The sequence below is a fragment of the Neisseria shayeganii genome (genome assembly GCF_014054965.1).
Taxonomy (GTDB): Bacteria; Pseudomonadota; Gammaproteobacteria; order Burkholderiales; family Neisseriaceae; genus Eikenella; species Eikenella shayeganii.
The window spans coordinates 571,997-626,473 of the sequence record NZ_CP059567.1 but is presented as its reverse complement, the minus strand read 5'-3'; the positions used below and the strand labels follow the sequence as shown (position 1 = coordinate 626,473).

Annotated in this window: 58 protein-coding genes, 3 tRNA genes and 2 pseudogenes (2 of these 63 only partly in view); 32 read left to right on the top strand and 31 right to left on the bottom strand. The window is 58.3% G+C overall.

From position 1 onward, the window contains the following. The 5 genes from H3L94_RS03000 to H3L94_RS02980 form a co-directional block, all read left to right on the top strand. Positions 1-422: the end of a TonB-dependent hemoglobin/transferrin/lactoferrin family receptor gene (locus H3L94_RS03000; RefSeq protein WP_182122601.1), read on the top strand. It extends 1,756 nt beyond the left edge of the window; only the last 422 of its 2,178 coding nucleotides appear in the window; the start codon falls outside the window, past its left edge; the stop codon is at positions 420-422. 72 nt (positions 423-494) lie between these two features. Then, complete coding sequence (locus H3L94_RS02995) at positions 495-1,841, top strand: carboxylesterase family protein (RefSeq protein WP_182122600.1); 1,347 nt, start codon at positions 495-497, stop codon at positions 1,839-1,841. Positions 1,842-1,876: 35 nt separating this feature from the next. Further along, the gene (locus H3L94_RS02990; RefSeq protein WP_182122599.1) at positions 1,877-2,689 is read left to right on the top strand and encodes a heme/hemin ABC transporter substrate-binding protein; all 813 of its coding nucleotides are present in this window, start codon (positions 1,877-1,879) and stop codon (positions 2,687-2,689) included. Positions 2,690-2,779: 90 nt separating this feature from the next. Continuing rightward, positions 2,780-3,730 (top strand): FecCD family ABC transporter permease, encoded by a 951-nt coding sequence (locus H3L94_RS02985; RefSeq protein WP_009119353.1) that lies wholly within the window; start codon positions 2,780-2,782, stop codon positions 3,728-3,730. A 1-nt stretch (position 3,731) separates the two neighbouring features. After that, positions 3,732-4,487 carry an ABC transporter ATP-binding protein gene (locus tag H3L94_RS02980; protein ID WP_182122598.1) on the top strand — a complete coding sequence of 252 codons (756 nt, stop codon included), beginning with the start codon at positions 3,732-3,734 and terminating at the stop codon, positions 4,485-4,487. Between the two features lie 294 nt (positions 4,488-4,781). Here the strand turns inward: H3L94_RS02980 and H3L94_RS02975 are convergent, their stop codons facing one another. The 3 genes from H3L94_RS02975 to metF all read right to left on the bottom strand — a co-directional run bounded on the left by H3L94_RS02975 (position 4,782) and on the right by metF (position 6,814). Next, a complete protein-coding gene (locus tag H3L94_RS02975; RefSeq protein ID WP_009119355.1) occupies positions 4,782-5,477 on the bottom strand; it encodes an LrgB family protein in 696 nt (231 codons plus the stop codon). Further along, entirely contained in the window at positions 5,474-5,812 is a 339-nt protein-coding gene (locus tag H3L94_RS02970; protein WP_009119356.1) for a CidA/LrgA family protein, read from the bottom strand. The genes H3L94_RS02975 and H3L94_RS02970 overlap by 4 nt, the downstream gene beginning before the upstream one ends. Positions 5,813-5,980: 168 nt before the next feature. Further along, on the bottom strand, positions 5,981-6,814 hold the full coding sequence (gene metF / locus H3L94_RS02965; RefSeq protein ID WP_182123086.1) for a methylenetetrahydrofolate reductase [NAD(P)H]: 834 nt from the start codon (positions 6,812-6,814) through the stop codon (positions 5,981-5,983). A gap of 277 nt (positions 6,815-7,091) precedes the next feature. Here metF and rng point away from each other — a divergent pair, with 277 nt between their 5' ends. The 4 genes from rng to H3L94_RS02945 all read left to right on the top strand — a co-directional run bounded on the left by rng (position 7,092) and on the right by H3L94_RS02945 (position 11,005). Beyond that, positions 7,092-8,591, top strand: coding sequence for a ribonuclease G (gene rng, locus H3L94_RS02960; protein WP_050797911.1), 1,500 nt, complete (start codon positions 7,092-7,094; stop codon positions 8,589-8,591). 121 nt (positions 8,592-8,712) lie between these two features. Continuing rightward, entirely contained in the window at positions 8,713-9,024 is a 312-nt protein-coding gene (locus H3L94_RS02955) for an SH3 domain-containing protein (protein WP_244958822.1), read from the top strand. Between the two features lie 121 nt (positions 9,025-9,145). Continuing rightward, positions 9,146-9,940, top strand: coding sequence for a serine O-acetyltransferase (gene cysE, locus H3L94_RS02950; protein ID WP_182123084.1), 795 nt, complete (start codon positions 9,146-9,148; stop codon positions 9,938-9,940). 153 nt (positions 9,941-10,093) lie between these two features. Next, complete coding sequence (locus H3L94_RS02945; RefSeq protein WP_182122597.1) at positions 10,094-11,005, top strand: hypothetical protein; 912 nt, start codon at positions 10,094-10,096, stop codon at positions 11,003-11,005. A gap of 75 nt (positions 11,006-11,080) precedes the next feature. Here H3L94_RS02945 and H3L94_RS02940 read toward each other — a convergent pair whose 3' ends face one another. Beyond that, a complete protein-coding gene (locus tag H3L94_RS02940; protein WP_182122596.1) occupies positions 11,081-11,857 on the bottom strand; it encodes a FadR/GntR family transcriptional regulator in 777 nt (258 codons plus the stop codon). Between the two features lie 292 nt (positions 11,858-12,149). Between H3L94_RS02940 and H3L94_RS02935 the strand changes: the two genes are divergently transcribed. Continuing rightward, complete coding sequence (locus tag H3L94_RS02935) at positions 12,150-13,889, top strand: L-lactate permease (protein ID WP_220457315.1); 1,740 nt, start codon at positions 12,150-12,152, stop codon at positions 13,887-13,889. 214 nt (positions 13,890-14,103) lie between these two features. Next, a complete protein-coding gene (locus tag H3L94_RS02930; protein ID WP_182122595.1) occupies positions 14,104-14,619 on the top strand; it encodes a hypothetical protein in 516 nt (171 codons plus the stop codon). 166 nt (positions 14,620-14,785) lie between these two features. On the opposite strand, the gene ypfJ is transcribed toward H3L94_RS02930, so the two are convergent. The 4 genes from ypfJ to H3L94_RS02910 form a co-directional block, all read right to left on the bottom strand. Next, entirely contained in the window at positions 14,786-15,628 is an 843-nt protein-coding gene (ypfJ, locus tag H3L94_RS02925) for a KPN_02809 family neutral zinc metallopeptidase (RefSeq protein ID WP_182122594.1), read from the bottom strand. 101 nt (positions 15,629-15,729) lie between these two features. Continuing rightward, complete coding sequence (locus H3L94_RS02920; protein ID WP_182122593.1) at positions 15,730-16,128, bottom strand: RNA-binding S4 domain-containing protein; 399 nt, start codon at positions 16,126-16,128, stop codon at positions 15,730-15,732. 144 nt (positions 16,129-16,272) lie between these two features. Continuing rightward, positions 16,273-16,848 carry a hypothetical protein gene (locus H3L94_RS02915; protein ID WP_182122592.1) on the bottom strand — a complete coding sequence of 192 codons (576 nt, stop codon included), beginning with the start codon at positions 16,846-16,848 and terminating at the stop codon, positions 16,273-16,275. 109 nt (positions 16,849-16,957) lie between these two features. Beyond that, positions 16,958-17,464 carry a hemerythrin domain-containing protein gene (locus tag H3L94_RS02910; RefSeq protein WP_182122591.1) on the bottom strand — a complete coding sequence of 169 codons (507 nt, stop codon included), beginning with the start codon at positions 17,462-17,464 and terminating at the stop codon, positions 16,958-16,960. Between the two features lie 80 nt (positions 17,465-17,544). On the opposite strand from H3L94_RS02910, the gene H3L94_RS02905 reads away from it, so the two are divergent. From H3L94_RS02905 to H3L94_RS02895, 3 genes are all read left to right on the top strand, one after another. Further along, on the top strand, positions 17,545-18,810 hold the full coding sequence (locus H3L94_RS02905) for a glutamate-5-semialdehyde dehydrogenase (protein WP_182122590.1): 1,266 nt from the start codon (positions 17,545-17,547) through the stop codon (positions 18,808-18,810). Between the two features lie 70 nt (positions 18,811-18,880). Beyond that, positions 18,881-20,035 (top strand): trans-sulfuration enzyme family protein, encoded by a 1,155-nt coding sequence (locus H3L94_RS02900; protein WP_182122589.1) that lies wholly within the window; start codon positions 18,881-18,883, stop codon positions 20,033-20,035. 112 nt (positions 20,036-20,147) lie between these two features. After that, a complete protein-coding gene (locus tag H3L94_RS02895; RefSeq protein WP_182122588.1) occupies positions 20,148-21,521 on the top strand; it encodes a 3'-5' exonuclease family protein in 1,374 nt (457 codons plus the stop codon). A gap of 11 nt (positions 21,522-21,532) precedes the next feature. On the opposite strand, the pseudogene H3L94_RS12315 reads toward H3L94_RS02895, so the two are convergent. From H3L94_RS12315 to rplU, 3 genes and pseudogenes are all read right to left on the bottom strand, one after another. Continuing rightward, positions 21,533-21,705, bottom strand: a pseudogene (locus tag H3L94_RS12315) (ATP-dependent exonuclease); the annotation flags it as partial. 144 nt (positions 21,706-21,849) lie between these two features. After that, complete coding sequence (rpmA, locus tag H3L94_RS02890) at positions 21,850-22,122, bottom strand: 50S ribosomal protein L27 (protein WP_009119377.1); 273 nt, start codon at positions 22,120-22,122, stop codon at positions 21,850-21,852. A 34-nt stretch (positions 22,123-22,156) separates the two neighbouring features. Further along, positions 22,157-22,465 carry a 50S ribosomal protein L21 gene (gene rplU / locus H3L94_RS02885; protein WP_182122587.1) on the bottom strand — a complete coding sequence of 103 codons (309 nt, stop codon included), beginning with the start codon at positions 22,463-22,465 and terminating at the stop codon, positions 22,157-22,159. A gap of 158 nt (positions 22,466-22,623) precedes the next feature. Here rplU and H3L94_RS02880 point away from each other — a divergent pair, with 158 nt between their 5' ends. The 12 genes and pseudogenes from H3L94_RS02880 to H3L94_RS12835 all read left to right on the top strand — a co-directional run. After that, positions 22,624-23,013 (top strand): gamma-butyrobetaine hydroxylase family protein, encoded by a 390-nt coding sequence (locus H3L94_RS02880; RefSeq protein ID WP_040660343.1) that lies wholly within the window; start codon positions 22,624-22,626, stop codon positions 23,011-23,013. Next, the gene (locus tag H3L94_RS02875; protein ID WP_182122586.1) at positions 23,013-23,381 is read left to right on the top strand and encodes a hypothetical protein; all 369 of its coding nucleotides are present in this window, start codon (positions 23,013-23,015) and stop codon (positions 23,379-23,381) included. Before H3L94_RS02880 ends, H3L94_RS02875 begins: the two co-directional genes overlap by 1 nt. 84 nt (positions 23,382-23,465) lie before the next feature. After that, the gene (locus H3L94_RS02870; protein WP_182122585.1) at positions 23,466-23,825 is read left to right on the top strand and encodes a hypothetical protein; all 360 of its coding nucleotides are present in this window, start codon (positions 23,466-23,468) and stop codon (positions 23,823-23,825) included. Between the two features lie 27 nt (positions 23,826-23,852). Then, the gene (gene ubiE, locus H3L94_RS02865) at positions 23,853-24,593 is read left to right on the top strand and encodes a bifunctional demethylmenaquinone methyltransferase/2-methoxy-6-polyprenyl-1,4-benzoquinol methylase UbiE (RefSeq protein ID WP_182122584.1); all 741 of its coding nucleotides are present in this window, start codon (positions 23,853-23,855) and stop codon (positions 24,591-24,593) included. 214 nt (positions 24,594-24,807) lie between these two features. Beyond that, positions 24,808-25,872: a uroporphyrinogen decarboxylase gene (gene hemE, locus H3L94_RS02860; RefSeq protein ID WP_182122583.1), complete on the top strand. Its 1,065-nt coding sequence runs from the start codon at positions 24,808-24,810 to the stop codon at positions 25,870-25,872. A gap of 501 nt (positions 25,873-26,373) precedes the next feature. Then, positions 26,374-28,722 (top strand): TonB-dependent receptor, encoded by a 2,349-nt coding sequence (locus tag H3L94_RS02855; protein WP_244958821.1) that lies wholly within the window; start codon positions 26,374-26,376, stop codon positions 28,720-28,722. A gap of 139 nt (positions 28,723-28,861) precedes the next feature. Next, a tRNA-Arg gene (locus tag H3L94_RS02850) sits at positions 28,862-28,938 on the top strand. A gap of 10 nt (positions 28,939-28,948) precedes the next feature. Beyond that, a tRNA-Glu gene (locus H3L94_RS02845) sits at positions 28,949-29,023 on the top strand. Positions 29,024-29,249: 226 nt separating this feature from the next. Next, positions 29,250-30,773: a fumarate hydratase gene (locus H3L94_RS02840; RefSeq protein ID WP_182122581.1), complete on the top strand. Its 1,524-nt coding sequence runs from the start codon at positions 29,250-29,252 to the stop codon at positions 30,771-30,773. 223 nt (positions 30,774-30,996) lie between these two features. Next, positions 30,997-31,803 (top strand): M48 family metallopeptidase, encoded by an 807-nt coding sequence (locus H3L94_RS02835; protein WP_182122580.1) that lies wholly within the window; start codon positions 30,997-30,999, stop codon positions 31,801-31,803. Positions 31,804-31,905: 102 nt separating this feature from the next. Beyond that, positions 31,906-33,621 carry a proline--tRNA ligase gene (locus H3L94_RS02830; RefSeq protein WP_182122579.1) on the top strand — a complete coding sequence of 572 codons (1,716 nt, stop codon included), beginning with the start codon at positions 31,906-31,908 and terminating at the stop codon, positions 33,619-33,621. Positions 33,622-33,740: 119 nt separating this feature from the next. Continuing rightward, positions 33,741-33,887 (top strand): annotated as a pseudogene (locus H3L94_RS12835) (lipoprotein signal peptidase); the annotation flags it as partial. Between the two features lie 11 nt (positions 33,888-33,898). Here the strand turns inward: H3L94_RS12835 and H3L94_RS02825 are convergent. The 4 genes from H3L94_RS02825 to H3L94_RS02810 form a co-directional block, all read right to left on the bottom strand. Further along, entirely contained in the window at positions 33,899-34,513 is a 615-nt protein-coding gene (locus H3L94_RS02825) for a glutathione S-transferase family protein (protein ID WP_182122578.1), read from the bottom strand. Between the two features lie 85 nt (positions 34,514-34,598). Next, on the bottom strand, positions 34,599-35,162 hold the full coding sequence (locus tag H3L94_RS02820; protein ID WP_182122577.1) for a YceI family protein: 564 nt from the start codon (positions 35,160-35,162) through the stop codon (positions 34,599-34,601). Positions 35,163-35,380: 218 nt separating this feature from the next. Beyond that, positions 35,381-37,156, bottom strand: coding sequence for a monovalent cation:proton antiporter-2 (CPA2) family protein (locus H3L94_RS02815; RefSeq protein ID WP_182122576.1), 1,776 nt, complete (start codon positions 37,154-37,156; stop codon positions 35,381-35,383). A gap of 143 nt (positions 37,157-37,299) precedes the next feature. After that, positions 37,300-37,836 (bottom strand): NADPH-dependent FMN reductase, encoded by a 537-nt coding sequence (locus H3L94_RS02810; protein ID WP_182122575.1) that lies wholly within the window; start codon positions 37,834-37,836, stop codon positions 37,300-37,302. 56 nt (positions 37,837-37,892) lie between these two features. Between H3L94_RS02810 and H3L94_RS12310 the strand changes: the two genes are divergently transcribed. After that, positions 37,893-38,039: a lipoprotein signal peptidase gene (locus H3L94_RS12310; protein WP_342355421.1), complete on the top strand. Its 147-nt coding sequence runs from the start codon at positions 37,893-37,895 to the stop codon at positions 38,037-38,039. Positions 38,040-38,077: 38 nt separating this feature from the next. Here H3L94_RS12310 and H3L94_RS02805 read toward each other — a convergent pair whose 3' ends face one another. From H3L94_RS02805 to H3L94_RS02795, 3 genes are all read right to left on the bottom strand, one after another. After that, positions 38,078-38,359, bottom strand: a complete 282-nt coding sequence (locus tag H3L94_RS02805; protein ID WP_009119621.1) for a GNAT family N-acetyltransferase — start codon at positions 38,357-38,359, stop codon at positions 38,078-38,080. 131 nt (positions 38,360-38,490) lie between these two features. Beyond that, a complete protein-coding gene (locus H3L94_RS02800) occupies positions 38,491-39,030 on the bottom strand; it encodes a DUF924 family protein (RefSeq protein WP_182122574.1) in 540 nt (179 codons plus the stop codon). 85 nt (positions 39,031-39,115) lie between these two features. Beyond that, complete coding sequence (locus tag H3L94_RS02795; RefSeq protein WP_009119623.1) at positions 39,116-39,832, bottom strand: pirin family protein; 717 nt, start codon at positions 39,830-39,832, stop codon at positions 39,116-39,118. Positions 39,833-39,959: 127 nt separating this feature from the next. On the opposite strand from H3L94_RS02795, the gene H3L94_RS02790 reads away from it, so the two are divergent. Next, positions 39,960-40,838 (top strand): LysR family transcriptional regulator, encoded by an 879-nt coding sequence (locus H3L94_RS02790; protein WP_182122573.1) that lies wholly within the window; start codon positions 39,960-39,962, stop codon positions 40,836-40,838. A 200-nt stretch (positions 40,839-41,038) separates the two neighbouring features. Here the strand turns inward: H3L94_RS02790 and H3L94_RS12945 are convergent. The 4 genes from H3L94_RS12945 to H3L94_RS02770 all read right to left on the bottom strand — a co-directional run bounded on the left by H3L94_RS12945 (position 41,039) and on the right by H3L94_RS02770 (position 44,100). Beyond that, a protein-coding gene (locus H3L94_RS12945) for an IS630 family transposase (protein ID WP_182122572.1) occupies positions 41,039-41,978 on the bottom strand; the annotation gives its coding sequence in 2 pieces (ribosomal slippage) (positions 41,039-41,644 and positions 41,646-41,978; 939 coding nt in all). Positions 41,979-42,104: 126 nt separating this feature from the next. After that, entirely contained in the window at positions 42,105-42,728 is a 624-nt protein-coding gene (locus H3L94_RS02780) for an esterase/lipase family protein (RefSeq protein ID WP_182122571.1), read from the bottom strand. Between the two features lie 22 nt (positions 42,729-42,750). Further along, positions 42,751-43,113: a SpoIIAA family protein gene (locus tag H3L94_RS02775; protein WP_009119626.1), complete on the bottom strand. Its 363-nt coding sequence runs from the start codon at positions 43,111-43,113 to the stop codon at positions 42,751-42,753. Positions 43,114-43,236: 123 nt separating this feature from the next. Then, positions 43,237-44,100, bottom strand: a complete 864-nt coding sequence (locus H3L94_RS02770; protein WP_182122570.1) for a DMT family transporter — start codon at positions 44,098-44,100, stop codon at positions 43,237-43,239. 151 nt (positions 44,101-44,251) lie between these two features. Between H3L94_RS02770 and H3L94_RS02765 the strand changes: the two genes are divergently transcribed. Further along, on the top strand, positions 44,252-44,890 hold the full coding sequence (locus H3L94_RS02765; RefSeq protein WP_244958819.1) for a hypothetical protein: 639 nt from the start codon (positions 44,252-44,254) through the stop codon (positions 44,888-44,890). A gap of 197 nt (positions 44,891-45,087) precedes the next feature. Here the strand turns inward: H3L94_RS02765 and ftsB are convergent, their stop codons facing one another. Continuing rightward, positions 45,088-45,375: a cell division protein FtsB gene (gene ftsB / locus H3L94_RS02760; RefSeq protein WP_182122568.1), complete on the bottom strand. Its 288-nt coding sequence runs from the start codon at positions 45,373-45,375 to the stop codon at positions 45,088-45,090. Between the two features lie 19 nt (positions 45,376-45,394). Further along, positions 45,395-46,678 carry a phosphopyruvate hydratase gene (eno, locus tag H3L94_RS02755; RefSeq protein WP_182122567.1) on the bottom strand — a complete coding sequence of 428 codons (1,284 nt, stop codon included), beginning with the start codon at positions 46,676-46,678 and terminating at the stop codon, positions 45,395-45,397. Between the two features lie 219 nt (positions 46,679-46,897). Between eno and H3L94_RS02750 the strand changes: the two genes are divergently transcribed. Further along, positions 46,898-46,991: transfer RNA gene (locus tag H3L94_RS02750), tRNA-Ser, on the top strand. Between the two features lie 579 nt (positions 46,992-47,570). Here H3L94_RS02750 and H3L94_RS02745 read toward each other — a convergent pair. The 6 genes from H3L94_RS02745 to H3L94_RS02720 all read right to left on the bottom strand — a co-directional run bounded on the left by H3L94_RS02745 (position 47,571) and on the right by H3L94_RS02720 (position 51,152). Continuing rightward, on the bottom strand, positions 47,571-48,218 hold the full coding sequence (locus H3L94_RS02745; RefSeq protein ID WP_182122566.1) for a tetratricopeptide repeat protein: 648 nt from the start codon (positions 48,216-48,218) through the stop codon (positions 47,571-47,573). Between the two features lie 155 nt (positions 48,219-48,373). Then, positions 48,374-49,000, bottom strand: a complete 627-nt coding sequence (locus H3L94_RS02740) for a tetratricopeptide repeat protein (RefSeq protein ID WP_182122565.1) — start codon at positions 48,998-49,000, stop codon at positions 48,374-48,376. 31 nt (positions 49,001-49,031) lie between these two features. Continuing rightward, a complete protein-coding gene (locus tag H3L94_RS02735) occupies positions 49,032-49,478 on the bottom strand; it encodes a hypothetical protein (RefSeq protein WP_182122564.1) in 447 nt (148 codons plus the stop codon). A gap of 44 nt (positions 49,479-49,522) precedes the next feature. Further along, complete coding sequence (locus tag H3L94_RS02730) at positions 49,523-49,819, bottom strand: hypothetical protein (protein WP_182122563.1); 297 nt, start codon at positions 49,817-49,819, stop codon at positions 49,523-49,525. A 50-nt stretch (positions 49,820-49,869) separates the two neighbouring features. Next, positions 49,870-50,403, bottom strand: a complete 534-nt coding sequence (locus tag H3L94_RS02725) for a tetratricopeptide repeat protein (RefSeq protein WP_182122562.1) — start codon at positions 50,401-50,403, stop codon at positions 49,870-49,872. 155 nt (positions 50,404-50,558) lie between these two features. After that, positions 50,559-51,152 carry a cold-shock protein gene (locus H3L94_RS02720; protein ID WP_182122561.1) on the bottom strand — a complete coding sequence of 198 codons (594 nt, stop codon included), beginning with the start codon at positions 51,150-51,152 and terminating at the stop codon, positions 50,559-50,561. A 252-nt stretch (positions 51,153-51,404) separates the two neighbouring features. On the opposite strand from H3L94_RS02720, the gene H3L94_RS02715 reads away from it, so the two are divergent. After that, positions 51,405-51,824, top strand: a complete 420-nt coding sequence (locus H3L94_RS02715) for a helix-turn-helix domain-containing protein (RefSeq protein WP_182122560.1) — start codon at positions 51,405-51,407, stop codon at positions 51,822-51,824. A 193-nt stretch (positions 51,825-52,017) separates the two neighbouring features. Then, entirely contained in the window at positions 52,018-54,135 is a 2,118-nt protein-coding gene (locus tag H3L94_RS02710) for a type I secretion system permease/ATPase (protein ID WP_182123082.1), read from the top strand. A gap of 108 nt (positions 54,136-54,243) precedes the next feature. Here H3L94_RS02710 and H3L94_RS12305 read toward each other — a convergent pair whose 3' ends face one another. Beyond that, on the bottom strand, positions 54,244-54,477 hold the end of the coding sequence (locus H3L94_RS12305; protein WP_425325924.1) for a calcium-binding protein. 5,097 nt of this gene lie beyond the right edge of the window; only the last 234 of its 5,331 coding nucleotides appear in the window; its start codon lies off the right edge, out of view; it ends in the stop codon at positions 54,244-54,246.

Below are 54,477 nucleotides of genomic sequence, written 5' to 3'. Positions count from 1 at the left end.
GCCTCGAACTCTCCGGCGGCTGGCACATCACGCCTGCTTGGCGCTTGAACGGCAGCGTGGCTTGGATGCGCGGCAAAAACGAAAGCCTCAACCAGCCGCTCTCCACCGCCTACCCCTTGAACGGCGTGCTGGGGCTGGACTATGAACGCGAACAGTGGGGCGTCGGCACCCGTCTGCGCTGGGCGGCCGCCCGCCACCGGGTCAAAGCGGGCGACTTCCGCGCACCGGGCTACGGCGTGTGGGACCTCACCGCACATTACCGTCCTTGGAAAAATCTGGAACTCCATGCCGGCATCTACAACATCGGCGACAAACGCTATTGGCACTTCGCCGATGTCGGCGGCGTGAAAGCCGATGCCGCGGTTGACCGCTATACCCAACCCGGCCGCAACTTCTCATTGGGCTTACATCTGCAATTCTAAAACCGCTTTTCAGGTAGCCTGCGCGGCCACAGGCTACCTGAACACACATCCGTCCAAAAAACAGATACCGCTATGAATACCATCAGAATCTTACTCACCGCACTACTCTGCTGGGTTTCGGCAGCAGCCGCCGCGCAGAGCGGCAGCTTCCAAACCTTCCGCTTTACTGCCCAAGACGGCCAAGAGCGGCCTTACATTGTCTATACCCCGCCCCACGTCGAGGCCGGCGAACCACGCCCCCTACTGGTGCACCTGCACGGCGCCATCGCTTCCCCGCAAATACGCAGCGACCCGCTGGCCAGCGTTCAACGCTCCAGCTTCCTCAAACTGGCCAATGCCGGCCGCTACTATGTGCTGTTTCCGTTCGGCCAAAAAGACGCCGGCTGGTTCGACCCCGTCGGCGTGAACATGGTGCTGGGCGAAGTGGACGCCGTACTGCGCGATTTCCCCGCCGCCGACCCCGACCGGGTCTTTCTCAGCGGCTTTTCCGACGGCGGCTCCGGCACCCTGTATCTGGCTGCCACCCATCCCGACCGCTTCGCCGGCTTCATCGCCATGAACGGCTCGTTGCCGGTGGCCGCCCATCTGGGCAGCACGCCCGTGTACCCGCAAAACTTCAACCGCAAGCCGCTCTACATCATCAATACCCGCAGCGATATGCTGTATCCGGCCGATATGATGCAGCCGGTGGCCGAAGAGTTGCGCCGCCACCATCCGAATCTCATTTTCAGCACGCCTGAAGGCGGCCACGATATGCGCTATTTGCCGCAAGAGATTCCCGCCCTGACCGCCTTCATCGACCGCCACCGCCGTCAAACCGCCACCCAATTGGTCTGGGAAAGCAGCGGCGAAGCAGCGAATGGCAGCGAATGGCTGCACATCGAACGCCTCAAGCCCCAAGCCACGCCGCAGGCATGGCACCGCCCCTACCGGCTGACCCTATTCAACAACAAAGCCTCATTCGGCATGGCCTTCGATCCTGCCTACCGCAACGGGCTGAAAGTGGCCGGCTTTGGCAAAGAAAACAGCACCGCGCAAAACATCGGCGTCCGCATCGGTGACATCGTGCTCAAAATGGGCGAAACCGCCATGAACCACCCTTACGCCCCCTATCTTTATTTGGCAGACAAACGGGCCGGCGACCCGGTGGACATCACCGTGTTGCGCGACGGCCGCGAAACCGTTTTGCGCGGCCGCTTCAACGAAGGCTACCACTATCAGGTATTCGAGAAGCAGCCGGTGTCGGGTAAAATCCGCGCCCGCATCGACCGCGGCCGCCTGCTGGTGGACACCTCCCGCGTCGCCGCTTTCCGCATCGACTTTTCCCGTTTGCCGCAGCCGGTGCACAGCATCGTCATCAACGGCAAAACGCACCCTGCGGCTTCCCTCAGCGGCAGCCAATTGTTTGAAACCGAATAACCCGGCCTGCCCACAGGCTACCTGAAAGGACATCCATGAAAAAAATCCTCCTGCCCGCCCTCTTGGCCGCACTGCTGCCTCTGGCACAGGCGCAAACGCCCGCCCAAGCGCGCATCGTTACCCTCAGCCCGGACGTGACCGATGTAGTGGTGGCGCTGGGCGCCACCCATCAAATCGTCGGCCGCGACCAAACCGCCACCCATCCGGCCGTCAAAAACGTGCCCAATATCGGCATCCACCGCCAGCTCACCGTCGAGCCGATTGCGGCCGTCCGCCCCACCTTGGCCATCGGCTCCTGGATGGCGCAGCCGGCCGGCATTTACAGCCACCTCAACCGCGTCGGCATCAAAGCCGTCAATGTGGCGCCGGATGACAGCATCAACGCTTATCCGGCCAGCATCCGCCAAATCGGCCAACTGATCGGCAAAACCCGCGAAGCCGACACGCTGGCTGCACGCTGGCAAAGCGGCGTCAGCCAGCTCCCCGCCACCGGCAAGCGCTACCTGATGAGCTATGACGGCCGCTTGGTGGCCGGCCGCAACACCGCCGCCGACGAACTCATCCGCCGCGCCGGCGGCATCAATGCCGCCGCCAATATCGACGGCATCAAACCCCTCAACCGCGAAGCCTGGATCGCCGCCAAACCCGACGTCATCATCATTGCCGAACACAACAGCCACCTGATCGGCGGCGTCGGCCAGTTTGCCGCCCGCCCCGAAGTGGCCGGCAGCCCCGCTGCGCAAACGCGCAACATCCATCTGTGGCCGGCCAACGACTTCTTCCGCTACGGTTTGGATACGCCCCAAGTCTTGCGCCGACTGCACAATCTCGGCCGCGCCCGCCGCTGAGCTGCCTGAGGCCGCCCTCCCCGCCAAGCACCCGCCGCCAACGCGGCCGGCTTGGCGGGCCTGTTTTCCCGCTCTTCAACCCATTTACCCATGAAAACACCGCTTATTTTCGCCGCCTGCCTCGGCCTGACGGCCGCGCTGGTTTGGTTTGCCACCGGCATCGGTTTCGGCACCTGGGCGGCACCGCACACTTTGGAACAGATGATTCTCGATATCCGCCTGCCCCGTGTCGGCACCGCCCTTTTGGTCGGCGGCGCGCTGGCGGCCGCCGGTGCCGGTTTACAGGCCCTGTTTGAAAACCCGCTGGCCGACCCGAGCCTGATCGGCACTTCGGGCGGCGCGGCGCTGGGCGTGATCAGCGTATTGGCTTTCGGCTGGGGCGGCATCGGCGTGCCGCTGGCCGCCTTTGCCGGCGCATTGGCGGTCTGCCTGCTGATCCTCGCCACCCACCGCCTGTTCGGCGGCGGCACCTTTGGCCTCTTGATTATGGGTTTGATCGTCAGCGCCTTTTGTGGTGCCGCCGTCAGCCTGATTCTGTTTTTATCCGACGATTTGGTCCTGCGCAGCGCCACCGTGTGGCTGGCCGGCAGCCTGGCCGAAGCCGGCTTCACCTCCCCCTATTACGCCCTGGCCGCCATGCTGGCGGGGCTGGCTTTGCTGTGGCTGGCCGGCCGACGCTTGGACGGTTTGATGTTGGGCGAAGAAACCGCCGTCAGCATGGGCATTGCGGTGGGCGCTTTGCGCGTGCAAACCGTACTGGCGGCCGCTCTGCTCACCGCCGCCGCCGTTTCCCTGTCCGGCATCATCGGTTTTCTGGGCATGATGGTGCCCAATATTCTGGCTGCTGCGGTAGGCGGCTCCCGGCGCAAGCTGGTGCTGCTCTCCGCCTGGCTGGGCGGCGTGTTTCTGCTCACCGTCGACAGCGCAGCCCGTTGGCTGACCTACCCCGTCGATTTGCCGGTCGGCATTGTGATTTCCCTGCTGGGCGGGCCGTTTTTCCTGTGGCTGTTTTTGCAGTCGCTGCACCGCAGAAAGGGTTGATATGCACACGCCGCTGTTTCGTCTTCCTCCGCTTACCGTGGCCCCGCAAGGCCGCATCATTCTGCAAACCGATGCCGACACCGACATCCCGCAAGGCTGCCACACCGCCGTCATCGGCCCCAACGGCGCCGGCAAATCCACCTTGCTCAAAGCCCTGCTCGGCCGTTTTCAGTGTCCGCTCTCGCTGCTCGGTCGCGATGCCGCGCCGCAAATCAAGGCCGGCCAAGTGGCTTGGGTGGCGCAAAACGGACGCTACAACCTGCCGATGACCGTACGCGAATACGCCGCGCTCGGCCGGCGCAGCGGCGGCCTGTTTCAAGCCGATGCGCCCGATCACGGACTGCTCGACAGCCTGCTTGGCCAATTCGACCTCAGCCACTTGGCCGGCAAACGCATCGACACCCTGTCCGGCGGCGAACAACAGCGGGCCAATATCGTACGCGCACTGATGCAGCAGGCCGCCGCCATTTTGCTGGACGAACCCTGCAACCACCTCGACATCCGCCACCAACACCAGCTGATGCACTATCTGCACACCCGGCGCGACACATTCAGCGCGGTGATGGTGCTGCACGACCTCAACCTCGCCGCCGCCTACGCCGACCACATCATCCTGATGAATCAGGGGCGCATCGTGGCACAGGGCAGCGTGGACGAAGTGATGCAGGCAGAGCGCCTCAGCGATATCTACCAATGGCCGATCAGCCGCCGGCAAAACGAAGAGGGCGTCTTCTTCACCATGCGGCCGGTTATCTGACTGAGCGCCGGGCGCAAAACCGTGCGGGCTACCTGAAAACCTTTTCAGGTAGCCCGCATCTTAATATCTGCCCAACAAGCGGCAGCCTGAGACCTTTGCAAAACCCTCATCTGCGGCGCATTTCTGCGTTGTGCGTTTATGCCCTATGGGTACTGCCCGCTCGCTTGCCTATCTATGTGATATGTCTTTCCCATGGGAATTCCTGCGTTCACGCTCGCTGCGCTGCTACGCCTTGAACTACATCCACATCTGAGGGTTTTGCAAAGGTCTCAGCCTCTGTTTTCATCCAGCCGTTCAAATCCCCAACCAAGGCACAATCCAAGGCGCGAGAAAAGACGTGAGCACGCCGTTGAAAATCAAACCCAGCGTGGCATAAGCAGCAAACTTTCCGCCCACCTCCAGGCTGGCCGCAATGCCCATGGCGTGCGACGCAGTGCCTTGCGCCAGGGCGTGCGAAATACGGTTGCGGATGCCGCTGCGGCGCAGCAGCCAAAACCCGGCCATCTGCCCGGTCAGCCCGGCCAAAATCACGCCGGAAGCACTGATCGAAGGAATGCCGCCCAGCACCTGGGTGATGTCCAGCGCAATCGGCAGCGTCACCGACTTGGCCGCCAACGCCATGCTCACCTCGCGGCTGGCGCCCAACCAATGGGCGAAACACACGCCCGACACAATGCCCACCACGCTGCCCACCAGCTGCGAGACCACAATCGGCAGCCACTGTTTGCGGATTTTCGGCCACTGCTGATACAGCGGCACCGCCAAGCACACCACCGCCGGCTGCAGCCAAAACGCGGCATATTGGCCGGCCTGCCAAAACGCCTCGTAGCTGGTTTCCGTCAGCTTCAGGTAGCCGATCATCAGCAGGGTGCCGATGAGCACCGGATTGGCCAAAGGGTTGCCGGTGCGGCGGCGGATGGTCATGCACAGCCAATAAATGCTGACCAGCATCAGCAACAGCCAGGCCGGATTGGCCGCCATCTCCTTCATCGCCTTTTCCTCATCAGCTCATGGGTTTTCGCGCTCGCCAGCAACACCAAAATGCTGCTGGCAATCGTGGCCAGCGTGATCGACCAAAAATCGCGCGCAATCAGATCCAAGTGATCCATCAGCGCCACACAGGGCGGAATCAGCAGCAGCATCAGGTTCTGCATCAGAAAGTCGGTAATCTGTTTGAACCACTCGGCCTTTACCCAACCGAGCTGCAACAGCACAAACAATAACAACAGGCCGGGAATGCTGGCCGGCAGTTTCAAGCCCGTCAGGCGCACCAGCAGCTCGCCGGCGGCCAAACAGGCAAAAATAATGGCAAAGGCGCGGATCATGGGTTTTCCTATGGTGGTGAACGTCCGATATGCCCGGCGGCACAAAGGGCGGCATTGTACTCGGAGGCCCGGCCGAACAACAGCTGGGCGGACAGAAAACGCCGTCAGGCTACCTGAACAGTTTTCAGGTAGCCTGACGGCAGGCATCAAACGGTTTAATCACCCAAATCAATAACCCAAACGCTGGCAAATGGTGGACACCAGCCCGGCTTGGTTGAGGGTGTAGAAATGCAGGCCCGGCGCGCCTTGCTCAAGCAGGTGTTCGCACATTTCGGTTACCACGTCCAAGCCCAAAGCCTTGATGGAAGCGGTGTCGTCGGCATACGACTGTAATTTCAGACGCAGCCAGCGCGGGATTTCCGCGCCGCAGGTATCGGAGAAGCGTGCCAGCTTGGAAAAACTGGCAATCGGCATGATGCCCGGCACAATCGGAATCTCCACTCCGCGGCCGCGCACGTCATCGACAAAACGGAAATAGGCATCGGGGTTGAAGAAATACTGGGTAATCGCCGAGTCGGCGCCGGCCTTCACCTTGCGCACGAAATGGTTGATGTCGTCTTCCGCGCTGCGCGCCTGCGGGTGGAACTCGGGATAAGCCGCCACTTCGATATGGAACCAGTCGCCGAAATCTCGGCGGATCAGCTCCACCAATTCGTTGGCATAACGCAAACCGGAGCTGCCGGCGCCCATGCCGGAAGGAATGTCGCCGCGCAAGGCCACGATGTGGCGGATGCCCATATTTTTATAGATATGGAGAATATCCGACAACTCGGCTTCGTTCATGCCCACACAGGGCAGGTGCGGCGCCGCCGCCGTGCCTTCGGCCATGATGTCGTTCACCGCCTGCAAGGTGCCGTCGCGGGTAGAGCCGCCCGCACCGGAGGTGCAGGAAAAAAACGCCGGCCGGTATTGGCGCAGCTGCTTGCGGGTAATTTTCTGCTTTTCGCGCCCTTCGGGGGTGCGGGTGGGGAAAAACTCAAAACTCAGTGTATTTTTTTTCATCATCTGTATCCCGTACTAATGGCCGAACAGTAACGGTTTCGCTTGGTTTGCGCAATCGCTGCGCCCTGAAAAATCTGCGGCCGTCCATGAATCAGATTCATCCACCAATCTGCCTTTGCGCCGCATGCGATGCCGCCTGCCGGGCTTTCAGGTAGCCTATCCACACAGGCTGCCGACTCGGCGTATAATGCGCCCCTTCCACACAGCGGATTTTGCAGGCGGTATTGGCTGCGGCGGCAGTACCGCCTGCAAAATCCGATTTTCAGGAATAGCTGTCATGCAAATTGCCAATCAAATCCGGCCGGCCGACGCAAGCGCGCGACCGCCCGAAACCATACTCGTCAACATCACCCCGCAAGAAACGCGCGTCGCCCTGTTGGAAGAAAACACCGTCTGCGAGCTGCACATCGACCGCAACAGCGGCCACGGCTTGGTGGGCAATATTTATTTGGGCGTGGTGCGCCGCGTGCTGCCCGGCATGCAAAGCGCCTTCATCGACATCGGCCTCGAACGCGCCGCCTTTTTGCACATTGTCGATTTATTGGAACAGCGGCAGAAACCCGAAGAAACCCAGCGTATCGAACACATGCTGTTTGAAGGGCAAACCCTCTTGGTGCAGGTCATCAAAGACCCGATCAACAGCAAAGGCGCCCGGCTCTCCACCCAAATTTCGCTGGCCGGCCGTTTTCTGGTGTATCTGCCGCAAGACGACCACATCGGGGTTTCCCAACGCATCGAAGACGAAAACGAACGCAACGAATTGCGCAACCGCCTGCAAAACCTGCTGCCGGAAGAAGGCAGACGCGGCTACATCATCCGCACCAGCGCGGAAAACGCCAGCGACGAAGAGTTGCAGGCCGACATCGATTATTTGGGCAAACTGTGGCAAAACATCCAGCACCAGGCCAAAACCAGCCCGCCCGAAACCATGCTTTACCGCGACCTGCCGCTGAGCCTGCGCGTGCTGCGCGATATGTTTCATGCCGGCACCGAAAAAATTCTGATCGACTCGGCCGAAAACCACGCCCAAATGCTGGGCTTCGCCCGTCAATATGTGCAGGGCGCCGCCGACATCATCGAGCATTACCACGGCGACAAGCCGCTGTTTGAGCTGTACGCGGTCGAGCAGGAAATCAATCTGGCGCTGCAACCGCGCGTCAACCTCAATTTCGGCGGCTACCTGATCATCGAATCCACCGAAGCGATGACCACCATCGATGTCAACACCGGCGGTTTCGTCGGCTCGCGCAATTTCGACGAAACCATTTTCAAAACCAATTTGGAAGCCTGCCACGCCATCGCCCGCGAATTGCGTTTGCGCAATTTGGGCGGCATCATCATCATCGATTTCATCGATATGGCCGGCGAAGAACACCGCCAGGCGGTACTGGCCGAACTGGCCAAAGCGCTCAGTTTCGACCGCACCCGCGTTACCCTCAACGGCTTCACCAGCCTCGGCTTGGTGGAGCTCACCCGCAAACGCGCGCGCGAAAACCTCAACCACATCCTGTGCGAACCATGCCCCGCCTGCAAAGGGCGCGGCCGCATGAAAACCGCGCAAACCGTGTGCTACGAAATCCAGCGCGAAGTGGTGCGCGAAGCCCGCCGTTTCGATGCGCGCGAATTCCGCATCCTCGCCGCTCCGCCGGTCATCGATCTTTTTCTCGACGAAGAATCGCAATCCTTGGCCATGCTGATCGACTTCATCGGCAAGCCGGTTTCCCTGGCAGTGGAAAACAGCTATACGCAGGAACAATTCGATATCGTCTTGTTGTAAAAAGACACCCCGTCCGTTCGCCTGCCGTATTTTCCCGCTGCCGAGTTTGGGCGTGCCGCTTGAGCAGGACTATAATTTCCTGGCCAACCGGCGGTTTTGACCAGCAAAGAGGGAGAACGGCATGAAAAGGTTTTGCTTGATGTGTCTGATGGCGGGCAGCATGGCTTACGCCCAAGCGGAAGAAGTATGCAAAGTCACCGACCCCACCGGCACCCCGCTCAACGTACGCGCCGCCCCCAACGGCATGGTACAGGGCAAGCTGCGCAATTTCACCCGCGTCACCATTGTCGATTACGACAGCGACGACAAGGGCAACGAATGGGCTTATGTGCGCTGGCAAGGCCAGCCTTTGCGCCGCGACCGCCGCGTCAGCCCGAACAAAGGCCACGAAGGCTGGGTGTTCCGCGAATTCATCAGCTGCTACGAGCGCTGATCCGTCCGCCGAAACACCGCAGGCTACCTGAAACCGCTGCTGCTTGGTTTCAGGTAGCCTGCACATTTTCCCCTTACCCCGCCAAGCCGCTCCCCACTTCTCCTCAAGGCTACCTGAAAGCATGACCCTACCCGATTACGAAAGCAGCCGCACCCTGTGGCAAACCATACTCGCCGAAACCCACGAAGCCGCCGCCGGCGAGCCGATGCTGGCCAGCTTCCTGCACCAAACCGTGCTGCGTCACAGCAGTCTCGACCGCGTGCTGGCCTTCCATCTGTCCAGCAAACTCGCCAGCCCGGTGATGGACAGCCGCGCCCTGTATGAAATCTTCTTCCAGGCGCTCAGCAGCGACACCCGCATTTCCAAAGCCATGCAGGCCGACATCATCGCCCACTACCAGCGCGACCCCGCCTGCGACGCCTACTACCAGCCCCTGCTCTACTACAAAGGCTTCCACGCCGTGCAGGCCCACCGCATCAACCATTGGCTGTGGCAGCACGGCCGCAAAACCCTAGCCTACTTCCTGCAAAACCGTGCCTCCGAAGTGTTCGGCGTCGATATCCATCCCGCCGCCCGCTTCGGCTACGGCATCATGGTTGATCACGGCACCGGCCTGGTGGTGGGCGAAACCGCCGTCTTGGGCAACGATATTTCCATTCTGCACGGCGTTACCTTGGGCGGCTCGGGCAAAGAAAGCGGCGACCGCCACCCGAAAATCGGCGACGGCGTGATGATTGGCGCCAACGCCTCGATTTTGGGCAACATCCGCGTACACGAATGCGCCAAAATCGGCGCCGGCAGCGTGGTGGTGGAAGACGTACCCGCCCACACCACCGTAGTCGGCGTGCCCGCCCGCGCAGTCGGCCAATCCTCCGCGCGCCCGTCCGACGACATGGACCAAAGCCTGCAGGCTTGAGTGTTGCCCGCAAAGAGGCCAAGCAAAACACGCTGTTTCGGGCGCCGTCATGAGCGGTTTGCAATAATCAGGCTACCTGAAAGCCAATCAAAGCAAAGCGATGCTTTCAGGTAGCCACTCTGTCGGCTGTGTTGAATCTTTAAGGAGCATCCGATGAAACCTCCCTCTCCGGCCCTGTTCTGCCTGTGCGCCTGTTTCCTCAGCGCCTGCAACCCACCCGCCCAAGCACCGGCGGAAACATCTGCCGCCGCCACGCCCGCTTCCGAACCGGCAACCGCAGCATCTGCCCCCATCGATCCGATGCCGGCCGACCTGTTCCAGCAATTTGCCTGGCGCACACGCCAAGTGCAAAACGCACTGCAACACGCCACGCCCGAACAGGCCGCCGCCCTCTACCGCCAACATCAACAAGACACCCGCTCCCTGCTGCAAACCCTAAACCAGCAGGAAGAAGCTTTCCTCGCGCACGACTACCACAACATGATGGAATACGACACCGAAAGCGACAGCCATCGGCCCAACGCCGAACTGCGGGAAAAACAGCGCCGGCTGGCCGCTTTGGGCCTGCAATACGAACATGTCGGCGAAGGCATCATCCTGATTTCGGTGCTGCCCGACTACTACCTGCGCCTGTTCGAGCAGCACTTGCCTGCCGACGAACGCGACTTCCTCCGCCTGCAAACCAAACACAAGCAACCAGCCGCCGAAGATGCCGGCTTAGCCCTCAGTTGGGATCAATTGGGCGAGCGTTTGCACGAATGGGAAGACTGGCTGCAACAGCATCCCGACAGCCCGCGGCAAGCGCCAGCGAACTGCCAGTACCGCCGGCACCAAGCATTGTATCTGGAAGGCATCGACAACACCCCCGCCACCGATCATCAAGGGCGGCTCTTGCCTGAAGTGAAGCGGTCTTGGCAAGCATTTGCACAAACCCATCCCAACAGCGACACCACCCGCCTGATTGAATCGCTGCTGGCCGAACCGTTCCTCACACCGGCCGTTCTGCAAAAAAACCTGACCGACCTACATCAGGCTTTGGATGCCTGCGCCGAGCAGGAAGAATAAAACACGCCAACATGAAGGCTACCTGAAAAAGGAGGCTGAACCGGTGCAGCCCCCTTTTTTGTATGCAGTGCTTGCTCAGCGTCGTCTTTTGCGGTCTTTTTCCGCCAATGCCGCCGAAATCTGCTCGCGCTCGATATGCTCCTGCGCCGCCTGCAAGGTATCGGCCACGAAATCGATATGCCGCCTGGCCACGGCAGCGGCAGCATCCGGCTCGCCGCTGGCGATGGCATGAAAAATAGCACGATGCTGGCCGTGCAGGTCTTCTTTGGCCGAAGTGTAGCTGAACATATTGGCCAGATTGCTTTGCGTATGCCGGTGAATCATCAGCAACAAGCTGGCGGCCAGGTGGGAGAACAAAGTGTTGTGGGCGGCATCGGCGATCGCCTGGTGGAAAGCCACATCCGCTTCGGCCTGACGCACCAAATCCTGCCGCTCGTGCGCCGCTTCCAGCTCCAACAGCCAATATTGCAAGCGCGCCAAATCCGTTTCCGTGCGCCGCTCGGCCGCCAACGCGGCCAAAGTGGCTTCGATATGGCGGCGGAAGTCCAACACATCTTGCCGCAAATAATCATGCCGTTGAATCAGACTTTGCCAAGAGCTGAGAAAATCGGTATGCAAGTCTTCGCTCACATAATGTCCGCCACCGGGCTTGCTGAACGTCAGCCCGCGCGTGGACAGGGTTCTCAAAGCATCGCGCACCGGCGGACGCGACACCCCGAACTCTTCCGCCAGCAGCCGCTCGGCCGGCAGGCGCGAGCCCACCGGATAAATGCCGGACAAAATACGCTCTTCCAAAACCGAGCTGATCTGCTCAGACAGCTTTTGCGCCTTCACAATAGTATTTTGACTCATCTATCAACCGTTTCTGCCGCCCTGCCTGACCCAAGAACGGATGTCTATCGGGTTTTCAAGGCGTTATTTTCATTCAATATTCGAATAATATATTTTCATGCTATTGTTTTGCGTGCATTTTCCGGGGCGAAAATTTACGCAGGAAACATTGACCAAAATGTAATTTTTTCTTAAAGTATGGTCAAGACCGATAAATTGGTATTACCAATTTACCAGTCAGCATACCAAAACTACCGGCTTCTGCCAAATCCGGTTTTTTGTTTTTCAACCTTCCTCTGCATTTGGAGCAATTATGGGCATCATGCATACCCTGTTTGCGATTGCGCCTATTTTCACCGTCTTCCTGCTGTTGGTGGTGATGCGGCGTTCCGCTACCCTGTCCATGGCTGCCGCTTACGGCGTGACCGCTCTGCTCGCTTTATTGGTTTGGGGCGCACCCGGCAATAAAGTGGCAGCCGCCACCGCCAACGGCGTCATCGTCGCCCTCACCCTTCTTTTCATCGTGTTCGGTGCCATCCTGCTGCTGAACACCTTGCGCGAAAGCGGCGCGCTCAAATCGATCCGCCGCGGTTTTATGGACATCTCTCCTGACCGCCGCATTCAGGTGATCATTGTTGCCTGGCTGTTCGGCTCGCTGATTGAAGGCTCGTCCGGCTTCGGCACCCCGTCTGCCGTGGGCGCGCCCCTGCTGCTGGCTTTGGGCTTCCCCGCCATGGCTGCCGTGATGTCGGTCTTGATCATCCAATCTACGCCGGTATCGTTCGGTGCGGTCGGCACCCCGATTCTGTTGGGCGTGAAAACCGGCATCTCCACCGACGGCGTGGCCGAGCAGATTGCCCCCATCAGCCCGGAGCAGTACCTGCTTGACATCACTTCCAACGTCGGTCTGCTGCACGCCAGCGTGGGCATTCTGATTCCCTTGCTGCTGTGCGGTCTGCTCACGCGCTATTTCGGCGAGAAACGCTCTTTCCGCGAAGGCCTCGGCGTTTGGAAATTCGCCATTTTCGCCGGCTTGGCGTTCACCGTACCCTACTACCTAGTGGCCCGCTTCCTCGGCCCAGAATTCCCCTCTATGATCGGCGGTTTCCTCGGCCTGATGATTGTGGTGCCGGCGGCCAAAAAAGGTTTCCTGCAACCGAAAGAAGTGTTTGATTTCCCCGAACGCAGCAAATGGGAAAGCACTTGGATCGGCTCTTTGGCCGAGGACGACCAACACGACGACAAGCCCACGTTCTCCGTGTTCCGCGCCTTCTCGCCCTATCTGATCGTGATCGCGCTCTTGATCCTCACCCGCACCGTGAAGCCGCTGAAAGCCTTCCTCACCGGCGACTACACCACCATCACCCTGAGCGAGCTGTTCGGCAGCAGCATTACCAGCAAAATCCAGCTGGCCTACTCGCCCGGCGCCATCTTGATTGTGGTGTCCCTGCTGTGTATCGTGATTTTCGGCATGAATGCCAAATCCTTTATGCGCGGCTGGCGCAACTCCGGCAAAACCATGATCGCGGCCGCACCCGCGCTGCTGTTGTCCGTGCCCATGGTGCAGGTATTCATCCACTCCGGTTCCGGCGTAGAAGGCGCCCTGCCCGCCATGCCCATGGTATTGGCGCAAAGCGCGGCTGCCGCGTTCAGCAATATTTGGCCGAACGTTTCGCCTTGGATCGGCGCCTTGGGTGCGTTTATCGCCGGCTCGAACACCGTATCCAATATGATGTTCTCCTACTTCCAATTCTCCACCGCCACGCAAATCGGCTTTACGCCTGATTTGGCCGGCTATGTGGTCGCCCTGCAAGCCATCGGCGGCGCCGCCGGCAATATGATTGCCGTGCACAACGTGGTGGCGGCGGCGGCCGTGGTGGGCATGATCAGCCGCGAAGGCGAAGTGATCCGCAAAACCCTGATCCCGATGGTGTACTATGTGGTGCAGGCCGGCTTTATCGGCCAGGCACTGATCACCGGCGGCGGCGTGGTTTGGATTGCCCTGGCGCTGATTTGGCCGCTGGTTTACTTCGGCTTCCTCGCCCGCAAATAAACCATCCGTGTAGAACACAGCCCCCGATGCTTCGGGGGCTGTTTTCATGCGCACGCCGCAAACTCGCTTGGACTCCCAGTTCAGGCTACCTGAAACCGATTTTCCTCCCCGCCGCTTTATCGCCTGACAATACAGACTTTTGGAAACCTGCCACACTGCCCGCAGCCATGCTATGCTGCGGGCAGCTTTTCAAACTACCGCTCAGGAACTTGCCATGAAATTTTCACGCAGAAAAACCGCCTTGCTTAGCCTATGGGCGCTCATCCCGTGGACGGCACACTCGGAAACGCTTGCCCCCTTACTGCCGGATCACATCGCCAGCCTGGAAATTTATGCGGCAGGCGGCAATTTCCAAACCTACGCACCGTACCGCATTGATGATGTCAACGGCATTCCCGGCCTGAAATCGATGGCAGGCGGCGGTGTGCTGGTACGGCACATCACCATACAAGATGCCGCCTTGCGCGATGCAACGCTGGCGCGCCTGCGGGCCGTGCGCATACAGCCGGTCGAATCGAAAATCGGTTATGAAAAATGCCAATACCGCGCCAACCCCTTGGGTGCATGGATGCTGGGCGGTCAGACCATGCTGGTGCTGTGGCAACCGGTGGATTTCCTCAAATTAGGCGGCAACAGCACTGCCTGCCTGCAAGTCGGCGACAAAGCGCATTGGTTCCAGGTATCGGACGCCGAAATATGGCAGGCCCTGCAACCGTTATGGCAACCATAAGGTTTCTGCACGGCTCACCGCCTGCCGCCCGGCAGACAGCATACAACGCCGCCAACACACGGCCCGAGACCTGAAACACAAAAAACGCCGGCTTGCCTTGTAGGCAATGCAGGCGTTTTTTAAATGTCGGTGTGCCGCGCAAAAGCAACGGCACAGCCTCGGCACATCAGGAAGCAAAGGTATCGCAACGCTCCGGATCGCCGCTATTCAAACCGCGGCGGAACCACTCCAAACGCTGGGCCGAAGTGCCGTGGGTAAAGCTGTCCGGCACGGCGTAACCTTGGCTGCGTTTTTGCAAACGGTCGTCGCCCACCGCCTCGGCCGCATTGAAGGCTTCTTCCAAATCGCCGGCCTCAAACAGGTTTCTTGCCTGCGCCCGGTTGGCCCACACGCCGGCCAGGCAGTCGGCCTGCAGCTCCAAACGCACCGACAGCTGATTGGCCTGCGCCTTGCCCACACGCTGCTGGGCGCGGTGCACCTGTTCCAAGGTGCCGCTCAAATGCTGCACATGATGGCCGACCTCGTGGGCAATCACATAGGCGAAAGCCGCATCGCCGTCAGCCCCCAGCTTGTGCCGCATATCATCGTAAAACGACAAATCCAAATACACTTTCTGGTCCGCCGGACAGTAAAACGGCCCCATCGCCGATTGCCCCGTACCGCAGGCCGTGGGCGTGCTGCCGCGGTACAACACCATTTTCGGCGCCACATAGCGCTGGCCGCGGCTTTGGAAATAGCTGCCCCAAGCATCCTCGGTGGTGGCCAGAATCTGGCTGGCAAACTGCGCCAGCTGCTCTTCTTGCGCACTGCTCTGCACGGCCTGTTGTTGGGTGGGCGGATTCAGCGCCCCGCCGCCGCCCACCAGGCCGCTCAAATCGTAACCGTAATAGGCGCCGATCAGCACCACAATCAGGCCGATGATGCCCATCTTGCCGCCACCGCCGCCACCCGGGCCGCGCCCGCGCCGGTCTTCGACATTGCTGCTGCCGCGTTGGTTTCCCATTCTCATGGCTGTGTTTTCCTATCTTGTCTTGAATATTGTGTGTCGGTTTCAGGCTACCTGAAACCCCGAATCAAATGGCTGCCGTGGGCAAACCGCCATCCATATTTTTACCAATCGCTGCGTTTGATTTTGTCGAGCTGGCGGCGGTCGCGTTTGGTCGGGCGGCCGTCGGGATACGCCGCGCTGATGCGGCTGGCCTGATCCAGCGCTTTTTGTGCTTCGCGCTTGGCGATGGTGGCGCTGTCTTCCGCATACAGCGCCCGCGCTTCGGGCGCCGGGCGGCGTTGATGGTTGAGCGCCAGCACCTTGATTTTGTAGGGCAGCGAATTGAGCGTGAGGTCGATTTCGTCGCCCGCCACAATGATTTTGCTGTTTTTCACTTTGCTGCCGTTTACCTGCACGCGGCCCAACTCGATGTGCCGCTGGGCCAAGGCGCGGGTTTTGAAAAAACGCGCCGCCCACAGCCATTTGTCCAAGCGCATGCTGGTTTGTGATTCCGGTTTCATGCTTCGTTCATCCGCAGGATAAATGCCGCATTGTACCTGTATTCCCTGCTATGAGGGCGCAGCCCAAGCGCCTGCCGCCGGAAAATATCAGGCTACCTGAAAGCCGTTTTCCGCTTTCAGGTAGCCTGCGGCCGAAAGCCCGAATTAACGGGCAATGTCGCCGCGCATCACCACGCGGGCGTGCCAAGTGCCCACTTGGCACATATATTGGCCGCCCGACATGGGCTGGCGGTCGAAATAGCTGTGGAAATTGCTTACCCGGCCGCCGCCGCGGGAACGCGCGGTTTCCTGGAATTTACGCACTGCGTTGATGAAAGCGCGCTCGCAGGCGGCTTCGTCGGAGCGGTTGGACGCATTGGCCGACTGACGGGTGGTGAGGCCGGCGGCAATCACGCGGCCGCTGCGGCCGAAATGCACCGACACATCGGGATGAATCAGGCGGCGGGCTTCTTCGGTGGCCATCAGGCGGCGGCCGTCACAACGCAACAGCACGTTGCGGCCGCGGCCGGCGGTATCGCCGCGCACTTCGCGGCAAACGCCGTGGTGGTCGTTGCGCTCGCTGCGGCGGTTATCGCGCTGTTCCACATCGCGCACGGTGCGGGTTTCGGTGATGCCGCGCGAAGTGGTGGTTGTGGTGGTGCCGCGGTTGTTGCTGCACGCGCTCACGGCCAATACGGCCAACACGGCAGCGCCCAAGGGAAGCAGCTTAGACGGGGTCATGACGTTTCCTTTTCCTTTGTTTCTCAACGGTAGGGCCGCCGATTATACGGCAAATTTTTGTTTCATCCAGTAAAAACCGCCCCAAAAAACCCGCCTGCCGCCGCTTGTTTCAGCCCTGCCGCCGCGCCGCCATCCGCTGTCCGATACGCGCCAGTTCGGCCGGCGGAATCTGCGCCTCGCCTTGCGCAAACAGCTGTTCTTCCACCGGCATATGACGGGCATAGGCATCGGTAAAGCGCCGAATCAAATCGGCATCTGCCTCGGTATCGGCCGACAAGGCGGCCAAGTGGCGGTCTAAAGCGGCCCAAGAGCGGTGCAGCTCACCGTGTTCGGCTGCCAACGCATTCACCGCAACGGCGGCTTCGGGCGCATAGCGCAGCAGCAGCGGAAAAAAATCTTCTTCTTCGTCTTGATGATGCAGAGGGGCAGCGGTGTTGAAATAATGGCGGATCTGCTGCACCGCCTGCGCCGCTGCCGGGGTATAGCCATGTGCTTTCAGGTAGCCCGGCAGCCGGTTCAGCTGATCGCAGAAACGCCGTACCTTGTCATGGCAGGCACGCAGCATGGCGGTGGGTTCGTCGAAGGTGGCAGAGCGGATGCGGAATAAATCGTCCATGGCGGTTTTGCCGGCGGCGGCACTTTCAAGCGGCGGCCGTATCGGCTAAGATGCGGCCTCTGTTGAACAGGAGAAAACGAATGAGCGATATTGTGAATCAGGTGCGCGCCACGGCACAAGCTGCCCGAAAGGCTTATCTGGTGCTTGCCGGCGCGGAAACCGCGGCCAAAAACGCCGCCCTGCTGCGCCTGGCCGAACTGCTGGCCGAACACCGCGCCGACATCATGCGGGCCAATGCCCAAGACGTGGCCGCCGCCCGCGAAGCCGAACTTTCCGCCGCTCTGCTCGACCGGCTGGCCCTGAGCGAAGCGGCCATGGACGCCATGATCAGCGGCCTGCACCAAGTGGCCGCCCTGCCCGACCCCGTCGGCCAGATGGACGGCTTCACCACCCGTCCCAGCGGCATCCAAGTGGGCAAGATGCGGGTGCCGCTGGGCGTGATCGGCATGATTTACGAAGCCCGCCCCAACGTCACCGTAGAAGCCGCCTCGCTGTGCCTGAAATCCGGCAACGCCTGCATTCTGCGCGGCGGCAGCGAAGCCATCCGCTGCAACCGCGCCATCGCCCAACTGATCACCCGCGCCCTGCGCGAAAGCGGGCTACCCGAAAGCGCGGTTCAGCTCATCGACACCACCGACCGCGCCGCCGTGGGCGAAATGCTGAAGCTGAACGAATTCATCGACGTCATCATCCCGCGCGGCGGCAAAGGCTTGGTGGCGCGGGTAAGCGAAGAAGCCCGCATGCCGGTGATCAAGCATTTGGACGGCGTGTGCCATGTGTACATCGACATCGATGCCGATGCCGACAAAGCCTGCCAAATCGCCCTCAACGCCAAAACTTCCCGCTACGGCACCTGCAACACCATGGAAACCCTGCTCGTGCACCGCAACCGCGCCGCCGAACTGCTGCCGCGCCTGGCCGAGGCCTATCGGGAAAAAGGCGTGGAATTGCGCGGCTGCGGCGACACCCGCGCCCTCCTCGGCAGCGCCGACGTTCTGCCCGCCAGCGAAGACGACTGGTACGCCGAATACCTCGCCCCCGTGCTGGCGGTGAAAGTGGTGGACGACATGGAAGCCGCCATTGCCCACATCAACCACTACGGCAGCCACCACACCGACAGCATCGTCACCGAATCCTACACCCGCGCCCGCCAATTCCTGCGCCTGGTGGACAGCGCCAGCGTGATGGTGAACGCCAGCACCCGCTTTGCCGACGGCTTCGAATACGGCCTCGGCGCCGAAATCGGCATCTCCACCGACAAAATTCACGCCCGCGGCCCGGTGGGGCTGGAAGGGCTGACCGGACAAAAATGGGTGGTGCTGGGCAACGGCGAAATCCGCGTTTAAGAACCTACTTTTCACACTAAGGCGTGTCCCTAAGCACACACAAACAGGCTACCTGAAAGGATTTTCCGCCATGCATTTCGACACCGAAGTCATCCACAGCAGCTACCACCCCGAAGAACACAACCGCGCCATCATGCCGCCGGTGTACCAAAACAGCATGTTCGCCCTCAAACACATCGGCGAAGACGTGCCCTACCGCTATTCCCGCATGAGCAATCCCACCCGCAAAGTGCTGGAAGACACCGTGGCCGAGCTGGAGCAGGGCTGCGCCGGCTTTGCCTACAGCAGCGGCATGGCCGGCATCGACGCCGTCTTCCGCACCGTGCTGCGCCCCGGCGACACCGTGGTGGCCGTGGCCGACATTTACGGCGGCGCCTACGACCTGCTGACCGAAGTGTATGCCGCCTGGGGCGTGAACGTGATTTTTGCCGACCTCACCCAAGCCGACAATCTGGACGCCCTGCTGGCCGAACACCGCGTGAAACTGGTGTGGCTGGAAAGCCCCAGCAATCCGCTGTTGCGCCTGGTGGACATCGCCCTGTTGGCACAAAAAGCCAAGGCCGCCGGCGCACTGGTGGGCATGGACAACACCTTCGCTACCCCCTATCTGCAAAACCCGCTGGCATTGGGCTGCGACTTCGTGTTCCACTCCGCCACCAAATACCTGTGCGGGCACTCCGACGTGCTGATGGGCATCGTGGTGGCCAAAGACCCCGCATGGGCCAAACGCCTGAAAACCCTCACCGACCACACCGGCGCCGTGGCCGGGCCGATGGACTGCTCCTTAGTGTTGCGCGGCATCAAAACCCTGTCCGTGCGCATGAAGCAACACTTGGCCAACGCCGCCGAAATCGCCCGCCGCCTCAGCAGTCACCCGGCGGTGGAAACCGTGTTCTACCCCGGCCTGCCGCAACACGAGCACCACGAGCTGGCCAAACGGCAGATGCGCGGTTTCGGCGGCGTGGTGTCGGTTTATCTGCGCCAAAACAGCCGCCAAGCCGCCGACACCGTTATCCGCCGCCTGCAACTGCTGCAAATGGCCGCCAGCCTCGGCGGCGTGGAAAGCCTGGTCAACCACTCGCCCAGCCAGTCGCACAGCGGCATGAGCGCCGAATTGAAACAACAGCTCGGCATCCGCGAAGGCATGCTGCGCTTCTCTATCGGCATCGAAGACGTGGAAGACATTTGGGCCGACCTCAACCAAGCCCTCAATGCTCTGCTGTAAACGCCAGTTCACACATTAAAAAACTTTCAGGTAGCCCGATTGAGGCTACCTGAAAGCTGTTTTCTCCATCGCCCAAGCGGCTGTTCCGCCTGTTTCACACAAGCCATCCCGTATGAATGTCACGCCCCGCTATCCGAAACTGCTGCAAGCCTTCAGCCAACTGCCGCTACCCGTGGCCGTTGTCGATTTAGAATCCACCGGCGGCCATTTCTACCAAGACCGTGTGACCGAAGTGGCCGTGCTGCACTTTTACCGCGGCGAAATCCGCACCTTCAACACCCTGATCCATCCGCAGCAAACCATCTCCCCGTTTATCGAACGGCTCACCGGCATCCGCAACGACATGGTGGCCGACGCCCCGCGCTTTGCCGACATAGCCGCCGAGCTGCTGCCCCTGCTGCGCGGCAGCCTACTGGTGGCCCACAACAGCCGCTTCGACTACACCTTTCTGCGCCACGAATTCACCCGCGCCGGCCACCCCTTCGCCGCCCCCACCCTGTGCACGGTTCAGCTCTCCCGCCAGCTGTATCCGCAACACCACAAACACAATCTGGAAACCATCATCGAGCGGCACGGCATCCGCGCTCCGCAGCGGCACCGCGCCTTGGCCGACGTGTTGGCGCTGTGCGACTTTCTCGAATTGAGCCTGCAAGAAACCGATGCTGCCCATTGGCAGCAAACCGTCCACAAACTGCTGCGCCCCGGCCTGCTGCCGGATTGGCTGCCCGCCCACCTGAGCCAACAAATCCACGCCCTGCCCGACAGCCACGGCATCAGCATCTGGCACCATCCCGGACATCAACAACCGCAGCTGTTGGTGCACGAGCAGGCGTTTCAGGAAATCCACGCCCTGCTCCGTCAAGCCGGCGCCGCCGACCGCTGGCAGGCAACCCGCCACATCGAGTTTTTACCCAGCCTCGGCCCGCTGCACAATATGGCGCAAATGGCCGCCTATCTGCACCGCCACGGCCTCAAACCCGCGAATCACCATTCAGTCGCCCCTTACCGCAGCATAAACTGGCAGCTGCACCAAGGCTACCTGAAAGCCAAAATCAGCCCCTTAGCAGACGGTTTTTACCCACAAGCACCTACCGGCCTGTTTCTGCATCCCAAAGGCGCCAAGCGCGCACTGAACGATTGGGCGCAGCAAAACGGGCTGTGTCCGGCCCTGCTCGGCATCCTGCCCGACGGCCACGCCGATGCCTGTCCGCGCCAAACCCTGAAACAATGTGGCGGCGACTGCGACCAACGGCATCAAGAAACCGCCGTCCGCCGTTTGGCCGCCGATCTGCCCGTCTGCGATTGGGGCCACACACGCAGCGTGCTGCTCACCGAGCGCCATCCGTTTTCCAGCCAACAACACACTTTCCGCTGCCGCGGCGGCGCGATTGAATGGACCGACGGCGCATGGTTTTTCGACAGCCGCATTCCCAAATGGGTGAAAGAGCGCCTGAAAAAGCGCGACGGCGTGGTGATCGAACATTGACGGCAGGCATCTTGAGACCTTTGCAAAACCCTCAGATGTGGATGCCGTTCAAGGCGTAGCAGCGCAGCGAGCGTGAACGCAGGAATCCCCGTGGGAAAGACATATCATATAGATAGGCAAGCGAGCGAGCAGCGCACAACGCAGAAATGCGCCGCAGATGGGGGTTTTGCAAAGGTCTCGGCAGGCATCTTGCGGCTTTTGATTACCCTGCTTGCCGCCCGATTGACTCGACCACCAGATGGCAGCCACAGCAATCCAGACAGACACAACAAAAAAGGACTCCGTTGAAACGAAGTCCTTTTTGATTGAAGTAAGCGCTGGATGCCGATTACTCGTCTGCACCGGTGTAGGGGCGCACGCTCACGGTTTTGCGGTTCAGGCGGCCTTTTACAGCGAATTCCACATAACCGTCCACTTTGGCGAACAGGGTGTGGTCTTTGCCCATACCCACGTTTTCGCCGGCATGGAATTTGGTGCCGCGTTGGCGCACGATGATGGAACCGGCAGGGATCAACTCGCTGCCGAAGGCTTTCACGCCCAGTCGTTTGGCTTCTGAATCGCGGCCGTTTTTAGAGCTACCGCCGGCTTTTTTGGTTGCCATGTTTAATACTCCTAAACTTGTTTACTGAATGGGATCAGGCGATGGCCACAATTTCGATTTGGGTGAAATTCTGACGGTGGCCTTGACGCTTTTGGTAGTGCTTGCGGCGGCGCATTTTGAAAATGCGGACTTTCTCGCCGCGGCCGTGGGCCACTACTTTGGCGGTAACTTTGGCACCTTCGATAAAGGGCGCACCTACTTTTACAGAATCGCCGTCAGCAATCATCAAAACTTCATTCAGTTCGATTTGGCTGTCGAGTTCGGCAGGTATCTGTTCTACTTTCAATTTTTCGCCAACGGCAACTTTGTATTGTTTGCCGCCGGTTTTTACGACCGCGTACATACTCAACTCCATGAGAATTAGGGTTTATTTCTTCCGCACCCCATGTGCGAAACGGCGCATTATAGGGAAAAACCTTTTTTCTGTCAAAACATTTCCCCACCGTCTCTGCTACAATACCGCTTATTTTGCCTAAGCCGCCAAGGCTACCTGAAACCGCCATGTCCACTCCCCTACCCCAAGAAATCCGCCTGCAACAACAGGGCATCCTGGTCATTCTCCACTATGCCGACGGCGAATACCGCCTGCCGGCAGAGTATCTGCGGGTCTATTCCCCGAGCGCAGAGGTGCGCGGGCACGGCAGCGGGCAGGAAAAACTGCAAACCGGCAAAGCCGGCGTACGCATCATTGCCTTGCAGGCCGCCGGCAACTACGCTTTGAAAATCACCTTTTCCGACGGCCACGACAGCGGCCTCTACGACTGGGATTATCTGTATAAATTGGCGCACGAATACGATACAATGTGGGCCGATTATCTTGACCGTTTGCGGCTGGCAGGCGCCTCGCGGCAAGCCGACCCGGCCTCAACGAAACCGCAATCGCTCCAGTGATGAACCAACGTATCCGCTCCGTTTATGCCGCCCTACTGCTGATGCTCGCCGCTTGCGAACAGGCAGCGCATAATACGGCAGCCCCCGACGCCGCCACACCCGGCGCCGATGTGCCCGGCTTGGTTCAGGCGCGCCAGCAATTTGTTGCCAGCTGCACCGAAGCCGCCGCCGGCGAAGACAGCGGCACGCCGCCGGAAACCTTTGCCGCAGTCTGCGGCTGTACCTTTGATGAAACCGCCGCCCAATACCGCAGCCAAGCCGCTTGGCTTCAAGCTTTGGCCGACTATGACAGCGGCAAAAACGGGGACGAATTGGAAGCCAATATGCGCGCCGCCGGCAACCGCTGCGCCGAACGCCTGCTGCCATAATCCAGCCGCTTTCAGGTAGCCCGAATCAGCCATTGCGCCATGCCCGGCACCCGATATTCCCACACTTTCCTTCAGGAGATTTCCATGTACTTCAAAACTTTCGCTTCCGCCCTCGCCGTTTCTGCCGCCGTTTTGCTGGCCGGCTGTGATGCCGCCGTCGAAAAAGTGGCTGAAAACACCGATGACGGCAAAATGCGCGCCGAATTCGTCACCAGCTGCACCGACTCCGCCGTTTCCGCCGCCGGTTCGAATGCCGCCTTCAGCAAAGAGCAGTTCAACCAACTGTGCGGCTGCTCATTCGATGAAGCCGCCAAACTGTACCCGGATGCCACCGCCTGGAAAAAGGCCGTCATCAACTACGGCCTTTCCCAAAACGACCCCGAGCTGGAAAGCAAGCTGACCCAAGCAATGGGCACTTGTGTGCAAAACATGCTGCAAAACTAAACCAGCCCTGAAAAGAAAGTCCCTCTTATGAGCCAAGACAAGCAAACCCACTTCGGCTACCAAACCGTTCAGGAAAGCGAAAAAGCCGGCAAAGTGGCCGAAGTTTTCCACTCCGTGGCCAAAAACTACGACATCATGAACGACGTGATGTCCGGCGGCCTGCACCGGGTGTGGAAACAGTTCACCATCCACACCGCCCGCCTGCCCAAAGGCGGCAAAGTGTTGGACATTGCCGGCGGTACCGGCGATTTGTCGCGCGGCTGGGCCAAACGGGTGGGCAAAAGCGGCGAGGTATGGCTGACCGACATCAACTCCTCTATGCTCGGTGTGGGTCGCGACCGCTTGCTCAACGAAGGCTTGGTCTTGCCCGTGGCCGTGTGCGATGCGGAAAAACTGCCCTTCCCCGACCACTATTTCGACTTGGTTTCCGTGTCTTTCGGCCTGCGCAACATGACGCACAAAGACATCGCCCTGCGCGAAATGTACCGCGTGCTCAAGCCGGGCGGCACCCTGCTGGTATTGGAGTTTTCCAAAGTGGCCAAGCCGCTGGCACCCACTTACGACCTCTACTCCTTCAAGCTGCTGCCGCTGATGGGCAAGCTGATTGCCAAAGACGCCGACAGCTATCAGTATCTGGCCGAAAGCATCCGCATGCACCCCGACCAGGAAACCCTGAAGCAGATGATGCTGGACGCCGGCTTCGACAGCGTGGACTACCACAACATGACCGCCGGCGTAGTGGCCTTGCACAAAGGCGTAAAATACTGACACGCCGATGTGCGGCCACCGTTTTCAGGTAGCCCGAACGCTTGCGGAAAACAAACCGAAACCGCCGGCAATGCTGTTTGCCCGCGGTTTCTTTTTCAAGCCACCGCACCGTATTGCGCTGCGCTCAGGCTACCTGAACACACCGCACGCCATCTTGCCGCAATTGCATCGCCTGCCCGCCCGTTTGCCCCATCTTGCCACCCCGGAGCCTTCCATGCCGCCCCTGAAAAACGACACCTTTTTGCGCGCCCTCTTAAAAGAACCGGTCGAATACACTCCCATCTGGATGATGCGCCAAGCCGGCCGTTACCTGCCCGAATACAAAGCCACCCGCGCCCGCGCCGGCAGCTTTTTGGATTTGTGCAAAAACACCGAACTGGCCACCGAAGTCACCATCCAACCCCTAGAGCGCTTCGATTTAGATGCCGCCATTCTGTTTTCCGACATCCTCACCGTGCCCGACGCCATGGGTTTGGGCCTGTATTTTGCCGAAGGCGAAGGCCCCAAATTCGAGCGCGCCCTGCAAAACGAAACCGCCATCCGCGAGCTGGCCGTACCGGATATGGGCCGGCTACAATATGTGTTCGACGCCGTTACCGCCATCCGCCGCGCCCTAAACGGCCGCGTACCGCTCATCGGCTTTTCAGGTAGCCCCTTCACCCTGGCCTGCTACATGATCGAAGGCGGCGGCAGCAAAGAATTCCGCCACGTCAAAAGCATGATGTATGCCCGCCCCGACCTGCTGCACCGCATTCTCGACATCAACGCCCAAGCCGTCACCGGCTACCTGAACGCCCAAATCGAAGCCGGCGCCCAAGCGGTCCAGATTTTCGACACCTGGGGCGGCGTATTAAGCGATGCAGCCTTCCAAACCTTCAGCCTGCGCTATATGCAGCAAATCATCGGCGGTTTGAAACGCGAACACGAAGGCCGCAGAGTGCCCGTGATCGTGTTCACCAAAGGCGGCGGTCAATGGCTGGAAGCCATGGCTACCTGCGGCGCCGACGCCCTGGGCTTGGACTGGACCTGCAACATCGGCCAAGCCCGCGCCCGAGTTGGGAAACACGTGGCCCTGCAAGGCAATTTCGACCCCTTCGCCCTCTTCGGCACGCCCGAAGCCATCCGTCAAGAAGCCGCCCGCATTCTGGCCGACTACGGCAGCGGCAGCGGCCACGTCTTCAATCTGGGCCACGGCATCAACCAGCATACCGATCCGGAACACGCCAAAATCTTGGTGGATGCCGTCCACGAGCTGTCCCGCCCTTATCACTCGGCCTAATCAGCTCATGCCGCTAAAAAATGCCTGCTTTCTGCAGGCATTTTTTACATAAGCAAACTTCTTGAGACCTTTGCAAAACCCCCAGATGTGGATGCAGTTCAAGGCGTAGCAGCACAGCGAGCGTGAACGCCAGGAATCCCTGTGGGAGAGACATATCACACGATAGGCAAGCGAGCGAGCAGTACCCATAGGGCATAAACGCACAACGCAGAAATGCGCCGCAGATGGAGGTTTTTCAAAGGTCTCTTCTTACCTATCCATACGCTTCCTTTGCAAGCCTTTCTCAGCCCAATCAAAAATAAAGATAAGCGATTTATTTCATTTTAAAAAGTTTGGCAACTCTATTTTATTTCACGGTTACTTGGTCAATTTTTAATGGGATATATGTTATGATATAACGCTTTATTTTCAACCTATGTAAATTCACCACCTCAATTTGTTATGAAATCCAACTTCCCTCTCCGCCCACTTTATTGTGCCTTCATCCTAGCCCTGCCTGTTTTGGCCTCAGCCGACGACACCCAGCTACCCGATATCGACGTTCAAGGCCGCAGCTATCCTTTGCGCAGCGAACACATCGACAGCGGCACCAAAACCACCTTATCCGAACCGGAACTCCAACGCACCCGCGCCGCTTCCTTAGGCGAAACCGTGCAACAGGTAACTGGCGTGCACAACCATAACTTCGGCCCGGCCGGCGGCCTGCCACAAATCCGCAGCCTGACCGGCCCGCGCGTGTACATCAGCGAAAACGGCTTGGGCGTCTCCGATTTATCTGCCATCAGCGGCAACCTGCCCACCCCGGCACAACCGTTTCTGGCCGACAAAATCACCGTACGCAAATCCTCCGCAGCCGTCCTCTACGGCGGCAACGCTGTAGGCGGCGCGGTGGATGTGGAAACCCGCCTGATTCCCGACACGCTACCTGAACGCGATTTCGGCGGCAAAGTGGAAATCAGCGGCGGCGACAACACCCCGAACAGCCAAATCTTCCGTTTAGACGGCAACGTGGGCAACTTCGCCTGGCACATCGACGGACAAAACAGCAAAATTTCTTCCTACCGCATTCCGGGCGATAGCAAAGCCGGAGCCTGCTACAACCCGGATGAAATTCTGTTCAACTCGCCTTTGCGTGATTTGTGCCAAGTAAAAGTAGATATCACCTATCCCTTCGACAAACGCTTATACCGCTATGTGATGAAGGATTATTTAAGCGGCGGAGAAAGTTGGCGCAAAGAATGGGAACTGGGTCGGGATGAGGTGTACAGCAATTACGAAGGCAACGCTTCCTCACGATACTGGACAAATAATCCCGACTACGACGCCTCCGTGCCACCCAACAGCCTGCGCAAATTGAAAAGCCTGCAAGACGCCGCCCCGGTGGAGCACGGCAAACTCACCAACAGCCATATGCACCTGCAAAGCCTCTCCGCCGGTGTCAGCTACATCGGCGAACGCGGCTACGTCGGCATCGGCCTCAGCCGCTACCTGAACCGCTACGGCGTACCCGGCTATGCCTCCCTCTCCACTCGCAGCGGAGAGGCGGACGGCACGCTGCCGGTGAACGTGGATGCCGATCAAACCCGCTGGCAGGCAGAAGGCTTGTACCGGCCGCAAGTTTCCTGGTTGGACAACATCCGATTCCGCATCGCCCATACCGATGCCGACAACCGTGAATATCTCGGCCGCCACTTTGCCGACAGCCTGAACAGCCGCAGCCAGCAGGTGCGCGTCGAGTTCAACCACCGCCCCGCTTCCTTTATGCAAGGCACCTTGGGCCTAGACTGGCGCCACCGCCGCATCGACAGCAGCGGCTCCGACCGCCACATGCCCAATACCCGAACCCGCGAGTACGCCCTGTTTGCCCTAGAAAAATTCCGCTGGCAAAACTGGGAAGCCGAATTGGGCTTGCGCCACGGCCGGGTCAAACACCAAGCCTTGCTGGACGGCTACCAACCCGGCCGCGGTTTGACAGAAGGCTACCTGAAAGACCTCAACCAGCGCGAATACAGCCTCAATAGCCAGCAAGCCGCTCTCAAATGGTCGCCCTTTGAGATAGCGAGCTTCGGTATTCGCTACAACCGTTCGCAGCGCGCCCCCGAAGTCAACGAACTGTTTGCCAGCAACCGCCACTTCGCCATCCTCACCAACGAACACGGTGATCCGCGTCTCAACCCCGAAACCGCCAGCACTTGGGAATTCGGCGGCGAATTGAACTGGCGGCAAACCCAATTACGCGCCAACTACTACCACACCGATTTCAAAGACTACATCTACCTCGGCCAAACCGGCACCAGCAAAGGAGACGGCCTCCCCTACAAAGAATGGCGCCAAGGCGACACCCGTATTCACGGCATTGAGTTGGAGTGGAAACAATATTTCGACTTAGGCAAATACGGCCTGTTGGAAACCCGTTTGTTTGCCGACTGGGTCAAAAACCGACCGGTAGACCAGCCCTCGAATGCAGACCCCCGCGACCCGGAAGCGTGGAAACGCTATCTGCGCTACCAACGCGACGGTGCCTATATGCCCGGCCTGCCCACTACCCGCTACGGCATCGGTCTCAGCTGGCAGAAAAGCGGCTGGCAGCTGGCCACCAGCCTGACCTGCTACACCGCACAGCGCCATCGCGGCAAAGTCATCAACGAAGAAGTGGATTTGGGCGGTTACAAGCTGTGGGATGCCTACCTCGGCTACACCCACCATTTCAACGAACACCGCAGCTTGGAATGGTTTTTGGATGCACGTAACCTCGGCAATGTCGAAGCTCGTCCGCACAACTCCACTTTAAAATACCTGGCCCCCCTGCCCGGCCGCTCGCTGCGCACCGGCCTGCGTTTCACTTTCTAAGCGCTACGGTGCCAATTGTCGGACTGCCGCCGCAGTAGATATGCGCCCATATCCACCAACAAAGGCAGTCCGGCGAAAAAAATTGGGCAAGGGGCTTGACCGAAAAAAACCGAATCCATATAATTACGAACTTCACAGCGCACCCGTAGCTCAGTTGGATAGAGTATCTGGCTACGAACCAGAGGGTCGGGCGTTCGAATCGCTCCGGGTGCGCCATGAAACATCCGCGCCCATCGTCTAGCGGTTAGGACATCGCCCTTTCACGGCGGTAACCGGGGTTCGATTCCCCGTGGGCGTGCCAATTTTCAAAACCCCGAGAAATTCTCGGGGTTTTATTTTTTTCCATCGGTTACCCTGAATAAATTTGCCGGCTGCCCTCATTATGGGCTATGCCCCCGCATCGGGCTACCTGAAAACAGGTTTCAGGTAGCCCGATGCGGTGGGAAACGCCGTGCGCAGGCAGGGGAAAGGGTTTACAATACCGGGCCCATTGTCTGAGCCCTATCCAAAAAAACAGGAACACCACCATGACCATCATCAAACAAGAAGATTTCATCCAAAGCATCGCCGATGCTTTCCAATTCATCAGCTATTACCATCCCGTCGATTACATTCAAGCCCTCTACAAAGCCTGGCAGAAAGAGGAAAACCCGGCCGCCAAAGACGCGATGACGCAGATTTTGGTGAACAGCCGCATGTGTGCCGAAGGCCACCGCCCCATCTGCCAAGACACCGGCATCGCCACCGTATTTTTGAAAGTCGGCATGAACGTGCAATGGGATGCCGATATGAGCGTGGCCGAAATGGTGAACGAAGGCGTGCGCCGCGCCTACAATTGGCCAGACAACAAACTGCGCGCCTCGGTACTGGCCGACCCGGCCGGCAAGCGCCAAAACACCAAAGACAACACCCCGGCGGTGATCCACATGGAAATCGTGGCCGGCGACAAAGTGGAAGTCACCTGCGCGGCCAAAGGCGGCGGTTCGGAAAACAAATCCAAGCTCGCCATGCTCAACCCTTCCGATTCGATTGTCGATTGGGTGCTGAAAACCATCCCCACCATGGGCGCAGGCTGGTGTCCGCCCGGCATCTTGGGCATCGGCATCGGCGGCACGCCGGAAAAAGCGGCTTTGTTGGCGAAAGAATCGCTGATGAGCCACGTCGATATTCACGAATTGCAGGAAAAAGCCGCTTCGGGTGCGACACTCTCCACCACCGAAGCCTTGCGTTTGGAGCTGTTTGAAAAAGTGAACGCGCTGGGCATCGGCGCGCAAGGCTTGGGCGGCCTGACCACCGTTCTCGATGTCAAAATCTTGGATTACCCCACCCACGCCGCGTCCAAACCCGTGGCCATGATTCCGAACTGCGCCGCCACCCGCCACGTTGAATTTGAATTGGACGGTTCCGGCCCGGTGAAACTCGACCCGCCTTCATTGGAAGACTGGCCGGACATCACCTACAGCCCCGACAACGGCAAGCGCGTGGATGTGAACAAGCTCACCAAAGAAGAAGTCGCCACTTGGAAAATGGGCGATGTGCTGCTTTTGAACGGCAAAATCTACACCGGCCGCGATGCTGCCCACAAACGCATGGTCGATATGCTCAACAAAGGCGAAAAACTGCCGGTCGATTTCACTAACAAACTGATTTACTACGTCGGCCCGGTTGACCCCGTGCGCGACGAAGTGGTCGGCCCCGCCGGCCCCACCACCGCCACCCGCATGGACAAATTCACCCGCCAAATGCTGGAGCAAACCGGCATGATCGGCATGATCGGCAAATCCGAACGCGGCCCCGCCGCCTGCGAAGCGATTGCCGACAACCAAGCGGTGTACCTGATGGCCGTGGGCGGCTCGGCCTACTTGGTGGCCAAGGCGATTCAGGAAGCCAAAGTGGTGGCTTTCGAAGACTTGGGCATGGAAGCAATTTACGAGTTTGAAGTGAAAGACATGCCCGTTACCGTGGCGGTGGACAGCAGCGGCCAATCCGTGCACGCCATCGCGCCGAAGCAATGGCAGGCCAAAATCGGCATCATTCCCGTAGAGGCATAAAACCGCAGGCTACCTGAAAGCATTTCAGGTAGCCTGTTTGGTATGGTGTCATGTGCAGAAGTAGGCCGGATACCGATTCCGAAAATTCAGCCGCAAACACCGTGTCGGTTTTAAGAGTACGGCCGACGGCTGCCGCAAAGCGGCTTCCGATGCTATAGTTCGGCTTCGGTGCGCAGCGGCGGTTTTGCTGCGGCGATTGGCTATTTTTACAGGAGGCAACATCATGCGTCGTTTTTCCCGTTCCTTGGCCGCGGCGGCCGTCAGCCTGGGTTTGCTGTCGGGCTGTGCCGGCATGGCCGATGCCTTGGGCTACAACACCCAGGCTTTGAATGCCCATTCCGCTCAAAGCTATCAACAGCTGAGGGTGCAGGCACAGCGCAGCGAGGTGCTGGACACCCGTTCGGCCACCGCCCGCCGCGTGCAGCGCGTGTTCCAGCGCATGAAGCCGCATGCCGAAGCGGCCAACCGCACCGGTGTGCCGTTCCAGTGGGAAATGATGGTGATCCGCAGCAAAGAAATGAATGCTTGGGCCATGCCGGGCGGCAAAATGGCGGTTTACACCGGCTTGGTGGAAACGCTGAACCTAACCGATGACGAAATTGCCGCCGTGGTGGGCCATGAGATGACGCACGCCCTACTGGAGCACAGCAAACAGGCGGTTGGCCAGAAAGTGCTCACCGGCTTGGCTTTGGACATCGGCGGGCGCGTGGTGGCCAGCCAAACCGGCATCAGCAGCGAAGCCATCGGTTTGTCGCAAGGCTTGTTGGCCGAATACGGCATCGGCCTGCCTTATTCCCGCCACCACGAGCGCGAGGCCGACAGCGGCGGCATGCTGCTGATGGCGCAGGCGGGTTACGACCCGCGCGCGGCGGTTACGGTGTGGGAAAAAATGGCGGCTTATCAAGGCAGCGGCAACGCCTTGTCGGGCATGCTTTCCACCCATCCGTCCAATCAGTCGCGCATTGAAGAGCTGCGCCGCCAGCTGCCTTCGGTGCTGCCGGTGTACGAACAGAACCGCCGCCGCCGTTGAGCGGCAGACCGTCTTTTCAGGTAGCCTGAAGCCCGCTTTCAGGCTACCTGAAACCTTGTTACAATCCCGCCCTTTACTTTTCTTTAAATACAGCCTACCGCCATGAAAGCCAGCCAATTCTTTATTTCCACCCTCAAAGAAGCCCCCGCCGAAGCCACGCTGCCCAGCCACCGGCTGATGCTGCGCGCCGGCCTGATCAAAGCCAGCGCTTCCGGCCTCTACACCTGGATGCCGATGGGCCTGCGCGTATTGCGCAAGGTGGAGCACATCGTGCGCGAGGAAATGAACCGCGCCGGTGCCATCGAGCTGCTGATGCCGGTGGTGCAGCCGGCCGAATTGTGGGAAGAATCCGGCCGCTGGACGTTTTACGGCAAAGAGCTGTTGCGCATCAAAGACCGCCACGAGCGCGATTTCTGCATCGCCCCCACCTGCGAAGAGGTGATCACCGACATCGTGCGCAAAGAAGTGACCAGCTATAAGCAGCTGCCGAAAAACTTCTACCACATCAACACCAAATTCCGCGACGAAGTGCGGCCGCGTTTCGGCGTGATGCGCGCGCGCGAATTTGTGATGAAAGACGCCTATTCCTTCCACGCCGATTACGAATCGCTAGTGCGCGACGGCTACCAGCCCATGTACGACGCCTATTGCCGCATCTTCGACCGCCTCGGCCTCAACTACCGCCCGGTGGCGGCCGACACCGGCAGCATCGGCGGCACCGGCTCGCACGAATTCCAAGTGCTGGCCGACTCCGGCGAAGACGTGATTGCCTACAGCGACGCTTCCGATTTCGCCGCCAATATCGAGCTGGCGCAAACCCTGCCGCTTTCAGGTAGCCGCGCCGAGGCCGCGCAAACGCTGAACAAAGTACACACGCCCAATGTGAAAACCATTGCCGACTTGGTGGCGTTTTTAAATGTGCCGATTGAACACACCCTCAAATCCATTGTGGTCGAAGGCGAGGCAGACGGCGAATTGGTGTTGCTGCTGTTGCGCGGCGACCATGAATTCAACGACATCAAGGCCGAAAAACTGGCGGGCGTGAAATCGCCGCTGACCATGGCCGATCCTGCCGCCATCCGCGCCGCCTTCGGCGCCAACGGCGGCTCGCTCGGCCCGGTGGGCTTTAGCGGCAAAGTGTACGCCGACTACGCCGTCGAAAAAGGCGCCGACTGGGTAATCGGCGCCAACGAAGACGACCACCACTACACCGGCTTCAACTTCGACCGCGATGCCGCCGAGCCTGAATTCGTCGATTTGCGCAACGTGGTGGCGGGCGACCCCAGCCCCTGCGGCCAAGGCTACCTGAAACTGGCGCGCGGCATCGAAGTGGGTCATGTGTTCCAGCTGCGCGACAAATATTCGCAAGCCATGAACGCGGCGTTCCTCGACAACAACGGCAAATCGCAAGTGATGGAAATGGGCTGCTACGGCATCGGCGTGAGCCGCATTGTCGCCGCCGCCATCGAGCAAAACCACGACGAGCGCGGCATCATCTGGACCGATGCCATGGCGCCCTTCCAAGTGGTGATTGTGCCGATGAACTACAAAAAATCGGATGCGGTGCGCGAAGCGGCCGATAGGCTGTATGCCGAATTGTCGGCCGCCGGCGCCGATGTGTTGCTGGACGACCGCGACGAGCGCGCCGGCGTGCTGCTCAACGATTCCGAACTGTTGGGCATTCCGCACCGCCTGGTGATCGGCGACCGCGGCCTGAAAGAAGGCACGGTAGAATACGCCCGCCGCACCGACAGCGAAGCACAAAGCGTGGCGCTGGCCGAAGCGGCAGCCAAAGTATTGGCGGCCTTGCAAGCTTAAGGCGGCAGGCCGGTTTGCCGGCAACATGCTGAAAGGCTACCTGAAAAGTTTTAGCTACGCAGATACTCGCGCAGCTGGCTTTCAGGTAGCCTTTGGTTTATTCGCAGGGCAATATCAGGATGAGACCTTTGCAAAACCCCCATCTGCGGCGCATTTCTGCGTTGTGCGCTGCTCGTTCGCTTGCCTATCTATATGATATGTCTGCACTCACTGCGCTGCTACGCCTTGAACTGCATCCACATCTGGGGGTTTTGCAAAGGTCTCAAGATGATTTGCCTCAGCCCTGCTGGGCGGCCATCACTTTCTGTACCGCCGGGTCCTGCTCCATACGCTGCATCAGACCGGCAACATTCGGGTATTCGCGCCAAGATTTCGGCGTGTATTCGGTCCAACGCGCCATCACGAAGGCGTAAGCGTCGGCCACGCTGCGTTTGCCTTGGTAAACGTAGCCGTTGCCGGCGGCGATCAGTTTGTCGAGATGCTGCATGGCGCGGTCGATGCGGGCGAAGGCGGCCTCTTTCACTTTTTGCAGCGCGGCTTCGCTCTCGTCGGTGGTGTAGCGCTGCGGGAAAAACAGCGGCCAAAAGGCGGGGTGCAGGTCGCTGGCGAGGAAGGAGAGGGTTTCGTTCATCTCGAATTCGTTCACCAGGCCTTCGTTGCCGCCGATGCCAGCCTCGGGGTGCAGGCCGACGATGTATTTCAAGATGGCGGGTGCTTGGGTTAAGGCACGCGGGCCGCCGATGTCGAGCGCGGGCACCGCGGCCAGGGGGTTGATGCGTTTGTATTCTTCGGAGGCGTAATCGGCACGCACAGCTTCATAATCGGCGCCGGCCCATTCGAGAGCGATCCAGCAGGCCAAGGCACAGGTGCCGGGGGCGTAATAGAGTTTCATCGGGTTTCCTTTGCGGGGTTGCGAGTCGGTATTGGGACGGCCGGCTACCTGAAAGCGGGTTCAGGCAACCGGCCGGCTAAGGGGCTTATTGTTTGGCCGCTTCGATTTGGATGTCCAGACGCACGTTTTTGGGAATACCGGCTTCCAGCAGGTAGTTCATGCCCCACAGGGTGCGGTCGATGGTGGCGGAGAAGTCGCCGCCGCACACCCGGGCCTTGAGGATGGGGTTGTCGTAGCAGTTGAATTTCTCGGCGCGCAAGGTAACCGGATGGGTTTTGCCCAGCAGGGTGAGGCGGCCTTCCACCGAGTGCACTTTGTTGCCGGCGAAGTTAAAACGGGTGGAAACAAAACGCATTTCGGGGTGACGTTCGGCGTGGAATAAGTCGGCCGATTTCAGGTGGTTGGTGAATTCGGGCGAGCTGCTTTGCAGTTTGGCCACCGGAATGGTGATGTCGATGCTGCCGGTGCGGCGGGCGGGATCGAACTTCATTGCGCCGGTCAGACCGTAAAAGCCGCCGACATTGGTGCTGGTGCCGAAGTGGTCAATGGCGAAACGGGCATTGGTGTGGTGCGGGTCGATGCGGTAATCGGCGGCCACGGCGGTGGCAGCGACGGCGGCCAGGGTCAGGGCAAACAAGGTTTTCTTCATGATGGGTCTCCGTTGGATGGTGCCGTTGGCAAACGGCGGTGGTCAGAACTGCCCACAGTCCGGCCGGCGGCTGGGCAGGCGCGGCAACCGTGCATCTGTCGGTCGGGAAAGAGCGTGCTCTTTCCGTGCGGCAGCGGTTTTACTGCGCCAGACCCTGCGGCAAACCGGTGTGGGCAGCTCGCAAAAAAGAGGTGGGCGGGTTGGCGCTTGTCGGCGATTCAGTGCGTCGGCGGCGTATTTTTCAGCAATAAGGCACGGCCGGCAAATTCGTCCCCCGCCACTTCCAAAGCAAAGCGCTCGGCATCGGCGCGGCGCACTCGGCTACGGATGGCATCGGCTTCGGCCTCATCCGCCCCCAGCGCTTTCACGGCCTCGCTGCCCATGCTGACGGCGGCATCGAAGGTTTCGCGTACCAAGAAGTCGGCTTCGGCTTTCACCAACTCGAGCGCGTGACGGCGGTCGCGGGCGCGAACAATCACTTTGGCAGCCGGACAGCGGTGTTTGGCAACGGCCGCAATAAGGGTGGCGGCGGCGGCATCGTCCACGCACACCAAAATACAATCGGCATGATGCGCCCCGGCGGCGTGGAGCACGTCTTCTCGCGAACCGTCGCCATAATACACCTTAAAACCGTAACCGCCGGCTTCGCGGATCACGTCGGGATTGTTATCGATAATCGAAATGTCTGCGCCGTAGGCAATCGGCGCTTGGCTGGCGATTTGGCCGACGCGGCCGAAACCGATAACCAACACATTGCCGCGCAATTGGTTTTCACCGTTTTCCACGCTGTCCACGCCGTCAAGCGACACGCCGCTGCCGCGGGCAAAGCGTTGGTGCAGAATCAGCATCAGCGGGGTAATGGCCATCGACAACACCACAATGGCGGTCATATTGGCATGCACGGTGGCGTTGATCACGCCCTGCGCAGCGGCGGCGGAAAACAGCACAAAAGCAAACTCACCGCCCTGCGCCATCATCACCGCGCGTTCCAGCGCCTCGGCGTGGCTGCTTTTCGCCAGCCGCGCCACCAGGTAGATGACGGCGGCTTTCAGCACCATCAACACCGCCACCCCCGAAAGAATCAACGGCCAGTTTTGCGCCACCACCTTCAAATCCAAAGCCATGCCCACGCCGAGGAAAAACAGGCCGAGCAGCAGGCCGCGGAAAGGCTCGATATCCGCTTCGAGCTGATGTCGGAAAGACGATTCCGACAGCAGCACGCCGGCCAGAAACGCCCCCATGGCCATCGACAAACCGCCCACCTCCATCAGTAGGGCTGACCCCAAAACCACCAGCAGCGCCGCCGCCGTCATCACCTCGCGGGCTTTGGATTTGGCCAAAATGCGGAATAAAGGATTGAGCAGCCACAAGCCGGCGGCCACCAAGGCGGCCACCGACAGCAAGGCCATGCCGATGCTGGTCCACAGCGAAGCACCGGCCTCGCCGGCGGTGGCGATGTGCTCGGCGCTGGTTGGCGCCAGAAAAGCCACCATCGCCAGCAAAGGCACGATCAACAAGTCTTCAAACAGCAAAATCGACACCATGCGCTGCCCGGCGGGGCTGGCCAGCGCATGACGTTCACCCAAAACCTGCATCACAATCGCCGTGGAAGTGAGCACAAAACCGGATGCGCTCACCCACGCCACCTGCCAAGGAAAACCGAAGGCCATGCCGGCCAGGCTCAACACCACCGCGGCCAGCACCACCTGCATGCTGCCCAAGCCGAAAATCTGCCGGCGCAAACCCCACAGATGCGAAGGCTTCATTTCCAGGCCGATGACAAACAAAAACATCACCACGCCCAGTTCGGCCACATGAATAATCGCCTGCGGGTCGTCAAACCATTTCAAACCAAAGGGGCCAATGGCCAGACCCGCGGCCAGATAACCCAGCACCGAGCCCAAACCCAGCCTTTTGAACAAAGGCACGGCAATCACCGCCGAACCCAATAAAGCGACCACTTTAATCAGTTCGCCCGCACCTGCTGCTGCCATCGATACCTACTCATGAAAAATGGCTATTCAATATTGTGGATTGCCGCCAGAGCCGTTTGCCAACCGTGCGGGGGACTTGCGCGCCGCCGCGGAGGGTGAACGGCTGGGCATACGCACGCTTGGAAAAGTTTCAGGTAGCCTGCTTACTCGGCCGCCCAAGCATAAAAAGCAGCGGCAAATTTGTTTAAAAATGCGGCGGTGCGCTCGTCGCTCACCTGCCCCTTGTCCAGTGCGGCATTGGCGCGGCTCAAAAACACCTCCGGCGCAATCAGCACCTCGGCACCCAAAGATTGCAGGCTTTGACGCAAATGCAGGCCGCTGTTGATGCCGCCGTAGCTGCCCGGCGATGCGGTGGCAACCGCCACTTTTTTGCCGTTCCACACGCTGTGCCCGAAGGGGCGCGAGCCGATGTCGATCAGGTTTTTCACGGCAGCCGGCATGCTGCGGTTGTGCTCGGGGCTGACGATCAGCACCGCGTCAGCCGCGCGCAGTTGGGCGCGTACGCGCTCGTATTCGGGCATGCTTTGGCTATCGCGGTCTTGGGTGTACAGCGGCAGGTCGCCGATGTGCACTTCTTCTACGTGTACGCCGGCCGGGGCTTGGGCGACGATGTGCGCGGCCACGGCGCGGTTGATGGAGTTTTGGCTGAGACTGCCGACAACCAGGGCAATGTGGGTCATGGAATGTCCTTTATGCGTGATGACGGATGAAGTGGGGAAAACAGAGGCTGAGACCTTTGCAAAACCCCCATCTGCGGCGCATTTCTGCGTTGTGCGCTGCTCGCTCGCTTGCCTATCTATATGATATGTCTGCACTCGCTGCGCTGCTACGCCTTGAACTGCATCCACATCTGGAGGTTTTACAAAGGCCTCAGGCTACCTGAAAAACAGATGGCTCAAAACGCTTTTAGGCGCCGCCGTGTCATACCGAGTGGGCTTGGTATTCGGGGTGTTTGTCGATATAGGCTTTCACCAAAGGGCAAACCGGCTTCACTTTCAAGCCTTTGGCCACCGCGTCGTCGAGTACGTATTTGACCAGAAAAGAAGCGATGCCGCGCCCGCCCAATTCGGGCGGCACTTCGGTGCGCGTGTAGGCGATGCCGCCTTCGAACAATTCATAATTCTCAAAAGCGATGTGGCCTTCTTCATGGATTTCAAAGCGGTTTTGTTCGGTATTGTTGATCACAACGTAATCGCGGGACATGGTTTTTCCTTGGGGTGATTGGTGAGGGGTGCTTTTTCAGCAGCCGGAGGTCATTATCAGCCGGCCGGCGGCGTCTTGAACGGCAAAGTTTGCGTTGGCCGCAGCCTGGTTGGTGTAAAACGGCAGCCGCCCTAAAACGAGGAGCCCGGCTCTTGTAAAAACGCCCGCTCTTCGGCCGTGCTTTCACGCCCCAGCACCTCATTGCGGTGCGGGTAGCGGCCGAAGCGGTCGATGATCACTTTATGCTTGATTTCAAAATCCAGCGCATACGGTGTGGTGTAGCGGGCAAACAGTTTCTCCGCCTGGGCATGAATGGCACGGCTTTCGCTGTGCATCAGCGGCATCAGCATAAAATGGCGCTCGGCAGGCACCATATCGGCAAAACCCGGTTGCCGCACCGCCTCCTGCGCCAAAGCCACCGCCATATTGTCTTGGGCAAACGCCAAGGGGCTGTTGCGGTGGAGATTGCGCGAAAACTGGTCGAGCACAATGATTTCGGCCAGCCGTCCGGTTAGGGTGTCACGCCAGCCGTCCAGTTCCGAATACACCGCTTGTTGCCAAACATCGTAAAAGCGGCTGCGGATTTGTGCGTCAAACGCATCGCTTTTGGCAAACCAAAAGGGCTGGTTGGCATCGTTGAACCAAAAATCAAGTACGGTTTGCGGGCTCATGGCGGCTCCTGACGGGGTTTGAGGCTACCTGAACATCCGTCTCTTTTCAGGTAGCCTGCGGATGGTGACGAACCGAACGAGGGCATCAAGACAATGCCATCGGCACGTCCATCAATAAGATTTCGGCATCGCCCAAGGCCTCCACTTCAAAGGCGTCGGTGTCCCACAGCCCCAAGCCGTCGCGCTCGTGCAGGAGGTGTCCGCCGACGCGGGCTTCGCCTTTGATCACGAAAACATACACGCCGTTGCCGGCTTTTTTCACGGTATAGGTTTTGCGGGTGCCTTGATCGAATTTGGCCAGCGAAAACCAAGCATCTTGGTGGATCCACACGCCGTCGTCTTCGGGATTGGGCGACAGCACCTGCTGGAAATCGTTGGGTTTGGCTTGCTCGGCAAGGGTGATTTGCTGGTAGCGGGGGGCGACATCGCGCTGATTGGGGAACACCCAGATTTGCAGGAATTTCACCGCCTCGTCGGCATTGGCGTTCATTTCGCTGTGGGTGACGCCGGTGCCGGCAGACATCACTTGAATATCGCCGTTGCGGATGATGCTGCCGTTGCCCATGCTGTCTTTGTGGGCCAGATCGCCGCTCAAGGGGATGGAGATGATTTCCATATTGTTGTGCGGATGGGTGCCGAAGCCGCCGCCGCCAGCCACTTGGTCGTCGTTGATCACGCGCAGCACGCCAAAGTGCATCCGCTGCGGGTTGTAATAATCGGCAAAGCTGAAGGTATGGCGGCTTTTGAGCCAGCCGTGATTGGCCAGGCCTCGGGTATCGGCTGCATGGTAAACGGTTTGCATGGTGTGCTCCTGATGATGTGTGTGTTTTGGGCCCCGAGTGGTGAGGCAGTGGACGGATTATACGATTAATCTTTTTTTTTAATAAATAGGGTAAAATGCAAATATTTGATGCAATAATGGAACAATAATGGGTTTATTGGACGATATGGCTTTGTTTGTGGAAGTGGTGAAGGCCAAAGGTTTCCGCGGCGCGGCGCAAAAGCTGGGCTTACCCGGCTCCACCGTGTCGCGCCGGGTCAGCGCTTTGGAAAAAAACATCGGCCTGCGCCTGCTCAACCGCACCACGCGCAAGGTGGAGCTCACCGAAGCGGGCGCCATTTATTACGAGCGCTGCCGCTACATCGTCGAAGAAGCCGCCGCCGCCCACTTGGCCCTTAGCGAGATGGTGGCGCAGCCGGCCGGCACATTGCGCCTGTCGGTGGCCTCCGATGTGGCCCGTTTTCTGATTGCTCCGTTTTTGCCCGAGTTTGCCGAGCGCTACCCGCACATCGGCTTTGATTTCGACCTGTCCGACCGCCATGTCGACTTGGTCGGCGAGCCGGTTGATCTCGCCATCCGGGTAGGACAGCCGGCTGACTCGCTGCTGATTGCCTACCCCTTAGCCACGCTGTGCTGCCGGCTCTATGCCGCGCCGGGCTACCTGAAAAAATACGGCACGCCGGAGAACCCGGAGTCGCTGGCCCGTCACCAATGCTTTCCTCGCACCGCCCGCCAAAAAGAATGGACGCTCACCCGCGGCAGTAAAGAAGTGAAAGTGCCGATACAGAGCCGCTTCACCGCCAACGACCTCAGTTTCAGCCGCCACCTCGCCACCCAAGGTTTAGGCATCATCATGCTGCCCGAAATCATGGCTGCCCACGAAGTGGCCAGCGGCGAACTGCGCATCTTGCTGCCCGAATGGCGAGGCGCCCGCCTGCCGATTTACGCCCTCAGCGAGACCAAGCTGCTGCCGGCCAAAGCCCTGCGCTTCATCGAGTTTTTCAAAGACAAGTTGTGCCGGGAATGAGCAGGGATCCAGGGGCTGTTGACCATTCGCCTAATGGCGGTATTGTCGGTAAAAACGTCTGTTTACTTTGGCAAAATGCATGCAAGGTGTGTCCAATCTTAACTGTGACTTTTAGCCCTCAGGCGTCAATTTTTTTCCTTAAAAAACGCCACATTAAGCCACACTGCTGAGCTGTCAGCAGACCCTAGAGCAATTTCGATTTAATTCATTACATACCCAGCTGATTTGAAGTAATTGGCACACTCTTGAGCCGAGAACAGATCAACCAGCTGCCCCATGCGCTGCCACAGCGCACCCACCGTGCGCTCGCCCGCCCTGCGCAGCAGCGCCTTGAACTTGGCAAACAGCTTCTCGATGGGGTTCAAATCCGGCGAGTACGGCGGCAGATAGCGAATGCTGGCGCCCACGCCTTCGATGGCTTCTCGCACGCCCGCCACTTTGTGGCTGGAGAGGTTGTCGGCAATGACGATGTCGCTAGGGCGAAGTGTCGGGCACCGAAAGGTTTTGACCCACGCCAGAAACACGGCGCCATTGATGGGGCCATCGGTCACCATGGGGGCCGTCAGTGCATCACAGCGCAAGGCGGCAATGAAGGTGCTGGTCTTCCAGTGCCCATGCGGGGCGCTGGCCACGCAGCGTTGACCGCGCGGGGCGCGCCCGCGCAGCGGCGTCATGCAGGTGCTGCTCCAGGTCTCGTCCAGAAATACCAGGCGCCTGGCATCGAGCCGGGCCTGCTGCTGTATCCAGCTCGCCCGTGCCTGCTGCACGTCTTCACGTTCCTGCTCGCTGGCGTGCAGCGTTTTTTTTGAAGCTCAGCCGCCATTTGTTGAGCTGGTGCCACAAGGCCGAGGGTTTGATGCTGATGCCATGCTCGCCCAAACGCTCGCACATTTGCACCAAGGTCAGATCGGGATCGGCCTTGATCCAGTCGCGGATCATGCCCTCTACTGGCGCCAGTCGGGAGATGCGCTTGCCGCCTTGCTGCCTGCTGCTGCGCTCGCCTTCTTTTTCGAAGCGATCACGCACCCGATATACCCACATGCGGCTGACTTCATAACGACGGGCAATGGCGCTGGGGCGCTCTCCGCGCTCCAGCGCTCCCAGTACTCGATCTCGCAGGTCTTGCGAATAGGCGCGCATCTCATGCTCCGGCTGCCAGAAAAAACCTATTATGTAACGTTTTTAGTCGAAGTTGCTCTAGCTGTTTAGTCCCACCATTAGCTGCCGGATTCACGGGAAGTGCGCCACAATGAAGCGGGCAAACGGCTAAACCTTTTGCTCCGCATGTAGAAAATGGCCGTGACGCAAAAAATGAGCGGTCTGCATGGCGGCGGTTTGATCGGCCAAAATACCGCTGTGGCTGACGGGCAGCACGAGATAGTCGCGGCAGTTTTCGGGCCGGGTTTCTGCCAACAGCACGGTTCCGTCGCCGCCGCGATAGAGGCCCACGGCCAAACCGAGACCGAGATGGCGGTTGCCGGCGATACAACCCAAATCAAACTGTGCCGGCCACGGCGGCACATCGCCGTCAAGTGCATGATGGTAGGCATGGCCGATGAGCGGACGGGCGTAGCGGTGCAAACGGTCGGCGGCCGTGCTGCCCAAGTGCGGGGTGGCCAAGGTGACGCAACGACCGCGGATCAGCTCTGGATAGTCGGCAGCGAAACGGCGCAGCACGATGCCGCCCATGCTGTGGCAGACGAAATGCAGCGGCTCGCTGTGGCGGCGGTAATAGGCTTGCACTGCATCGGCCAGCCGGGCGGTGTGCTGCTTCAGGGTGTGGACAACGCTGTAATAACCGAAACGGCGGCACTGGATGCCGTGCACTTGCAGGCGGCGGGCGGTGGGCAGCATGGCCCAGGCGTGCATATGCAGGCCGTGCAGCAGCATGACCTGCAGAGGTATGGATGAATCAGGCCGCATCATCGCCATCGGAGAGCAGCCAGCTTTGGGCGGCGGCGGCATCGTCGAAATATTTGGGGTGTTGGCGGGTGAGCAGGCCGGAGATGTGGGCGGCCAAACGGATCCAAATATCGTCCACCACAATGGCAATACGGCCGAAGTCGTTTTCGTGGCTGCTCATGAAACGCAGCTGCTCCCACGCCATGTCGATGGTGAAGTCTTTGAGCATAGACAAATCCAGCAAGATGTCGGGGCGGTGTACCCGGTGCAAGCAATCCAGGACGGCTTGTTCGAAGGCGCGGAAATCCTCCAAAGAAAACTCATTGTAGAGGGCGACGTTCAGGCCGTAGTGCTGTTCGCGGATCGAAATCATAAAGCCTCCTGTGTGCAAAAGGTTTCAGGTAGCCCGAGAATGGGTGTGGACAATATAGCGTTTTTAAAGCGCCGGCTCAATTGCGCTGCGGCCGGATATTGACTTGGCGCAAAAACGGTTGCTTCAGGAGGTTTTTTTTACCAGACTGCCGATGATGCCGGCGGCGATGATCACGGCCATACCGGCGATTTCCTGCCAGCCTATTTGGTCGCCGAGCCACCAGACCCCGAGCAAGGTGGAAAACACCACGGTTAAGTAAGACAATGACGCAACGGTAAACTTTCGACCCACCTGATAGGCGCGGGTGAGGCAAAGCTGGGCCACGGTAGCGGTGATGCCGATGCCGAGCAAATAAGGCAGGGCATCTGAGCTGATGGGATGCCAGCCTTCCCAAGTGGCCAGCGCACCGGAGAGTACGGTGGCGACCAGACAGAAATAAAACACCACCCGCCAGCCGGGTTCGCCCAACAGAGAAAGTTCGCGCACCTGCAGATAGGCCCAACCGGCGGCCAAACCGGCAGACAGACCGACTAAGCCGGCCCACTCCTGACCGGCGGCGAAGGTAGGTCGCAGTAAGATCACGATGCCGACAAAGCCCAGAAACAGGCCGGCCAGCATATTGGGCGCGATTTTTTCTTTCAGCAACAGAAAGGAAAGCAGCGCGAGAAACAAGGAAGAGGTGTAGTTTAAGGTAACGGCCGTGGCCAAAGGCAGGTGGGCGATGGCATAGAAAAACAGCATCAGGCCAAGGGTGCCGGCCACGCCGCGGCTGAGGTGGGCATGCCAATGGGGCGTACGAAAATCTTGACGCCGCAACAGCGCCAAACCGCCCAATACCACCAGGCCGAAGGCGGTGCGCCAGAAAACCAGCTCGTTGAAACCGAAGCCGAAATCGCTGCCGGCTTTTTTGACCAGCGCGCCCATTAGGGCGAAAACAGCGGCGGCAATCACCATCCAGCCGGAACCGAGTTTGTCTTGTTGCGGCATAAGTAATTTGATTGCTTGAAAAAGAATTAAAGTGGGGAAAATAAAAAATTTTAGTAAATCCAGGCGAAATACTTTTATGTGCTATTGTTTTTGATAATTTCAGTCACTGATTTGAGAAATCACCGGCATTTTAGATCTAATATGAACGATGATGAATAAAAATCTTAATACTTCACCTTCAAATAAACCGAGAGAAATCTTCCGCCTTCTGATCATCACCATACCTAGCGTTTTTGTGTTGCAGTTTATTTGGCTTGGCTTGGTCATTCTGGTTGATAAAGAGGACATAGGCATTTCAGCCGAACGCGTGCTCTTGGGGATGGCGGCGCTGATGATGGGTGGGCTGTGGGCTTGGCTGAGCTTGAAAGGAAAAATGCCATTCGGCTACGCTACCCCCAAACTAACGACAGCACAAAACCCTATTCAAAAATTGATGAGGGGGCTGTTTGTTGTTGCGGGAATGGCTACTTATGTGGCTTTTGCAATGATGCCCGAAGCCATGGTTTATGCTTTTTTTCGTGTTCTTTCTTTTGGGCCCATTCTCGATATACTGGGTTTGTTGGCTTTGTTTGCCATGGTGCTTTTGATTGTCATAGATTCCTTGATGACCAGCATAAAACACAAGCTGATGCCCCATAAAAAACCCAAAGAGAACATTCGTTATATCAATTGGTATCTATTTGCCATGATCAATTGGGTGGTGGCGCTGCTCATGATTATTGTGTTTTTATTGATGGTTTATGGATATTGGGTCCCTATTTTTATGGATAATAAAATAATGATTCAATGAGAAAATAATATCCGAAATATTTTTTTGAATATCCAAGATAGTGGAAACAAAGCCCGATAAACAGCATGAAATCGACGTTGTAGGATTGGACTGGAAGCCGGAGACGGCTAGATAAAATGCGGTCGGGCAAGTATTTGGGGGCGATAAAAAGTTTTCAGGTAGCCTATATGCCACAGGCTACCTGAAAATCAGCCGTTTTATTCTGCTGCGGTCTCTGCCGGCAAGATGCGGTAGAAGGTTTCGCCGCTTTGCACATAGCCTAGATCGGTTCTGGCGATTTCGGCAATGGCGTCTTGACCGTTGCGTAAATCTTCCACTTCGGCAGCCAAAGCTTGGTTGCGAACCACCAATGCGTCGTTGGCAAGGCTTTGGGCTTCCACTTCTGCTTCTAAGCGCCACATATCGCGCCAACCGCCTTTAGACAGCCATAAACCTTGTTGCAGCCAAAGCAAGGCGGCCAGTAAAACCAGCGTTACCCATTTCATACCGTATTCCTAAAACGGTTTAACCCAGCTGATAAAACGCTTTTTTGCCGGGATACCAAGCGGCCTCGCCCAACTCTTCTTCGATGCGTAAAAGCTGATTGTATTTGGCCATTCGGTCAGAGCGGCTGAGGGAGCCGGTTTTGATCTGCATACAATTGGTGGCGACAGCCAAATCGGCAATGGTGCTGTCTTCTGTTTCGCCGGAGCGGTGGCTCATCACACTGGTATAGCGGTGGCGCTTGGCCAAATCCACGGCTTTCAGGGTTTCGCTCAGCGTGCCGATTTGATTCACTTTGACCAACAGGGCATTGGCCAGACCCTGCTCAATGCCTTCGGCTAAGATGGCGGGATTGGTGACAAACAAATCGTCGCCCACCAGCTGCACCTTGCCGCCCAATCGTTCGGTCAGCAGTTTCCAGCCTTCCCAGTCATGCTCGCTCATGCCGTCTTCGATGGAGATGATGGGATAGTCGTTCACCAGTTTGGCCAAATAATCGGCAAATTCGGCGCTGCTGAGAGCCAAACCTTCTGCGCTCAGGTGGTATTTGCCGTCTTGGTAGAATTCGCTGGAAGCGCAGTCCAGAGCCAGCACCACGTCGCTACCCGCCACATAACCAGCGGCCGCCACGGCTTCCAGAATCAATTTAATGGCGTCTTCGTGGCTGGCCAGATTGGGTGCAAAACCGCCTTCATCGCCTACGGTGGTGGAATAGCCTTTGGTGTCGCACAGTTTTTTCAGGTGGTGGAAAATTTCCGCACCGCAACGCAGGGCGTCACGGAAACTTTCGGCACCCACCGGCATGATCATGAACTCTTGAATATCAAGGCTGTTGTTGGCATGAGCGCCGCCGTTGATCACGTTCATCATCGGCACCGGCATCGCCATCGAGCCGGCGCCACCCAAATAGCGGTAGAGCGGCAGGCCGGCATCTTCGGCAGCGGCGCGGGCCACAGCCATGGAAACGGCCAGCATGGCGTTGGCGCCCAAACGGCCTTTGTTGTCGGTTCCGTCGAGATCCATCATTACTTGGTCGATATGGCTTTGCTCGGAAGCATCAATACCGATTAAGGCTTGTGCAATTTCGTTATTCACATTTTCTACCGCCTGTAAAACCCCCTTGCCTAAATAGCGGCCACTGTCGCCGTCGCGCAGCTCCAAGGCTTCTTTTTCGCCGGTAGAAGCGCCGCTGGGCACCGCGGCCCGGCCCATGACGCCGGATTCCAGCAAAACATCACATTCCACAGTAGGGTTGCCGCGAGAGTCCAGGATTTCGCGGGCGAAAATATCAATAATTGCGCTCATGCTTCGCACTCCATAATCGAGATCATGTTCGGCAAACTGTTGTCTGCCGCCAAAACTTGGCGATTATACTCGGAAAAGCCAGAGCATGAAATGCGGCCTCCGCCGGAACGAGAATAAATTCATCGCTGAAATAAAAACCTCCCGTTTCATGCGCTCCCGCCTCAGAAAAAAGCTTGACCTTGAAAATTGCTTTCGGTATAGTTCACGCTTTAGAAAGCCGGAGTAATGGCTGAGAGGCTGAAGGCACACCCCTGCTAAGGGTGCATGTGGGCTAAAACCTGCATCGAGGGTTCGAATCCCTCTTACTCCGCCACATTTGATTTTAATTATTTAATTTTATTAGATAATTAAAGGTTATAGAAAAAATATGTACCACTTTGTGTACCATTGAAAAAAGCCGGTGATTTGTTCATCGGCTTTTTTCATTTGCCTTTTTTCATTTGCAATGACCAAGCAATTGTCGCTGCGTGAAGATGGGCAGTATGACTAGGCAGCAGCAAGAAGGTTTGCCTTGCTACCTCAATCAGCCATAGATGGTTTGTACCATCCATATGTACTTCCGGAGCTGTGCCCCAGGGGAGAGAGTAATCTGCACCGTAAGCTTGGCACGATCGCGATGTAATGGTGCGAAGATATGTCAGAACTGGGGGCTGTTGACAGCGCAGCGGTTTGGTTGGTGAAGCGGTTTTTCGTGTTAAAAACCATGTATGCCAAAGAGAGGCGAGATTGGGTACCTTGTAAGCATTTCCAACCAGCCAGCCGTGGCTTTTTAATCGGGTAGCGCAGCGGACTTGCGAAGTCAAAAGACAGCCACAACGCGTATTGCCAACAGCCCCTAAGACTGCCTACAAGTTTCAGGTAGCCCAGATGCCTCCAAAGTGGTGAAAGCTATTTAGTATCCTTGTAATTCCTGCAAAGCTCGAACCGCATTTTGATTCCCTTGTTCCGCTGCCTTGCGAATCCATAATTCTGCTTGATGCAGATCTCTTGCCATACCTAGGCCTTTTGCATACATCAAACCAATATTGTATTGCGACATGGCATGCCCCTGCTGTGCTGATTTGAGAAACCAAGTTGCGGCATGGCGCTTATTCGATGGTATACCTCTTCCTTCATAATAAATTACTCCGAGCAGATGTTGCCCATCGGGATCTCCTTGCTGAGCTGATTTACGGGCCCAGTAAACTGCTTGACGGTAATCTTGGGTTATTCCCCTTTGTCCTTGCACATACATCACACCAAGATTGAATTGTGCTTTGGCATGCCCTTGTTGCGCTGCTTTATGAAACCAGTTGAGAGCATGGCGGGCACTCTGCCTGACTCCTTTCCCTTCGTAATACATTACTCCGAGCTCGTATTGCGCTGCCCGGTCACCGCGTTCGGCCAATGGGCGGATGATACGGAGGGCGGTAGCATGATCGCTACGTTGGTTGGCTTCTAATAACTGTGTTATTTGTTGTGGGGTAAAGTCGGCCTGTGCGGCAGAGCAGAAACTGAGTGCCAGCAGAGCGGAGGCGAAGCGGAACTTGAAACATTGCATAATGAGATTCTTTCGAGAGTGGATGTGTGGATCTTGCAGAATTTGGCTGAGCAAGAATGAACACTCTTGGATTGTTAACTATGGATATGGAGAGAAATCGGAAGCTATTTTCATTCAGGCTGCCCGAAAACTTTCAGGTAGCCCGAGGTAGTTCATCATTGCCCCAATCGCTGCAAAGCCCGGATGGCATCAGAGTTGCCTTGTTCTGCGGCTTTTCGAAACCAAGTTTCGGCTTGACGAAGATCTCGGCTCACCCCCAATCCTTGCCGGTATAGTATGCCGAGATTGTATTGTGCTTCTGCATATCCTTGCTGTGCGGCCCGATGAATCCATATTGCGGCCTGACGGTCATTTTGTGGCATTCCCTGACCTTTGAGATACATGGTGCCGAGACGGCTTTGTGCAAAGCCGTGTCCCTGTTCGGCAGCCTTGCGAAACCAATAAGCCGCTTTGCTGAAATCTTGATCCACTCCTTGACCACTGTGATACATCATGCCGAGATTAGACTGTGCATGGATATATCCTTGTCTAGCCGCCTTTCGAAACCATTCGGCAGCTTGCTGGAGGTCTTTTTCCATATACATCACACCAAGATTATTTTGTGCTTCTCGATCGCCTCTCTCGGCTAAGGGATGCAGCATATCGATAGCTGCGGAATGGTCTTTTTGTCGGATTGCTTCTGAAAATGCCATTCTTTGTTGAGGTGTCAGGTCGGCCTGGGCAGTGATACAGAAACTGAGCGCCAGTAAGGCGGCGGCTAGACGGATGCTGCCGTATTGCATGATGCCCTCCTTATCGAAGTACAGAACTGGCTTATTGCTGAGCCATAATGTTTTGAATATCAACAAAAATGCGGCCAAAAACCGCCTGAAACTCGCCGTTATCGGTATAACCGAAGCGGTCGAATACCGGCCCGATCCGTTGGCTGGCCTGTTCCAGATTGAAATAAGGGCGCACCAACTGTTCGGGCGGGATGTCGGCCTGCTGACCGATCAGTCGGGCCATTTGGCTGTCCAGAAGGCTAGAAGCCAAATCCAGATGGACGCATTTCAGGTGGTTTCTGGCCGCCGTTTGGCGGTAACAACGGCGTACCAAATCCTCCAAACCCGCCATACCGTTCTGTCCGTAAACCGCCATCACCTGTTTGACGGCAGTTTGTCTGGCTTGATGGCTGTCGTGGGCCAAGCGCGGCCCGGCATAAGCGAGAGAGACGCTGCCGAATAAGGCGGCGGCGAGTATCCAGGGTTTCAGCATATTCATCACTTTCTTGGCAGATTGAAGATGAGAAGATTGTCCGGTTGCGTTCAGCAGGGACCAGCATCCCACTCGAATTGGTTGGAGAACGGATTGATTTTCTGTCTGGCCTGAAAACGCACTTTCCGTCCGTTGTCATAAGTGCGCCAACATTGGCTATTGATGCAACGCGTATTGCAGGACACGCGCCCGTTAACCTTGGCCGGCCGCGGAGGAAACTGGTTGTCTTGGGTCGCGGTTTGCCGTTGTTCCGTTTGCGGCACCGGCGCTTTGGGGGAAGCCGATGCGGGTAGGGACAAGCCACAGCCCAGTACGGCGAATGCCAGTAACGGATGTTTGATGATCATAAATATTCCTCCTATTATAGAAATGACGGCTACCTGAAAGTCGCCGGTTTTTAAAAAGACTGCCGCATCAACTGCTCGAGGTTTTCCTGTGCGATGCCGTAACCTTGGGCGGCCGATTGCCGGTAGAGCGCCAGTGCCCGCTGCCTGTTCCGACGCAAACCGCCTTCCCCTGTCTGATACATCACACCCAGGGAGTTTTGTGCCGGCGCATATCCCTGTGCGGCAGAACGCTCGAACCACAACCTTGCTTGGCGTGCGTTTTGCCGACCGGCAATCCCCTGCTTGTGAAACATCCCGATATTGTATTGGGCCACCGGATGACCGCTTCGGGCCGCCCGCTCGAACCATTGGCGGGCTTGGTCCATGTCGCCGCTGCGGTAATACAGCTCGCCCAAGCGGGCCTGTACTTCCGCATTACCGGCGGCCAGAGGTGTCAACAGCTGTTCTGCCTGCCGGTAATCCCCCTGTTCCACCGCCGCGGCCGCTTGAGCCAAAACCGCCTCGGCAGCCGGTGCCGCTGTCGCCGGCAGGCTGCAGGCCAATAAGCAGGCACAAAGGGTGGTTGCACCTAGTTTCAATCTCATTGTCAAAATCTCCTGTTGTTTGGGTTCGTCCTTGGCCGAAATAGCCAATTCTTCTTTAATTGTCGCCACCATCAAGCTGTGACAGATTGCCGATGTCGCGACCACTCCTTCTCCGCCATCCTCCTTTCCTCTTGTTTGCACCTGTACGACAATTCCTACTGATAACGGGCAGCCAAACGATCCAGCAGCCGCCTGATCCACGCCGCCGTTCCCGGCATCCGTTTCAACCGTTCGGCAAGAGGAGGCGACAGGCGGTAGTACAAGGCCACCAACCAAGAACCTGCCCGGTGGCGCAGCAGTGTCTCATCACGGAAACGACGCAGAGCAATCACCTCTTCGGCATAAGCATCGCCGTATACCGCCGTTGCGATAAAGCAGCCTTTATCTAAATATTGGTAGGTCGTGGCGCAATAAGGGCATACCGAGTGGCTGATATACGAGCGGTGGGCCGTCCAACTGGCTCTCCCCCTCCGATAAACAAATCTCGGAACCATCTTTTTACCGCACCCTTTGCACACCACCCGTTCATCATTGGAGTCCTGCGTTTTCTGAGGTCTGCCGGTAATTTGAACCTGCTTGGCAATCGGCCCGCGTTTGCCCGGTGCCGATTCGAATGCCACCTCGTCGCCGTTTCTCGGCAAATCGCTGCCTCGGATGTGGCGGACATTGAAATAATGCTCGGTTCCGTCCTCGTCGATCAGATAGCCGTAGCCTTTGTCTGCCGAGAACCATTTGACTTTGCCTTTCATAAGTGGCCTGTATGTTTAGCTGTCTGATAAACTGATCGGAACTTGAGATGTTTTGCCTGAGCGGTATTTTGCTTTCTTCATTTGGACTGTCAGTCAGCAGTCGTCTATCCCGAATCGGTAGTTAAGATCCACATGGACAAAGAAAATTTGATTATTTACAATCAGGCATCAAGAGTTTCTGTAGTTTATGGGTACCGTTCTTCTCTAACCAGCAACTCAAACGACAGTTGCACACCGTAAAAGTCATCATCTATGCAAGCACATGAAAAAATACGTATGTTTCGCGAACAGAAGAAATGGACGCAGGAGGAAATGGCTGAAAAACTGAATCTTTCTCTAAGTGGCTATGCCAAGATTGAACAGGGCAGGAGCCAACCTAACGTGCAGCGTCTGCAGGACATCGCCGAGGCGTTGGGTATTCAGTTGTTTGATCTGATGCCTGATTCCGACAACAATATGATTTGCCTGATCAATGAAGGCAGTTTGAAACAAGGGCACAATTTTTACAGCGGGAGCCAAGCCGTAATGATGGAAGTTGAGCAGCTTCGGTTGAAAATGGAGCATCTGTCCAGCCAGCTGTCTTATAAAGACAATTTGCTGGAACAGCAGGCTAGAGAGTTGGCGATGGCCAATGAATTGATTGCGGCTTTAAAAAACCAGCTAGCTAAGTAACAAATAAATGACGCGGAAGGACTGTTGCCTAGCTCAGGAGACAGTCCTTTCGTATCTTAATTTCAGCGAATTTTTACACTGGTTCGGCTTTATGCTCCTGTTTGCTTGACATTCCGTTAGCGGCCAGTATTATCGTGCCGCATGTTTTTTTGTGTCTTCATCCTATTTTTATCTGTCTTCTTCCGTTGCCGCCATGACCGCCTCTTCTCCGCCTTCCGCGCTCTCCGCCTTGATTCTGCTGGCCCATTACCACGGCATTGCCGCCAATCCGGCCGATATCCTGCACCGCTTTTCCGCCGACGGGACGGATTTATCGCAAACCGAGTGGTTGTTGGCGGCCAAGGAATTGGGGCTGAAGGCCAAACGGGTGGCGCACAAACACATCGACCGCTTGTCGCTGCTGTCGCTGCCGGCCATGGTTTGGTGCGAGGACGGCCGACATTTCGTCTTGGCAAAAGTGGATGAAGACCGTTTTTTGATTCAGGATGCGCAGGCCGGGCGGCCGGAGGTCTTGTCGCGGGAAGACTTTGCCGGGCGTTATTCGGGCGAGCTGATTTTGGTGGCTTCACGGGCGTCCGTGCTGGGGCAGCTGTCACGCTTCGATTTCACCTGGTTCATTCCGGCGGTCATCAAGTACCGCCGCATTCTTTTGGAGGTATTGGCGGTATCGGTGGTGATTCAGCTGTTTGCCCTGGTCACGCCGCTGTTTTTCCAGGTGGTGATGGACAAGGTGCTGGTACACCGCGGCTTCTCCACCCTGGATGTGATTGCCGTCGCCTTGTTGGTGGTGACCCTGTTCGAAGTAATCTTGGGCGGTTTGCGCACCTATATTTTTGCCCACACCACCTCGCGCATTGATGTGGAGTTGGGCGCACGGCTGTTCCGCCATTTGCTGGCCCTGCCGCTGGCTTATTTTGAAAACCGCCGGGTGGGCGATACGGTGGCGCGCGTCCGCGAGCTGGAGCAAATCCGCTCCTTCCTGACCGGCCAGGCTCTGACTTCGGTGCTGGATCTGTGTTTCTCCTTTATCTTCCTCCTGGTGATGTGGTACTACAGCGGCTGGCTGACCCTGATTGTATTGGCCTCCCTGCCGCTGTATGCCGTTTGGTCCGCCGCCATCAGCCCGATACTGCGGGCGCGGCTGAACGACAAATTCGCCCGCAATGCCGACAACCAGTCTTTTTTGGTGGAATCGGTCACCGCCGTCGGCACCGTCAAAGCCATGGCGGTCGAACCGCAGATGACCCGCCGTTGGGATCAGCAACTGGCGGCCTATGTTTCGGCCGGGTTCCGCGTGACCCGTTTGGCCACCATCGGCCAGCAGGGGGTGCAGCTGATTCAGAAACTGGTCACCGTCGCGACCTTGTGGCTGGGCGCCCGCTTGGTCATCGACGGCCAGCTCACTGTCGGCCAGTTGATTGCCTTCAACATGCTGGCCGGGCAAGTGGCGGCGCCGGTGATCCGTTTGGCCCAATTGTGGCAGGATTTCCAGCAAGTCGGCATCTCGGTGGCCCGCTTGGGCGACATCCTCAACACCCCCACCGAAAACCCGCAATCACGTCTGGCTTTGCCCGATATCCGCGGCGACATTCATTTCGAGCGCGTCTCTTTCCGTTACCGCCCGGACGGCGTTGAAATTCTGCGCGACCTCAGCCTCCACATCCGCGCCGGCGAAGTGCTCGGCATTGTCGGCCGCTCCGGCTCCGGCAAATCCACCCTGACCAAACTGGTGCAACGGCTGTATGTGCCCGAGCGCGGCCGAGTGTTGGTGGACGGCAACGACCTGGCGCTGGCCGACCCCGCCTGGCTGCGCCGCCAAGTCGGCGTGGTGTTGCAGGAAAACGTCCTGCTTAACCGCAGCGTACGCGACAACATTGCCCTGAGCGACCCCGGCATGCCCCTGGAACGCATCATCCACGCTGCCCGGCTGGCCGGCGCCCACGACTTTATTATGGAGCTGCCCGAAGGCTACGACACCGTAGTCGGCGAGCAGGGCGCCGGCCTCTCCGGCGGACAACGCCAACGCATCGCCATCGCCCGCGCTTTGGTCGGCAATCCGCGCATCCTGATCTTTGACGAAGCCACCAGCGCACTGGATTACGAATCGGAACGCGCCATCATGCAGAATATGCAGGCCATCTGCCAAAACCGCACCGTACTCATCATCGCCCACCGCCTTTCCACCGTACGCCACTGCCACCGCATCATCGCCATGGACAAAGGCCGCATTGTCGAAGCCGGCACCCACCAAGAACTGCTGGCCAAAACAGACGGCTACTACCGCTACCTGTACCGCTTGCAGAACGAATAAAGCCAAGCGCAGTGCCAAACCGATACATGGCGGCAAACCACCGGGAAAAGGGCTACCTGAAACGATTCAGGTAGCCCTTTTTATCTGCCGACAACCAGTTCAATTCCCTCAAGCCAATGCCGAGGGCGCCAACTGAAGGGGCTGTTGTGTATTCGACGAAGCCGCCGCACTACCGCCGCTGCCGTTGCCGAAGGCCGCCATTGCATTGATCAGACCATTGGCATTGCCGGCCACGCGTAGCAGGTCGGTATGTTGCAGGGTGGCATCGGCAAAGACCAGGTTTTCCACCTGATACTGGCTGCCGCCGAAGAAGGAACGGATATATACGGCATCGCCTTCCCC

Excerpts from the sequence above, each read along its gene's own strand:
- H3L94_RS02995 (WP_182122600.1), top strand. The coding sequence starts at position 495 with ATGAATACCATCAGAATCTTACTCACCGCACTACTCTGCTGGGTTTCG.
- H3L94_RS02990 (WP_182122599.1), top strand. The coding sequence starts at position 1,877 with ATGAAAAAAATCCTCCTGCCCGCCCTCTTGGCCGCACTGCTGCCTCTG.
- H3L94_RS02985 (WP_009119353.1), top strand. The coding sequence starts at position 2,780 with ATGAAAACACCGCTTATTTTCGCCGCCTGCCTCGGCCTGACGGCCGCG.
- H3L94_RS02980 (WP_182122598.1), top strand. The coding sequence starts at position 3,732 with ATGCACACGCCGCTGTTTCGTCTTCCTCCGCTTACCGTGGCCCCGCAA.
- H3L94_RS02975 (WP_009119355.1), bottom strand. The coding sequence starts at position 5,477 with ATGAAGGAGATGGCGGCCAATCCGGCCTGGCTGTTGCTGATGCTGGTC.
- H3L94_RS02970 (WP_009119356.1), bottom strand. The coding sequence starts at position 5,812 with ATGATCCGCGCCTTTGCCATTATTTTTGCCTGTTTGGCCGCCGGCGAG.
- metF (WP_182123086.1), bottom strand. The coding sequence starts at position 6,814 with ATGAAAAAAAATACACTGAGTTTTGAGTTTTTCCCCACCCGCACCCCC.
- rng (WP_050797911.1), top strand. The coding sequence starts at position 7,092 with ATGCAAATTGCCAATCAAATCCGGCCGGCCGACGCAAGCGCGCGACCG.
- H3L94_RS02955 (WP_244958822.1), top strand. The coding sequence starts at position 8,713 with ATGAAAAGGTTTTGCTTGATGTGTCTGATGGCGGGCAGCATGGCTTAC.
- cysE (WP_182123084.1), top strand. The coding sequence starts at position 9,146 with ATGACCCTACCCGATTACGAAAGCAGCCGCACCCTGTGGCAAACCATA.
- H3L94_RS02945 (WP_182122597.1), top strand. The coding sequence starts at position 10,094 with ATGAAACCTCCCTCTCCGGCCCTGTTCTGCCTGTGCGCCTGTTTCCTC.
- H3L94_RS02940 (WP_182122596.1), bottom strand. The coding sequence starts at position 11,857 with ATGAGTCAAAATACTATTGTGAAGGCGCAAAAGCTGTCTGAGCAGATC.
- H3L94_RS02935 (WP_220457315.1), top strand. The coding sequence starts at position 12,150 with ATGGGCATCATGCATACCCTGTTTGCGATTGCGCCTATTTTCACCGTC.
- H3L94_RS02930 (WP_182122595.1), top strand. The coding sequence starts at position 14,104 with ATGAAATTTTCACGCAGAAAAACCGCCTTGCTTAGCCTATGGGCGCTC.
- ypfJ (WP_182122594.1), bottom strand. The coding sequence starts at position 15,628 with ATGAGAATGGGAAACCAACGCGGCAGCAGCAATGTCGAAGACCGGCGC.
- H3L94_RS02920 (WP_182122593.1), bottom strand. The coding sequence starts at position 16,128 with ATGAAACCGGAATCACAAACCAGCATGCGCTTGGACAAATGGCTGTGG.
- H3L94_RS02915 (WP_182122592.1), bottom strand. The coding sequence starts at position 16,848 with ATGACCCCGTCTAAGCTGCTTCCCTTGGGCGCTGCCGTGTTGGCCGTA.
- H3L94_RS02910 (WP_182122591.1), bottom strand. The coding sequence starts at position 17,464 with ATGGACGATTTATTCCGCATCCGCTCTGCCACCTTCGACGAACCCACC.
- H3L94_RS02905 (WP_182122590.1), top strand. The coding sequence starts at position 17,545 with ATGAGCGATATTGTGAATCAGGTGCGCGCCACGGCACAAGCTGCCCGA.
- H3L94_RS02900 (WP_182122589.1), top strand. The coding sequence starts at position 18,881 with ATGCATTTCGACACCGAAGTCATCCACAGCAGCTACCACCCCGAAGAA.
- H3L94_RS02895 (WP_182122588.1), top strand. The coding sequence starts at position 20,148 with ATGAATGTCACGCCCCGCTATCCGAAACTGCTGCAAGCCTTCAGCCAA.
- rpmA (WP_009119377.1), bottom strand. The coding sequence starts at position 22,122 with ATGGCAACCAAAAAAGCCGGCGGTAGCTCTAAAAACGGCCGCGATTCA.
- rplU (WP_182122587.1), bottom strand. The coding sequence starts at position 22,465 with ATGTACGCGGTCGTAAAAACCGGCGGCAAACAATACAAAGTTGCCGTT.
- H3L94_RS02880 (WP_040660343.1), top strand. The coding sequence starts at position 22,624 with ATGTCCACTCCCCTACCCCAAGAAATCCGCCTGCAACAACAGGGCATC.
- H3L94_RS02875 (WP_182122586.1), top strand. The coding sequence starts at position 23,013 with ATGAACCAACGTATCCGCTCCGTTTATGCCGCCCTACTGCTGATGCTC.
- H3L94_RS02870 (WP_182122585.1), top strand. The coding sequence starts at position 23,466 with ATGTACTTCAAAACTTTCGCTTCCGCCCTCGCCGTTTCTGCCGCCGTT.
- ubiE (WP_182122584.1), top strand. The coding sequence starts at position 23,853 with ATGAGCCAAGACAAGCAAACCCACTTCGGCTACCAAACCGTTCAGGAA.
- hemE (WP_182122583.1), top strand. The coding sequence starts at position 24,808 with ATGCCGCCCCTGAAAAACGACACCTTTTTGCGCGCCCTCTTAAAAGAA.
- H3L94_RS02840 (WP_182122581.1), top strand. The coding sequence starts at position 29,250 with ATGACCATCATCAAACAAGAAGATTTCATCCAAAGCATCGCCGATGCT.
- H3L94_RS02835 (WP_182122580.1), top strand. The coding sequence starts at position 30,997 with ATGCGTCGTTTTTCCCGTTCCTTGGCCGCGGCGGCCGTCAGCCTGGGT.
- H3L94_RS02830 (WP_182122579.1), top strand. The coding sequence starts at position 31,906 with ATGAAAGCCAGCCAATTCTTTATTTCCACCCTCAAAGAAGCCCCCGCC.
- H3L94_RS02825 (WP_182122578.1), bottom strand. The coding sequence starts at position 34,513 with ATGAAACTCTATTACGCCCCCGGCACCTGTGCCTTGGCCTGCTGGATC.
- H3L94_RS02820 (WP_182122577.1), bottom strand. The coding sequence starts at position 35,162 with ATGAAGAAAACCTTGTTTGCCCTGACCCTGGCCGCCGTCGCTGCCACC.
- H3L94_RS02815 (WP_182122576.1), bottom strand. The coding sequence starts at position 37,156 with ATGGCAGCAGCAGGTGCGGGCGAACTGATTAAAGTGGTCGCTTTATTG.
- H3L94_RS02810 (WP_182122575.1), bottom strand. The coding sequence starts at position 37,836 with ATGACCCACATTGCCCTGGTTGTCGGCAGTCTCAGCCAAAACTCCATC.
- H3L94_RS02805 (WP_009119621.1), bottom strand. The coding sequence starts at position 38,359 with ATGTCCCGCGATTACGTTGTGATCAACAATACCGAACAAAACCGCTTT.
- H3L94_RS02800 (WP_182122574.1), bottom strand. The coding sequence starts at position 39,030 with ATGAGCCCGCAAACCGTACTTGATTTTTGGTTCAACGATGCCAACCAG.
- H3L94_RS02795 (WP_009119623.1), bottom strand. The coding sequence starts at position 39,832 with ATGCAAACCGTTTACCATGCAGCCGATACCCGAGGCCTGGCCAATCAC.
- H3L94_RS02790 (WP_182122573.1), top strand. The coding sequence starts at position 39,960 with ATGGGTTTATTGGACGATATGGCTTTGTTTGTGGAAGTGGTGAAGGCC.
- H3L94_RS02780 (WP_182122571.1), bottom strand. The coding sequence starts at position 42,728 with ATGCTGCTGCACGGCCTGCATATGCACGCCTGGGCCATGCTGCCCACC.
- H3L94_RS02775 (WP_009119626.1), bottom strand. The coding sequence starts at position 43,113 with ATGATTTCGATCCGCGAACAGCACTACGGCCTGAACGTCGCCCTCTAC.
- H3L94_RS02770 (WP_182122570.1), bottom strand. The coding sequence starts at position 44,100 with ATGCCGCAACAAGACAAACTCGGTTCCGGCTGGATGGTGATTGCCGCC.
- H3L94_RS02765 (WP_244958819.1), top strand. The coding sequence starts at position 44,252 with ATGAATAAAAATCTTAATACTTCACCTTCAAATAAACCGAGAGAAATC.
- ftsB (WP_182122568.1), bottom strand. The coding sequence starts at position 45,375 with ATGAAATGGGTAACGCTGGTTTTACTGGCCGCCTTGCTTTGGCTGCAA.
- eno (WP_182122567.1), bottom strand. The coding sequence starts at position 46,678 with ATGAGCGCAATTATTGATATTTTCGCCCGCGAAATCCTGGACTCTCGC.
- H3L94_RS02745 (WP_182122566.1), bottom strand. The coding sequence starts at position 48,218 with ATGCAATGTTTCAAGTTCCGCTTCGCCTCCGCTCTGCTGGCACTCAGT.
- H3L94_RS02740 (WP_182122565.1), bottom strand. The coding sequence starts at position 49,000 with ATGCAATACGGCAGCATCCGTCTAGCCGCCGCCTTACTGGCGCTCAGT.
- H3L94_RS02735 (WP_182122564.1), bottom strand. The coding sequence starts at position 49,478 with ATGAATATGCTGAAACCCTGGATACTCGCCGCCGCCTTATTCGGCAGC.
- H3L94_RS02730 (WP_182122563.1), bottom strand. The coding sequence starts at position 49,819 with ATGATCATCAAACATCCGTTACTGGCATTCGCCGTACTGGGCTGTGGC.
- H3L94_RS02725 (WP_182122562.1), bottom strand. The coding sequence starts at position 50,403 with ATGAGATTGAAACTAGGTGCAACCACCCTTTGTGCCTGCTTATTGGCC.
- H3L94_RS02720 (WP_182122561.1), bottom strand. The coding sequence starts at position 51,152 with ATGAAAGGCAAAGTCAAATGGTTCTCGGCAGACAAAGGCTACGGCTAT.
- H3L94_RS02715 (WP_182122560.1), top strand. The coding sequence starts at position 51,405 with ATGCAAGCACATGAAAAAATACGTATGTTTCGCGAACAGAAGAAATGG.
- H3L94_RS02710 (WP_182123082.1), top strand. The coding sequence starts at position 52,018 with ATGACCGCCTCTTCTCCGCCTTCCGCGCTCTCCGCCTTGATTCTGCTG.